This window comes from Pseudomonas sp. OE 28.3 (genome assembly GCF_014268205.2).
Lineage (GTDB): Bacteria > Pseudomonadota > Gammaproteobacteria > Pseudomonadales > Pseudomonadaceae > Aquipseudomonas > Aquipseudomonas edaphica.
In genome coordinates, this window is sequence record NZ_CP077082.1 from 56,784 (window position 1) to 114,454 (window position 57,671).

A 57,671-nucleotide genomic window follows, 5' to 3' on the forward strand; every position below is an offset into this window, starting at 1 on the left:
CGATACTGCCGGGGTTCGGCCATTGCATCGCTACCGGCCGGCTTGGGCCGTGGTCGTAGCTCAGTTGCTGGCCGTCGAGGTCGAGCAAGAACTGAGTGATGGTCGGGTCCATCGACACCGGCTTGAGCTCGAAACGCACGATCGGCTGGGTGCCCCCCGATCTAAAGAACGCGTCACGAATAGCCGCCGCACGCTGGAAGGTTTGCAGCACGCCCGGCGCGATCCCAAGCTTCTGCGCCGCGCCCGGCTGCCAGCGCCAGGTCTGTGCGGACGTATCCACGTAAGGCTGCAGGTATTTGCGGAAATAGTTATCCATCACCCCGCCCACGCCGAAGAACTGGCCGAAGTCATCGAGCGTGGCGTCCCGCGCGCTGCCCGGCGACATCGGATAACGCCCCGCCAGAGACTGGCGATACACGTTGACCACTTCACTCACCCACGCCGCATTCAGCTGGTTACGCACCCCGCCCATCATGCTGTTGGTGGTGGAGTTGACCACCGACTTGACCATGCCCTGCACCAGCGGCGGCTGGCGCTCGGCATTCAAGCTGACCCGCGTGGCCGCAGCGGCCGCCTGGTTCTTGGCCTCGCCAAGCAAGGCGTCGCCACTGGCGCCGACCATGGCGCTGACTTGCACATACAGCGCGTTCATGTCCGCCAACAGGCCGTCGATGGCCGCCGGTTCGCCTTCGTTTTTGCTGACGATGCTATTGAGTTCGGCAAAGTGCGCGGTCACCGGATCGTCCGCCGCTTGCGGTGCATTAGCGCTTGGTTGCTCCTGGCCGAGCAGGCTGCCGAGGCGTTCCTTGAGCTTGTCGACGCCGCCTTCCACCGGCACGCCTTTGGCGGCCAATTGGCGTTCTTCAGCTTGCAGATCGGTCTCTTTGGCCACGGCTACCAGCAGCTTTTTAAGCGGCGAAGTGGGGCCGGAAATCACCCGCAGCACATCGGCCGCCTGGGCCACGCTGGTGATCGGCACAAAGTCGATGTCCGCGAGCAAGGCGTCCCATTGGCGCTGGTAGTCCTGGAAGTACAGGCGGCGCACGTCGGCGGCCAGGCTCACCACGTTCTGCTGATCGGCTTGCTCACGGCCCAACACCCATTGTTCTTCCGCGAGCGTGCCAGTCTGGTTCAGGCTGCTGAGCAGGAACGCCTGGCGATAGCCTTTGGCAGTGAAGAACCCACTCAACGGTTCGCCCAATGGCTTGCCGCTTTTACGGCTGAACACCAACGCAGCATCGCGGCCGGCGGCTTCGTTGAGGCGAAAGTCGGGGATGCCCTCGGGCAGCTTCTGGCGCTTGACCCGGTCGTACACGCGTTGCGCCACCGGCAGCTGTTGCAGTTGGCGACGCAGGTCATCGATCAGGCGTGGGTCCAGCCGCGCATTCGGCGGGTGACGGTCGAACAGCGCCTGCAAGTGCCCGGTCAACGCCTGGCGCTGATCGGCCGGCAGGTCACGCGGCAGGTTGCGGTCCCAATCCAGGGCGACCCAGGCCTTGATGAAGTCCGGGTCGTAGTGCTCGTTATCGGCGAGCATCAGGTAGGCCTTGAGGCCCTCGTAGAGGAAGTCGGAATTGCCGCCGCCATGCAGTTGCTCTTCGATGCGCGTCACTAGTCGCGGCGCGAACACGGCGATCAAGAGCTTGCGATAGACACTGGCGGATTCGGCTTCAAGCATATCGCCCTGATACAGGCCCAGGCCTTCGGACCAGCTCGGCGAATCGCCCGCGAGGTTCTTCACCGCGTTGAGCAGCGGCAACACTGCCAGCACTTCACGCTGCGCCGGGCTGAGGTTTTGTACGGTCTGGCCCAGCGGCGCAACCTTCTGGTCAACCTGGGCGATATACGCCTGGTTGGCACGATAACTCACCCACCAGAGGCCACTGACCACCACCACAAGGGCGATGGTAGCGGCCAGCACACCGCGTGCAATCCACTTGCGGCGGCGCTCGACTTTCGGGTTCACGCCCACCAACCCACGCTCGGCAAACGCCACGGCGGTGAACAACTTTTCGATGAAATAACTGCGCCCGGTGCCGCTCTGTCGTGCCAGGTGCTGGCGGTCCAGATTCATGCTCTGGGCCATGGCGCCGATCAAGCGATCAATCGGGCTGCCTTCCTGAGTGCCGCTGGTGAAATAGACTCCGCGCAGCAACACGCGCTCTTCGAAGGCGTTGGGTTTGAACACGCCTTCGAGGAAACTTTGCAGGCAATCTTTCAACGCGCCGAACTGCTGCGGGAAGCCGTAGATCAGGTCACGCCGCGCCGGGTCACGCTCCTGTTGCAGGCGCTCCACCAGCCGTTCATTCAGGCGCTGCTCAAGACCCGCAAACTCGCTTTGCAGATGGGCCAGCGGGCTGTCGCTGTTTTTGCCGTCGTCCAGGGCGAAGGTCATGCCCCACACCTGGGCGCGGTCTTCCTTGCTCAGGTTGTCGAAGAACTCCATGAAACCCGGCACCAGGTCGAGCTTGGTCAGCATCAGGTAGATCGGGAAACGCACGCCCAATTGGGTGTACAGCTCCTGGATCCGCAGGCGAATCGCCGCCGCATGGGCGGCGCGTTCGGCCTCCGTACCGAGCAGCAGATCCGAGAGGCTGATGGCGATAAACGCGCCATCAATGGGCCGACGTGAACGCTGCTTTTTCAACAGATCGAGAAAGCCCAGCCACGCGGCTTTATCCACTGTGGAGTTGCTGTCCTGGGTGGTGTAGCGGCCAGCGGTATCGAGCAAAACGGCCTGGTCGGTAAACCACCAATCACAATTGCGCGTACCGCCAACGCCGCGCACAGCACCGGCGCCCAACTGCGCAGCGAGTGGAAAGTGCAGGCCGGAATTGACCAGCGCGGTGGTCTTGCCCGAACCCGGCGGCCCGATGATCACGTACCACGGCAGCTCATAGAGATTGCGGCGCTCATCACCGCCGAGCTTGGCCTTTTTCAGCAATGCCAGGGCTTCGTCCATGCGCTGGCGCAAGGTCGACAACTCTTCGGCCGTGGCGACACTGTTGGGGTCGGCCGGGGTTTCGGCGGCGAGGCTGCGCATCACTTCGGCGGCCTGGCGGCGCGCCTGGATAATGCGCACTACGCGGTAGGCGATCCACAGCGCAAACACCAAGATAATCAACACCCAGCGCCGCCCTTCCGGCACCAGCACATCGAGCAACGGCCCCACAAACCAGATGATCAGGCTCAGGGCAATCAGGCCCAGCACGGGGATCACCCAGCGAATCATGAAACTGAAAAACGCCTTCACTCGACGCCCTCCGCCAATACGGTGATTTCAACCCGACGATTGCGGGCACGGCCTTCGGCGGTGGCGTTGGTCGCCACCGGCTCGGTGTCGCTGCGGCCTTCAGCGCTGAAGCGATCCGCCTGGCCGGTCTTGGCCGCCAGGATGTCCAGCACCGACTTGGCCCGCGCTTCGGACAATGCCCAGTTGGACGGGAAGCGCAGCGTGGCAATCGGGCGGTTATCGCTGTGCCCGGTCACGCGGACCTGGCCCTTGACCTTGCGGATGGCGTCAGCGATGCGCAGCATCAGTGGCTCGAAGTCATCGCGGATGCTGGAGCTGGCAGACGCGAACAGTTCATCGCCGCGAATCGTCACCACGGAGCGGTCGACCTTGTCTTCCACCGCCACGCGGCCCGCCTTGATGTCTTCCACGAGAAAGCCGGCCAGACGCGGCCGCTCAATGACTTTGGGCTGCGCCACCGGGCGGTCGATGGCCTGCACCGGAATCTCGCCCAGGGCATGGATATTCTTGAATACCGGCTCCGCATCCGACGCCAGTTTCATGCGCAAGCCAAACAGCAACGCCAGCAGCAGCGCCAGGCCGATGGCCACAGCGATCCACGGCGGCATGAATTGCGCGAGGCGATCACGTGCCACCGTCACGCCGCGCCAATGCGGCGAGAGTTCGCGTTCGTGCTCACCACGCGCACTGCGAATCGCTGCGGCGGTGCGTTCACGCAAGGCTTCCAGCTGGCTGCGACCGTCATTCATCACGCGGTAGCGGCCTTCAAAACCCAGGCACATGCACAGGTACAGCAGCTCCAGCAGGTACAGGCGCTCACGCGGGCTTTGCAGGCAATGGTCGAGCAACTGGAAGACTTTTTCGCCGCCCCAGGCTTCGTTGTGCACGGTGATCAACAAGCTCTGCTTGCCCCAGTCACTGGCACTGCCCCACGGCGTGCTGAGCACGGCTTCATCGAGCGCCGTACACAGCGCGTAACGCGCCAGCAGCACTTCGTTGCGCGCCACACCGGCGGCTTCGGCGCGCTCTTCGAACTGGCGCAGGTAGGCCAGCAACTGCGCACGCAAACTGGCCGGCGCCGGATGGGCGATGGTGTTGCGCAGGCGCGTCAACAGCGCCAACAGCGGCCCGGCGGCGCTTTCCAACGGGTTCAGGCCCTGGCTTTTGCCGGTGAGGATCGGCGCGGCCGGCATCGACAAAGGCGCCGGTTCGGCACGTGCAGGTTCCGGTGCACGACCACCTGGGCGAGGCATGAACTGGGTGCGGTCATCATCATTGGGATGCATCGCCAATTATCCTCGGATCGCCCAGAAGGCCAGGTTCAAGCCCGGGAACTGCCCGGCGATATGGAAGGCAAACCCGCCGGAGTTGTTCAGTTGCTGCCAGTGCTCGCTGCCACGGTCCAGCTCGTAATAGGTGCTGCCTGCGTGGTACGGGATCTGGCGTGGCGCAACCGGCAACGGCAGCAGGCCGATACCTGGCAATTGCAGGTTGACCATGTCGCGGATGTGCTCCACCGAGCCGACTTTGCTCTGCTGGCCGAAGCGGGCGCGCAGGGTTTCGCCGGGCACGTCGGCGCGTACCACGAGGATGAAACTGGCGCTGTCGAGCAGGGTTTTGTCGGCGAGCATGGCCACGTGGATGCCATAGGCTTTTTCCACAATCGGGATCGGCGTGGCTTTGCTGTCGATCAGCATCGACAAGGCTTCACGCAACGCTGCCATCACCGGGGCGAAGCTCAGGGCCAGGTCATCATGTTGGTATTGCGGGTATTCCTGCGGGCGCCGGCCCGTGGTGGAAAACGTGGCGAACTCACCCGCCAGGCTCACCAGCTCGCTGAAAAACCGCTCAGGGTGCAGCGGGCTTAACTGGCTCAGATGCTGGATCAGCGGCTGCGCCCGGTTGACCAATTGCAGCAGCATGAAGTCGGCAATTTCCGAAGCACCACCCGCGCCCGAGGCGACCACGCGGCCCGCCAGGGCTTCGCCGCGCTGGTGCAACAGGCCGAGCAGTTCGCTGCGAAAGGCCGTCAGTGGTTTGCTCGCGGCCACGTCCAGCACCGGTGGGATGTAAGTATCGTCCAGCACCAGTGCACGGTCGGCACGCTTTTCCTTGATGCGCACCAGGCCGATGGCGGCGTAGTCACTGATGCCATCCTGCGCGGTCAACAGGCGCAGCGCTCGGGAACCCACAGCCACTGGCGCGCGGTTTTCAAACGGCGCGTTATCGTCGCGCACTTCGCGCACCTGGCTGACGTACCGTGCCGCTTCCAGCGCTTCGCCTTCATCCACCGTGTCTCGCGCACCGGCGCGCTTGAGCGGCAAGGCCAGGTACACCAGGCCGTCGCGCAGGTTGTCGTCGATATTCAGCGGGCTCGGCGCCAGATCATCCTGGGGAATATTGAACGGCGTGCCGTCGGGCAACAGGCCACGCGCCGACACGATCGCCAGCTTGCCCTGGGCCAGCAGGCCCTGATCAATAAGCAACTCGGAAAAGCCCCAGGCACCGGCGGACAACGGTCGGCTGCGCGCGTCGATGAGGTTTTCCAGGTAACGGTCATGCTGCTGGAAGTGCTGCGTTCCGATGAACATGCCTTCCGACCAGACCACGCGATTGTTCCAGGACATGGGGGCTCCGAGGGTTTTATTGGGCAGGGCTGGATGGGGGAACCACGACGTCGGCGCGTACGGCGCGCACATCGAGGCTGATCTGATATTCGGTGTATTGGCGCGCCGGAACCGTGAGCACCGTGCGCCATTGCGCGCGGTCCAGCTCGCGATAGCCCACCAACAAGCCGATCTGGCGTGTGGAAGGGTCAAGGTCGCGCTGGATGCTCAGTTGCTGGCCGGGTTGGATCATCACTTCATCCTGGTCCAGCAGGTCCAGGCCAAGGGTGGATTGCGCGCGATCGGCCAAGGCGAAGTAGTCGGAGCGACTGAAGGTGGCGGCGTTTTTCAGTTCGAAAATGCGCACCCGCACCGGAGCAGCCTGGCCGTTGGCGCCGGGGTTTAGCCCGGCAATGGCGTGAAAGTGCAGCTCGACGGCGGCAGTGCCCGCTTCGGCTTCAGCGGCAACCTCGGGTTTGACCGCGTCCTTGGCACACGCCGTCAGCAACAGCGCGGTGGCGGCTGCGAGTAAAAACCTGGGAATCATCCTGCGTCCTCAATGACGTACTTAGCTATCCGTTTTATCCATTATTGCGGCGCGTTTTAGCGTCGCTGTCGTGCGCTGTGTTCTTCGTATGCTCGGCTGAATTCGCGACCGAACAGGTCCTGGAAATCTTCCTGGGCCTCACGGGAAATATTGCTGTAGAGCTCGGTGAACTGCTGCCAGTACTGCGCCTGGCGCGAGCCGTTGAACAGACTCGACAGCCCGGCGGGCTTGCCCATGCGCTCTTCCAGCTGTGCCGGTTCAAAACGCGTGAGCAGGTGTTTGATCGCCGCTTCCACACCGGCCATTACTGCCAGTTGGTGAGCGCGCAGGTCGTCGAAACTCTCGCGCACGGCGACGTCCGGCGCCATAAACGCTTGGTTGCCATGACGAAGCAGCAGCAGCAAGGCTTCGTCAGCATTCGGCGCAAATTTCAACGGATTGTTTTCAGCCGGCTGGATCATCGTCTGCTGCATGCGGAACTCGCCCTTGAGGCTCGCGCGGGCACGCAACACGTCGATCAGGCCTTCGACCATAAGGCGGTAGCTGCGGCCGATGCTTTCCATTTGTGCTTCGGCTTGAGCCTTGTCGAGGCGCAATTGGTCCAGCCCGGCGCCGCGCAGGAAGGCTTGCAGCAAGTCGGGCTGTTGGGTGATGGCCGGGGCGGTTGGCTGGACGACCGGCGCTGCTGGCGGTTCAGGTGGTGCAACCGGTTGTGGCGCTGCAACAACGGGCGCGGGCGTGTCGCCGAACAAATCCCAGTCTTCAGGAATAACCGAGCCCGACACCACGGGTTGCTCGACCACAGGCACCGCGACCGGCGTTGGCGGACGAAAATCGTGCTGCTCGCTGGGTACGTGGTCCGCCACGGTTGGCGGCGGCACGGTAGTCGGGGTGAGGAAGTCGAACAGGTCCGGCAGCGTGTCCATCGACGAGGCGCCCTGGAACTGCGGCGCGATCACAGGTGAAGGTGCAGGCTTGTTCGCCACCGCGCCCATCAGCGCTTCAAAACTGTTCGGCGAATCGCCGCTGAACGGCTGGCTATCAAGCGCCTGCACATTGAAGTCGATACGTGCCTGGATCTCGTAATCGCCGATGCGGATCAACTCGCCATCCTGCAACGGCTCGCTGTTCCCTCTGCGCATTCGGATGCCGGCCTTAACCAGCTCCACGCCGTTCGTACTGTTATCGGTTAGGTAGTAACGGCCATCTTTGTATTGAATAACGCAATGTTGCGAGGAGACTAACCGCTCTGGGTCAGGCAGTACCCAGTCATTGTCGGAATTGCGGCCAATAGCCATCACGCCCTGATCCATGGACTTTTCAGGGCATTGCCCAGGGGTAATCTTGTGATAACTAGTGATAGTCAAACACAGCGACATCTTGCCTCCTTGCTGATACATCGCGCGCGGCCTATTCCAAGGGAGGGCGCTTCCCGCAAGCGCCCTGCCAAGTCGTGCAAACGACCGTAAAATCTGCTTTTGTCAGCATGATTGCTGATCTTAACCGGCTTCTGTGACAAAAACCCTGTCCTGGGCCGCCGTCAGACCCGTCAGTCGCGCAGTGTGTTAAACACCGCACATCTGTCACAGAGGGCGAGTAGCTTACCTTGACAACGCGTAACTACTACACCAAAAATGCACAACTTCTTGAACATAAGTGATGGCGCAATAGTGGCGCACTGAATATATGACCAAGAAAACATGCAAAGTTCATTGCGTAACTTATGCATGCATTGCCCGCCGTCTAACGGGCTGATAAGGAGATCGAATCAAGTGGATGTGCCGTTGCTGCTCGCCGCCGTTTCCGCGACTTCGCCCTGTGGTGAAGACATGGAATATGACGCGCAATTCCTTCAATTGGAACGTGACGCCAAGGGCCAACCCGAGCGCAGCATGGGCGACTCGATCCTGCCCGCCGAACCCCCGCAGTGGCGTAGCATCCAGCAGCAAAGCCTCGACTTGTTGCAACGCAGCAAAGACCTGCGCATCACCCATTTCCTGTTGCAAAGCTCCCTCGCCCTCCAGGGTGTGGCCGGGCTTGCCGAAGTCCTTACGCTGATCAACGCGCTGCTGCGCGAATACTGGGCCGACCTGTACCCGCGCCTGGATGCCGACGACGATAACGACCCCACCGTACGCATCAACGCCCTGTCCGGCTTGACCAGCGACGCAACCATACGCTTGCTGCGCGAGAGCATCCTCACGCGCTCGCGCACGTTTGGGCCAGTGAGCCTGCGCGCGGCGCTCAACGCCAGCGGCCTGTCGAACTTCCCGGATGAACAACTCGGCGCCCAGCAACTCAACGCCGCGTTCCTCGACAGCGACCCCGAGCAGCTGCAAGCCACGCGCGACGCCCTGAGCGCCGCGCGTGCCGCCTGCGAGGCCATCGAACAACAAGTCAGCGACCAGGTCGGCTCGGCCCAGGGCGTGGACCTGAGCCTGCTGAAGCAACCGCTCAAGCAGGCGCTGCAGATCCTCAATCAAGCCGTACCCGACCCTGCAGGCAGCAGCGAACCCGAGGCTGTCAGTGAAGACAATGCCCCCTCGGTCGATTTCGCCGCCGCCCCCGCAGCACCGCGCCCAACGGGCGACATCGCCACCCGCGATGACGTGCTGCGCAGCCTCGACAAGATCCTTGCGTACTACACCCGGCACGAGCCTTCGAGCCCGCTGCCGGTGCTGTTGAACCGGGCGAAGCATCTGGTGCACGCCGACTTTGCGGCCATCGTGCGCAATCTGATCCCCGACGGCATGTCCCAATTTGAAAACCTGCGCGGCCCGGAAAGCGAATAAGCCGCCGGACTGTGCAGTAACAACACCGTCGCTCAAGCGACCAGGAGCAGCAACGTGGCGAAGCAAAGTTCTCAGAAATTCATCGCGCGCAACCGTGCGCCTCGAGTGCAGATCGAGTACGACGTCGAGCTTTACGGCGCCGAGAAAAAGGTCCAGTTGCCCTTCGTGATGGGCGTGATGGCCGACCTCGCCGGCAAGCCTGCCGAGCCGCTGGCGCCTGTGGCTGATCGCAAGTTCCTTGAGGTAGACGTCGACAACTTCGACTCGCGCCTCAAGGCCATGCAGCCACGCGTAGCCTTCCACGTACCGAATGAGCTGACCGGCGAAGGCAACCTGAGCCTGGACATCACCTTCGAAAGCATGGACGACTTCAGCCCGGCCGCTGTGGCCCGCAAAGTCGATTCGCTCAAGCAACTGCTCGAAGCCCGCACCCAGTTGGCCAACCTGCTGACCTACATGGACGGCAAGACCGGCGCTGAAGAAATCATCATGAAGGCGATCAAGGACCCGGCACTGCTTCAGGCACTTGCCAGCGCGCCTAAGCCAGCAGGGGACCAGTAATCATGACCGACAATACCGCCCGCGAAGGCAGCCAGATCCTGGGTGCTACCGAAGAAGCCAGCGAGTTCGCCAACCTGCTGCTGCAAGAATTCAAACCCAAGACCGAGCGTGCCCGCGAAGCCGTGGAAACCGCTGTGCGCACCCTGGCCGAACAAGCCCTGGCGCAGACGGACCTGGTCTCCAATGACGCGATCAAGTCGATCGAATCGATCATCGCCGCCATCGACGCCAAGCTCACCGCCCAGGTCAACCAGATCATCCACCACCCGGATTTCCAGCAGCTGGAAAGCGCCTGGCGTGGCCTGCACTACCTGGTCAACAACACCGAGAGCGACGAGCAACTGAAGATTCGCGTGCTCAATATCGCCAAACCTGAACTGCACAAGACCCTGAAGAAATTCAAGGGCACGGCGTGGGACCAGAGCCCGATCTTCAAGAAGATGTACGAAGAAGAATACGGCCAGTTCGGCGGCGAACCGTACGGTTGCCTGGTGGGCGATTACTACTTCGACCAGTCTCCACCGGACGTCGAGTTGCTGGGTGAGTTGTCGAAGGTCTGCGCCGCCATGCACGCGCCATTCATTGCCGCTGCTTCGCCCACCGTGATGGGCATGGGTTCGTGGCAGGAACTGTCGAACCCGCGCGACCTGACCAAGATTTTCACCACCCCGGAATACGCTGGCTGGCGCTCGCTGCGTGAATCGGAAGACTCGCGCTACATCGGCCTGACCATGCCGCGCTTCCTGGCGCGCCTGCCGTATGGCGCCAAGACCGACCCGGTGGAAGCCTTCGCCTTCGAAGAAAACACCGACGGCGCCGACAGCTCCAAGTACACCTGGGCCAACGCCGCCTACGCGATGGCGGTGAACATCAACCGCTCGTTCAAACACTACGGCTGGTGCTCGCGCATCCGTGGCGTGGAATCCGGCGGTGAAGTGGAAAACCTCCCGGCCCATACGTTCCCTACCGATGACGGTGGCGTGGACATGAAGTGCCCGACCGAAATCGCCATCAGCGACCGCCGTGAAGCGGAGCTGGCGAAGAACGGTTTCATGCCGCTGCTGCACAAGAAAAACACCGACTTCGCCGCGTTCATCGGCGCCCAGTCGTTGCAGAAACCGGCCGAATACGACGACCCGGACGCCACCGCCAACGCCAACCTGGCCGCGCGCCTGCCGTACCTGTTCGCCACCTGCCGCTTCGCCCACTACTTGAAGTGCATCGTGCGCGACAAGATCGGTTCCTTCAAAGAGAAGGACGAGATGCAGCGTTGGTTGCAGGACTGGATCCTCAACTACGTCGACGGCGACCCTGCGCACTCCACCGAAACCACCAAGGCCCAGCACCCGTTGGCCGCCGCCGAGGTGATCGTGGAAGACGTCGAAGGCAACCCGGGTTACTACAACTCCAAGTTCTACCTGCGCCCGCACTACCAGCTCGAAGGGCTGACCGTGTCGTTGCGCCTGGTATCGAAACTGCCTTCGGCAAAAAGCGCATAACTAACGGTTGAACCGGCTCTTCTGTGGGAGCCGGGCTTGCCCGCGATGCAGGCACCTCGGTTTGTCAGTCAGACCGCGGTGATGCAATCGCAGGCAAGCCAGCTCCCACAGAACAGCATTGCCCCTTTGGGCATCACCAAATTCAGTGGCCCGTGCCACACAGGGAGAAAACATGGCTGTTGATATTTTCATCAAGATCGGCGACATCAAGGGCGAGTCCATGGACAAGGCCCACAAGGACGAAATCGACGTGCTGAACTGGAGCTGGGGCATGGCCCAGTCCGGCAACATGCATGTGGGCGGCGGTGGCGGCGCGGGCAAGGTGAATATCCAGGACCTGTCGCTGACCAAGTACGTCGACAAGGCTTCGCCCAACCTGATGATGCACTGCGCCAGCGGCAAGCACATCGACAAGGTCAAGCTGACCGTGCGCAAGGCCGGCGGCGAAAGCCAGGTCGAGTACATGGTGATCAACCTGGAAGAAGTGCTGGTCACGTCCCTGAGCACCGGCGGCTCGGGCACCGATGATCGCCTGACCGAAAACGTCACCCTGAACTTTGCCCAGGTGATGGTCGACTACCAGCCGCAGAAAGCCGACGGCACCAAAGACGGCGGCGCGATCAAGTTTGGCTGGAACATCCGTTCCAACACCAAGCGCTGATAGCCCTGGCGGCCGCAGCACCTCGCTGCGGCCCCTGGCACCTTGTCCCTCTCTTAGCCCGTCCGTGGAGCTGCTTTGGTGGTAACTGAAATCGCTTCCCGCGACCGTCTGCAACCGTCCCTGCTGGACCGGCTGACCGACGATGACCCGACCAACCTCAAGGAAAGCGCCGACAAACGCGTGCTGTCCCTGACCCAATTAAAAGCCTCGGTGCTGCGTGACCTGGCGTGGTTGCTTAACACCACGTCGCTCCTCGACGCCGATGCCACGTTGCACACCCCGGCTGGCACATCGGTGGTCAATTACGGCCTGCCTGCGCTGGCCGGCAACAGCGTTTCCAGTGTGGATATCAAAGCCCTGGAAGCCTTGATCTACCAGGCGATTGCCACTTTTGAACCACGTATTTTGCGCCACACGCTGCGCGTAAAAGCCCGCGTGGGCCATGGCGAGATGAACCACAACGCATTGAGTTTCGAGATCGAAGGCGACCTGTGGGCGCAGCCGGTGCCGTTGCGCCTGCTGCTGCAAACCGACCTCGATCTGGAATCCGGGCATGTGCGTGTGGTCAATGCCGACCAGCGGAGGCGCCCATGAACCCGCGCCTGCTGGAGCTGTACAACCAGGAACTGCACCACGTGCGCGAAAGCGCCGCCGAGTTCGCCAAGGAATACCCGAAGATCGCCAGTCGGCTGACGTTGTCCGGCATGGACTGCGCCGACCCGTACGTCGAACGCTTGCTCGAAGGCTTTGCCTACCTGACTGCCCGGGTGCAGCTCAAGCTCGACGCCGAGTACCCGACCTTCACCCATAACCTGCTGGAAATCGCCTACCCGCACTACCTCGCGCCCACGCCGTCGATGACCGTGGTGCAAATGCAGACCGACCCCGACGAAGGCTCGCTGGCCAGTGGTTTCCTATTGCCGCGCGACACAGTGTTGCGCGCCGCCTTGGGCCGCGAAACCCAGACCTGCTGCGAGTACCGCACCGCGCACCCGGTGACGCTGTGGCCGTTGCAAGTCAGTAATGCTGAGTACTTCGGCAACCCCGCCGCTGTGCTGGGACGCCTGGCCGCCAGCGAGCCCAAAGCCAAAGCCGGCCTGCGCCTGACTCTGCGCACCGGCGCCGAATTACCCTTCAACAGCCTCGACCTCGATAACCTGCCGCTGTACCTCAGCGGTGCCGATGAGCAGCCGTTTCGGCTCTACGAACAGTTACTCGGCAACGCCTGCGCCGTGTTTGCTCGCAAACCCGGTGGTGATTGGGTCGAGCGCCTGCCGCAAGACGCGCTGCGCTCCCGTGGTTTTGACGATGCCGATGCGGCCATGCCGGTGGTGGCGCGCGCGTTTCAGGGTTATCGGCTACTGCAGGAATACTTCGCCCTGCCCCACCGCTTCCTGTTCGTTGAATTCGCGCAGCTGAGCCGTGCGGTGAAACGCTGCGACGGCCAGGAGTTGGAGCTGATCGTGCTGTTCGACCGTCACGAGCCGAGCCTGGAAGGCAGCGTCGGCGCGGCGCAGTTCATGCCGTTCTGCACGCCGGCGATCAACTTGTTTCCCAAACGCGTGGACCGCATTCACCTGTCGGACCGTGTCAACGAACACCATGTCATCGCCGACCGCACGCGGCCGATGGATTTCGAAATTCACTCGTTGAGCGGCATCACCGGCCATGGCACTGGGCCGGAGCAGCCGTTCCTGCCGTTCTATGCGGTGCGTGATCCATCGCGTTATGGCCGCGACCAGGCGTACTACACCCTGCGCCGTGAACCTCGCGTGTTGTCCAGCGACCAACGCCGTAACGGCCCGCGCTCTACCTATGTGGGCAGCGAAACCTTTGTCAGCCTGGTCGACAGCCAGCAAGCGCCGTACCGCCATGATTTGCGCCAGCTCGGCGTGACCGCGCTGTGTACCAACCGCGATTTGCCGCTGTTCATGAGCGTGGGCAACGGCAAGACCGACTTCACCTTGGCCGACAGCGCGCCGGTGTTGTCGGTGCGCTGCGTGGCCGGGCCGAGTCGTCCGCGTGCCAGCCATGCCCATGACGCCAAGGCTTGGCGCCTGATCAGCCAGCTGTCGCTCAACTACCTGTCGCTGAGCGAGCAGGGCCAGGGCGCCGGCGCCTTGCGCGAACTGTTGCGCTTGTATGGCGACAGCAACGACGCGGCGCTGCAATTACAGATCGAAGGTTTACGTGAGGTCAGCAGCAAAGCGGTGACCCGGCGCCTGCCGATGCCCGGCCCGATCGTGTTTGGGCGCGGTCTGGAAATCACCCTGGAATTCGATGAAAACGCGTTTCGCGGCACCGGCGTGTTTCTGCTCGGTGCGGTGCTGGAACGCTTCCTGGCACGTTATGTGTCGATCAACAGCTTTACCGAGACGGTGATCCGTACCACCGAACGCGGCGAGATCATGCGATGGAAAGCCAAGCCCGGTCGACGTCCGACCCTGTGAACACACTGGATGCGATGCATCAGGAGCCCTGGGAATACGATTTCTTCCAGGCGCTGCGACGTATCGAGTGCGAATCGCCAGCGCTGCCGCGCCTGGGCCATTCCCTGCGCCTGGCCGATGACCCGCTGCGCCTGGGGCAGCAGGCGGACTGCACCTTCGCACCGGCCACATTGGCCTCGGTCGACCCTGGCGGCGATGGCAAACCAGCGCGGCTGGAGCAATTCTTTTTCGGCCTCGGCGGCCCCAACGGCCCGTTGCCGCTGCATATCACCGAGTACGTGCGCGAACGCCAGCGCAACAACGCCGACAGCACCAGCAAACAGTTTTTGGATGTGTTCCACCATCGCCTGCTCAGCCTGTTTTACCGGGCCTGGGCCGAGGCGCGACCGACCGTCAGCCACGACCGCCCGGATGATGACTACTGGTCCGCGCGCCTCGCAGCGCTGTGTGGTCGAGGCATGCCGAGCCTGCTGAATCAGGGGTTGATTCCGGATACCGCGAAGCTGCACTACAGCGGTCACCTGTCGGCGCAAACCCGCTACCCGGACGGCTTGAAGGCCATTCTCAGCGAGTACTTCGGCCTGCCGGTAGAGATTGAAGAATACGTCGGCCAGTGGCTGGAACTGCCAGAGCGCAGCCGCGTGAGTGTCAGCGCCAACCAGTTGGGCGTGGACTTTTGCCTGGGCAGCCATGTGTGGGATCGCCAGCATAAATTCCGCATCCGCCTCGGCCCGCTCAAGCTGGACGATTACATGGGCATGCTGCCCGGCAGCCAGCCGTTCAACGAGCTGGTGGCGTGGGTGGCCGAGTACCTGGGTCATGAACTGGACTGGGACTTGAACCTGGTTTTGCAACAACCCGAAGTCCCAAAGCTGCAACTTAATGGCCACTTCCGCCTGGGCTTCAACACTTGGCTCGGCCAACCCGAGCATGACGCCAACGACCTAATCCTGGCCCGGCATTACGCCGATCACGCCACTACCTCAAGGAATCCAGAGCATGGGTGAAATCAGTCGCGCCGCACTGTTCGGCAAACTCAACAGCGTGGCCTATAAGGCCATCGAAGCCGCCACCGTGTTCTGCAAACTGCGGGGCAACCCGTATGTGGAACTGGCCCACTGGTTTCACCAGTTGCTGCAACTGCAGGACTCGGACCTGCACCGCATCATCCGCCAGTTCAACGTGGAGCCGGCGCGCCTGGCCCGTGACCTGACCGAAGCGCTGGACCGCTTACCGCGTGGTTCGACGTCGATCACCGACTTGTCGTCGCATGTGGAAGAAGCGGTAGAGCGCGGCTGGGTCTATGGCAGCCTGATGTTCGGCGAAAGCCAGGTGCGTACCGGCTACCTGGTGCTGGGTATCCTGAAGACGCCGAGCCTGCGCCATGCGCTGCTGGGCTTGTCCGCCGAGTTCGACAAGATCAAACCCGAAGCCTTGAGCGAGCGTTTTGACGAATACGTCGGCGACTCACCGGAGAATGCGTTGAGCGCCAGCGATGGCTTCAACGCCGGCGTACCTGGCGAAGCCAGCGGTGCCATGGCGCCGAGTGCGATGGGCAAGCAGGAAGCGCTCAAGCGCTTCACCGTCGACCTGACCGAACAAGCGCGCAGTGGCAAACTCGACCCGATCGTGGGGCGTGATGAAGAGATCCGCCAACTGGTGGACATCCTGATGCGTCGACGTCAGAACAATCCGATCCTCACTGGCGAAGCCGGCGTGGGCAAGACCGCTGTAGTCGAAGGGTTCGCCCTGCGCATCGTCGCCGGTGACGTGCCGCCTGCGCTCAAGGATGTGGAACTGCGCAGCCTCGACGTGGGCCTGCTGCAAGCCGGTGCCAGCATGAAGGGCGAGTTCGAACAGCGCCTGCGCCAGGTCATCGAAGACGTGCAGGCTTCGCCCAAGCCGATCATTCTGTTTATCGACGAAGCCCACACCCTGGTAGGTGCCGGTGGCGCCGCCGGGACTGGCGACGCCGCCAACTTGCTCAAGCCTGCGCTGGCCCGTGGCACCTTGCGTACCGTGGCCGCCACGACCTGGGCCGAGTACAAAAAACACATCGAGAAAGACCCGGCCCTGACCCGCCGCTTCCAGGTGGTACAGGTTGCCGAGCCGTCGGAAGACAAAGCGCTGCTGATGATGCGCGGCGTGGCCTCGACCATGGAAAAACACCATCAGGTGCAGATCCTTGATGAAGCCCTGGAAGCCTCGGTGAAGTTGTCCCACCGCTACATCCCCGCACGTCAGTTGCCAGACAAGTCCGTCAGCTTGCTGGACACTGCCTGCGCACGCGTCGCCATCAGCTTGCACGCCGTACCAGCCGAAGTGGACGACAGCCGCCGTCGCATCGAAGCGCTGGAAACCGAGCTGCAAATCATCGCCCGCGAGCATGCCATCGGTATCGCCATTGGTGCGCGCCAAACCAATAGCGAAACCTTGCTGAGCGCCGAACGTGAGCGCCTGGCGACTCTGGAAAGCCGCTGGGCCGAAGAAAAAACCCTGGTTGATGAGCTATTGGCAACTCGCGCGACCTTGCGCGAAAAAGCTGGCGTGGTAGACAGCGGCAACGATGAGTTGCGCGCCCAACTGCTCGACCTGCAACAACGCCTCACTGCGCTGCAAGGCGAAACCCCGCTGATCTTGCCGACCGTGGATTACCAGGCCGTGGCCTCGGTGGTCGCCGACTGGACCGGCATCCCGGTGGGCCGCATGGCGCGCAACGAGTTGGAGACAGTGCTCAACCTCGACCAGCACCTGAAGAAACGCATCATCGGCCAGGACCATGCCTTGCAGATGATCGCCAAGCGCATCCAGACCTCCCGCGCCGGGCTCGATAACCCAAGCAAGCCGATTGGCGTGTTCATGCTCGCCGGCACCTCGGGTGTGGGCAAGACCGAAACCGCCCTGGCCCTGGCCGAAGCCATGTACGGCGGTGAGCAGAACGTCATCACCATCAACATGAGCGAGTTCCAGGAAGCCCACACCGTGTCCACACTCAAGGGCGCGCCACCGGGTTATATCGGCTACGGCGAAGGCGGCGTGCTAACCGAAGCGGTGCGGCGCAAACCCTACAGCGTGGTGCTGCTGGACGAGGTGGAAAAAGCCCACCCGGACGTGCACGAGATCTTCTTCCAGGTGTTCGACAAGGGCGTGATGGAGGACGGCGAAGGCCGGGTGATCGACTTCAAGAACACCCTGATCCTGCTGACCACCAACGCCGGTACCGAGCTGATTTCCCACGTGTGCAAAGACCCGGCGAACATCCCGGAGCCGGAAGAAATCGCCAAGGCGCTGCGCCAACCGCTGCTGGAGATTTTTCCGCCGGCACTGCTGGGCCGTTTGGTGACGATTCCGTATTACCCGCTGAGCGACGAAATGCTCAAGGCGATTACCCGCCTGCAACTGGGCCGCATCAAAAAGCGCGTGGAGAACACCCACAAAGTCGCCTTCGATTACGACGACGCTGTGGTCGATTTGATCGTCTCGCGCTGCACCGAAACCGAAAGTGGCGGGCGCATGATCGACACCATTCTCACCAACAGCCTGCTGCCGGACATGAGCCGTGAGTTTCTTACGCGCATGCTCGAAGGCAAGGCACTGGCGGGTGTGCGTATCAGCAGCCGGGATAATGAATTGCACTACGACTTCAGCGATTGACCTGACGAAACGCAATTCAACTGTGGGAGTGGGCTTGTGTGGGAGCTGGCTTGCCTGCGATAGCATCACCTCAGTGCGCCTGCCACACCGAGGTGCCTGCATCGCGGGCAAGCCCGGCGCCCACACAAGCCCGCTCCCACAGTTGGATTCGGTTTCTTCAGTTATTTAGGTATTTACGGGACTACCGATGCTATTCAACCAAGCCTCACGCCTGGCCAAGATCACCAGCCCGCTCGGGCCGGATGTGCTGCTGCTCAATGAAATGGGCGGCGGCGAAGAGCTGGGCAGGTTGTTCAACTATGAGCTGCGACTGACCTCTCTGGACGCCAACATCGACCTTAACCAGTTGCTGGGCAAGCCGATGAGCGTTGGCGTGCAGCTGGCGGACGGTGGCGAGCGGCACTTCCACGGCATCGTTGCGCGTTGCAGCCAGAATATCGACCAAGGCCAGTTCGCCAGTTATCAGGTGACCCTGCGCCCGTGGTTCTGGCTGCTCAGCCGCACCTCGGACTGCCGGATTTTCCAGAACCTGAGCATCCCGCAGATCATCAAGCAAGTGTTCCGCGACCTGGGTTTTTCCGACTTCGAAGACGCGCTGAGCCGCCCTTATCGCGAGTGGGAATACTGCGTGCAGTACCGCGAGACCAGCTTCGATTTCGTCAGCCGCTTGATGGAACAGGAAGGTATCTACTACTTCTTCCGCCATGAACAGGACCGTCATGTGCTGGTGTTGGCCGATGCTTATGGCGCCCACACCACGGTGCCGGGCTATGCGTCGATCCCGTACTACCCCAAGGACGAGCAGCAGCGCGAACGCGACCATATGCACAACTGGCACCTGGCGCAGGAAGTGCAGCCTGGGTCGCTGGAGCTTAACGACTACGACTTCCAGCGCCCCAGCGCCAGTATCGACGTGCGCTCGGCCATGCCGCGCCCGCACACCGCCGGCGACTACCCGCTGTACGACTACCCCGGCACCTACGTGCAAAGCGCCGACGGTGAGCACTATGCGCGCACCCGCATCGAAGCCCTGCAAACCCTGCATGAGCAGATCGAGTTCAACGGTAATGCGCGGGGCCTGGGCTCAGGCCATTTGTTCAGCCTCACCGGCTTCAGCCGCCAGGACCAGAACCGCGAATACCTGATCGTCGGCTGCCGCTATGCCATCGTCCAGGAAAGCCTGGAAACCGGCGGCGGCTCAGGGTCGGCGCAGTTCGAAAGCAGCCTCACCTGTATTGACGCCCAACAAAGCTTCCGACCGCTGGCCAGCACCTATCGGCCCATCGTCAAAGGCCCGCAGACTGCGCTGGTGGTCGGCCCCAAGGGCGAGGAAATCTGGACCGACCAGTACGGCCGCGTGAAGGTGCACTTCTACTGGGACCGTCACGACCAATCCAACGAAAACAGCTCGTGCTGGATTCGTGTGTCGCAGTCCTGGGCCGGTAAAAACTGGGGCTCGATGCAGATCCCACGGATCGGCCAGGAAGTGATCGTGAGCTTTCTGGAAGGCGACCCGGACCGCCCGATCATCACCGGCCGTGTCTACAACGCCGAGCAGACCGTGCCTTACGACCTGCCGGAAAACGCCACCCAGAGCGGCATGAAAAGCCGCTCCAGCAAAGGCGGCACGCCGGCCAACTTCAATGAAATCCGTATGGAGGACAAGAAGGGGCTGGAGCAGCTGTATATCCACGCCGAGCGCAATCAGGACATCGTGGTGGAGGTGGATGAAAGCCACTCGGTGGGGCATGACCGCAACAAGAGCATTGGGCATAACGAGACGGTGATGATTGGTAATAACCGCCTGCGCATCGTCAAGCAGGAGGACATTCTCTCGGTGGGCCAAAGGAAGACCGACAGCATCAGCCAGAGCTACGTGATTGAAGTGGGCGAGAACCTGCGGCTGGTCTGCGGCGAAAGCATTCTGGAGTTGAATGCCAGCGGCCAGATCAACCTCACGGGTGTGAACATCAGCTTCTATGCCAGCGGCGATGCCGAGTTTAATACCGGTGGCCTTCTGCACCTCAACAACGGCGGCGGCGCTGGCGCCACGCCCGATGGCCAAGGCGTCAAAGCCAGCATCGACGCCAATATCAAAGCCGCGTTCCCCACGCCTAAAAGCTCCTGACGAGACCTGTTTGCCATGACGTACCGAATCAACGAATTTCAGTTCCAGCTGCCGGCCGCAGAGTTGCAGGACGCGACGATCAATATTCTCAAGTTTCCCGAGCTGGGCACTTCTTTGATCGTCAGCCGCAGCTTGCTGGCCGAAGGCGAAACGTTGCACAGCAACTTCGACGACCAACTCAAGCGCCTGGAAAAACAGGTGCAGGATTTGCGCTGCCAACCCAGCGTTACCGTGAGCCTGGGCGCCGCTCAAGAGGTGGAAGGTATCGAGTTGCGCAGCCAGTTCAACAAGGGCAATGACAAGGTGTTCCAGTATCAGCTGGCGCTGGTGTTGCCGGGTACGCGCAAGATGCTCGCCTTGAGTTATGTGAAGGCCGAAAAGCTAGGCGATGCCGAGGCTGCGCACTGGGCATTGATCAAAAACTCGTTGTCGTTCGACGCTATTTCTTGATGAGCCGCCTGCATGTCTGACGCGTTATGGGCAGCCCGGATGGGCGATGCGCTTTCCCACACCTCGATGATGGCGGACATCCTCGGCGGTGTGCTGGAAGTGGCGGCCAATATCGCGATCACGGCGGTGGCGACGGCGGCCGTGGTTGCGGCCACCGGCATTACCGTGGTCACCGGTGGCCTCGGCTGCTTCCTGCTGGGTGCGGTGGTGGGCACGATTGTTGGCCTGGCCATGAGCAAAAGTGGCGCGGACAAAGGGCTGACCAAGATATGCGATGCCTTCAGTAACGCCCTGTTTCCGCCCACGGTGCAGGCGAACATTCTCACCGGTTCCACCGACACCCTGACCAATAACATGCCTGCGGCTCGTGCGGCCGGGGCGATCAGTTCCCATGTCACACCGGCCGGTACCGAGCTGGAAGCGCCCGAACCGGAACCCGAAGCCAGTTATCTGGACATGGCCGCAGGTTTCTTTTCGCAGATGTGGCGCCCTACCGTCGCCACACCTGCGCCGGGTGCCGTGCCCAAGCCGCTGGACCTGGTGGTGTGCATGAAGCACCCGCCCATGCCGCCGCAGTTTCTGGCCGAAGGCTCGGATAAGGTCACGATCAACGGCCAACCCGCCGTGCGCAGTGGTGATCGCAGTACCTGCGATGCGACGGTGGTGTCGTCCGGGCTGATTTCCTCCAACGTGACCATTGGTGGCGGTTCGGTGGTGGTGCGTGAGATTCGCAGCGGCAAGACGCCTGGCGTCGGGTTGGCGGTTACAGCGCTGTTGATGCTCAAGGGTGGCAAGGGCAAGTTCTTCAGCAAGTTGCCATGCATGTTGGTCAGCGGCGCGACGTCGATGGCCATCAGCAGCGCGATGGACGCTGCGGCCAACGCCGCGATGGGCTCGTCGAACCCGGTGCATGCCGCGACGGGCGCGAAGGTACTGGGCGGTGTCGACGACCTGGATTTTGTGCTGCCCGGCATTCTGCCTATCGACTGGCAGCGCTTCTACAACAGCCGTGATGAACGCCAGGGCAGCCTGTTTGGCGTCGGTTGGAGCGTGCCCTACGAAGTATGCGTCGACATTCAGCCGCATCCCGAGGGCGGCGAAACGCTGGTCTATACCGACGAGCAGGGCCGGCCCATCGACATGGGCACCATTCCCTTGGGCGGCGCAGTGTTCAGCGCCGGTGAAGGGCTTGCGGTGCGACGACACCTCAATGGGCAGTTGCTGATCGAAAGCGACGACGGCATGTACCGCTTGTTCGAAGCTGCGCCAGCGAACCCGTCGCAACTGCGTCTGAGCCAACTGGGTGATCGTAACGACAACCGTATCTATATCGACTATGACGAAGCGGGGCGCCTGGTGCGTCTGCGCGATACGTTCGATCTGGTGCAGGTTGAGCTGATCCGTGATCAGGGCCATGTGAACCGCATTGAACGCCTGTACCCGGAACAACGTCGCGAAGTGCTGGTGAGCTATGGCTACGACGCGGCAGGCAATCTCGCGCAAGTGCGTGATGCAACCGATCAAGTGCAGCGGCGTTTTGCCTACGATGCCGGGCGCCGAATGGTGGAGCATCAATTACCCACCGGATTGCGCTGTTTCTATGAGTGGGCGTTGATCGAAGGCCTGGAATGGCGCGTGGTTCGGCATTGGACCGATGAGGGCGACGCTTACCAGTTCGACTATGACCTGCAGGCTGGCCTCACGCGCATCACCGACGGCCTGCAGCGCGTGAGTACGCGGTACTGGAACACTCAGCATCAGATCATTCAGTACAGCGACAACCTTGGCCAGACCTGGCTGTTCGAGTGGAATGACGAACGTCAGTTGCTCAGCGCGACTGATCCTCTGGGTGGGCGCTATGAGTACAGCTACGATGAGAGCGGTAACCTCAGTACATCCAGTGACCCCTTGGGCCGTATTGAATCCGTTTTATGGCTGGAACATTGGTCTCTTCCACTGGTTGAAACCGATAGTGCCGGCAGCAGTTGGCAATACGAATATAACGCCAGCGGCAATTGTGTCCGCGAAACAGACCCGCTGGGTCTCGTCACTCGCTACCGTTATAACGCTGGTGGCCAGATCGTAGAGATTGTCGACCCCGCAGGTAAAAGCAACACCTTGCGTTGGAATAAATACGGGCAGCTGTCAGAGCATATCGACTGCTCAGGTTACTCAACAAAGTTCAACTACGACCATCGCGGTTATTTACAGACCATCACCGATGCGCTCGGCGAGCGCACGACTTACCTGCATGACGCTCGCGGGCGTCTGCTGCATTATCAGCTGCCAGATGGTCGCGTTGAAGAATACCTGCGTGACACAAGTGGCCAGCTCACCCAACACATCGATGCGGCCGGCCACACCACCGCCTATCAATACGATGGACGTGGGCAAGTTCGCCAACGCATCGACGCCCACGGACGCCACGTTCAATTTAACTATGATGCCTATGGTCGTCTCCAGGCACTGACCAATGAAAATGGTGAACAGTATCGATTTATCTGGGATGCGGTCGACCGAATCGTCGAGCAACAAGACCTGGATGGCAGCGCCCGACGCTATGCCTACGACGGATTAGGCAATGCCATTCTCGAGTCCCATATACCCGCCCCCTATGGTTCTGGACTGGCACTTGTACCCGATACACCAATAGATCCCATCACTCATCATTTGGAACGGGACGCCGCTGGCCGATTGATCCGAAAAGTAACGGCCGATGGTCGAACCGACTACACCTACGACAGCGTCAACCAACTTACCGTTGCCACATTCACAGATACCCGAGGCTGCGAGCAAAGCCTGTCATTTACTTACGATGCTGTCGGCCAATTGCTGGAAGAACAAAGCTCAGCAGGCAGCCTGCGTCATCACTACGACGAACTGGGTAACCTGATACAAACGCAATTGCCCGATGGGCGCCATATCAACCGTCTCTACTACGGAAGTGGTCATCTGCACCAACTGAACCTCGATGGTCAGTTGATCAGTGATTTCGAGCGGGACCGGCTGCATCGTGAGGTTCTGCGTACTCAGGGACACATTACTACGCGGAGCGAGTATGACCGTGGTGGGCGCCTGCGTTCGCGCATACTGCGCAATGCCGACCAGCCAACACTGCTACCGCCCAGAATACAGAAGCAGTTCAATTACGACGCCAACGACAATCTGATCACCCGCATTGACCGTACGCCGGTTGCCAGTCGTCAACAATTGCTCCACTACGATGCGACGGGACGTATTGTCGCCAACCAAGACAACCTTCAGGGGCTGAGCGAAACGTTTGCCTACGACGCTGCCGCCAACTTGCTGGACGGTCCCCAGCCCGGTGCAGGGCTGGTGGTACATAACAAACTACTGACCTATCAGGACAAACGATATCGCTACGATGCCTTCGGTCGAATGGTAGAGAAGCGTACCGGTAGTCATCGAGTGCAACGCTTCTTTTATGATGCAGAGCATCGTTTGATTGAAGTTCACAACATCAACGGAGTTCAAGAAACTGTCGTCAAAATGTGCTACGACCCCCTCGGTCGAAGGACACTAAAAACTGAACATGACATCCGAGGGTTTCCACTAGGCGAGACCTATTTCATCTGGGACGGATTGCGGCTGCTTCAAGAGCAAAAGAACAGTCTGAACAGCCTGTACCTCTATGGAACAGACAGCCATGAGCCGCTTTCACGTGTGGATGGTGTGGGTGCCCAACAGAAAATTCGGTATTACCACAATGATCAGAACGGACTGCCCGAACAACTATCGGATGCCACGGGTAATATCGTCTGGCATGCTCGTTATCGGGTTTGGGGCAATACCATTGAAGAGGTTCGTGAGCCTCACTACATCGAAGAGCAGAATCTGCGATTCCAGGGCCAATATTTGGATCGCGAGACAGGCCTGCACTTCAATACCTTTCGTTTCTATGATCCGGATATTGGGCGATTCACCACACCAGACCCCATCGAGCTATTGGGGGGAATCAACCTTTACCAATACGCTCCCAACCCTTTAGGGTGGATAGATCCTTGGGGCTGGTCATGCCACGGCAACTCGAGAAAAAGCCGCAAGGCACAACACGGCTATGAAGTCGTAGACACGCGCACCGGAAAAGTTGCGAAGACCGGTGTGAGTGGCGGCAGAATAAAGAAAAATGGAAAATCGGCGCGAGCCGAAAAACAGGTTAGAGACTGGAACGCAGAACCGGGTAATACGGGACGGTATGAGTCCAGAGTAATCAAAAAGGTGCCGGCTGGCCCCGGCGCTCGGTGGAAAATCGAGCGTTGGGAGCAACGAAATGCGAACCGCCGCAGGCAGGAATTAGACCCAGCGAGGCATTCAAGGCCATGATTTTAAAAGAAGTGTATCTGTACCCGGACTTGACCGAATACAGCGACGAGATCATTCATCCGTTCCGCGATCAAAGCCGGTCTGTCTGCAATTTCCTGGAACGCCATTTGAGCGCCCAAAAATTCGAGGCGGTGGGCTTCAAAAAAATTTGTTTTGTCGGAACCAGACAAACTACGCAGGAGGTCTACGTGAACTCCAGCAGCGCACTCATTGTGCCGGTGACTATGGACGAGGTCGCCTATAAAAACTGCGTAACGTCCGACGAACTCAATGAGTTTTTTATAAGCCTGCTGTTGAATGGGTTGGCAAAAGCGATAAAGCACATAGCGCTTCCTGTCGCCCTATTCAAAGACACCCTTGATGAGTTTCGCCGTAACCACTTTAAAAACGAGTGGGTTTTCAAGAGTAAAAAAATAAAAAACCCTGCGTGTACCTGCGTACTTGAATGCCGCCTGACAATCGATTTTTTCTTATTGAGTTTTAAAGTTTTGAAGAGCAACACCTGTGTGCTCGACAAAGAGATCTTGCGAACAGCTCCCGATGAAGTGGTCTTCCTTCCTTACCTAAAGGATATCAAGGAAGAAAACGGAAGAATAAAAGTCATCGACAAGTCAGGCATGCCGTTTTACACCACCACCGCTGCCAGCCTCGATAAGCTATGACGCACGTAGTCCGCAACATCATGTTTAACTCAGAGTTCGATCAAGCATTAAAGCGTCAGCACACACCGATATTCGCCCAATAAAAAGTATGGGGACAGATTATTTCCGGCTCGTTCAAGCATCATAATTCATCCCCTTTTTCGCCGTGAAGAGTACCGCGTGGTAGCGACCGTCAATAACGAAGGGGTGAGCATGCTCAACGACCATAAGGACATTTCTACCGTTGACTATAAAGAGACGGGCCTCAAAGATGGCGTACTCTCCAAGACCAATGAGCCCAAGGCAAAAGGTGTAGGTTTTCGGATACTCGACAAATTCAACAAAACCATCACCTCTTTTCGCGTCGAGAAAAAAGGGGCGAACGGAAAGTGGAAGACCTGCGGATAACGACAAAATGGATCTCTTCAATCTCATTTCATACAAGCTTGAAAGTTTCCTGAACATCCGGCCAGTTCCTCAGTCACTGGGCGTTATTTTTTATCAGGAAGACGAACCTTTATTACTCTCCGCTGCCGCCAAGAAAAGCAATGGAACAACGCTTTATGTGAGCCGTTGGCACGATCTTTTTTCCGCGAGCGCTTTTGAAAAAGCCATGTCGAAACAGGGATTTACGGAGGCGGACTGCTATGCCCTTCTACTCGTCCTGTCTCGCTTTGGTCATTTGTTGGACATCGACAATCGTCAACGCACTAATAAAGACTATTTTATTTTCTTCTATCTGATCCAACTGATCAGTCTAAAAAATAGCCCTATCGATGAGGACGCGGCGTTCAGGAACCACATGCTCACGTTCCTGCTTTTTGAATTGAGCATTGATGACGAGGTATATCGCAGGTTCAGTATCAAGGATAACCAGCTGCTGATGGTGACCGAGGCTTTTGGATCTATAGCACTGCTGGACCTGATTAACGTGATATACAAGACGATTAAAGCAGACACCAGAAAAGAACATGCACTGCTGAGCACCTTGAAAGCGTTCCAGACAAACATCGTTAAACTATTGGTTACGCCGGACAATAAAAATTATCGCTTGAATTTTAATGATCGTTATAGCGAGCTCATGTATCCCGACGTGTTCCTGTATACCTATACCCACCACAGGCAGCAGGCTTTTGAAGCCTTGGTCGATACCGTCAACCCACTTCAATCAACCGAAAACCTTTTCGTTTCCAGTATTATTTTGATGAATTATGCTTTTTATATCCTGCGAACCCGCCCACGAGAGATTCTGAAGCTAAAAAAATTCGTCGATGATGATGCGCTATTCGGCAAACTGCTGGAAGCCGTGATCAAGCGTCGAATGGCCGTTACTAAAGTGCAATTTGAAAAGATTCCAACAGGCCACGATCTGTCACTGATAAACGATAAGCAAACCTCCTTCTACAATATTTTGTACAGTCTTTAACCTATATGTCTGACGCGTTATGGGCAGCCCGGATGGGCGATGCGCTCTCCCACACTTCGATGATGGCGGACATCCTCGGCGGTGTGCTGGAGGTGGCGGCCAATATCGCGATCACGGCTGCGGCGACGGTTGCCGTGGTGGCGGTCACCGGTATCACCGTCGCCACAGGCGGGCTTGGGTGCATCCTGCTCGGCGCGGTGGTGGGCACGATTGTCGGCCTGCTGATGAGCAAGAGCGGAGCAGACAAAGGGCTGACCCATTTATGCGACGCTTTTAGCAACGCCCTGTTTCCGCCCACGGTGCAGGCGAACATTCTCACCGGCTCCACCAATACCCTGACCAACAAGATGCCAGCCGCCCGCGCTGCGGGAGCAATCAGCTCCCATGTCGAACCGGCCGGTACCGAGCTGGAAGCCCCCCCGCCCGCACCGGAACCCAGCTTCCTGGACATGGCCGAGGGGTTCTTCTCGCAGATGTGGCGCCCTACCGTTGCCACACCTGCGCCAGGCGCTGTGCCCAAGCCGTTGGACCTGGTGGTGTGTATGAAGCACCCGCCCATGCCGCCGCAGTTTCTGGCCGAGGGGTCGGAAAAAGTCACGGTCAACGGCCAACCCGCCGTGCGCAGTGGTGATCGCAGTACCTGCGATGCGACGGTGGTGTCGTCCGGGCTGATTTCCTCCAACGTGACCATTGGTGGCGGTTCGGTGGTGGTGCGTGAGATTCGCAGCGGCAAGACGCCTGGCGTCGGGTTGGCGGTTACGGCGTTGTTGATGCTAAAGGGTGGCAAGGGCAAGTTCTTCAGCAAGTTGCCGTGCATGTTGGTCAGCGGCGCCACTTCGATGGCCATCAGCAGCGCGATGGGCGCTGCGGCCAACGCCGCGATGGGCTCGTCGAACCCGGTGCATGCCGCGACGGGTGCGAAGGTATTGGGCGACGTCGACGACCTGGATTTCGTGCTGCCGGGTATCCTCCCGATTGACTGGCAGCGCTTCTACAACAGCCGTGATGAACGCCAGGGCAGCCTGTTTGGCGTCGGCTGGAGCGTGCCCTACGAGGTGTGCGTCGACATTCGGCCGCATCCCGAAGGCGGAGAAACGCTCGTGTATACCGACGAGCAGGGCCGGCCCATCGACATGGGCGCCATTCCGTTGGGCGGCGCAGTGTTCAGCCCGGGCGAAGGGCTTGCGGTGCGGCGACACCTGAATGGGCAATTGCTGATCGAAAGCGACGACGGCATGTATCGTTTGTTCGAGCCGGCCCCCGCAAACTCGGCACGACTGCACCTGAGCCAACTGGGTGATCGTAACGACAACCGTATCTATATCGACTATGACGAAGCCGGACGTTTGGTGCGTCTGCGCGACACGTTCGATCTGGTACAGGTTGAGCTGATCCGCGATCAGGGCTATCTGAGCCGCATCGAACGCCTGTACCCGGATCAACGTCGCGAAGTGCTGGTGAGCTATGGCTACGACGCGGCGGGCAATCTGGTGCAAGTGCGTGATGCAACCGATCAAGTGCAGCGGCGTTTTGCCTACGATGCCGGGCGCCGAATGGTGGAGCATCAATTACCCACCGGATTGCGCTGTTTCTATGAGTGGGCGTTGATCGAAGGCCTGGAATGGCGCGTGGTTCGGCATTGGACCGATGAGGGCGATGCTTACCAGTTCGACTATGACCTGCAGGCTGGCTTAACGCGCATCACCGATGGCCTGCAGCGCGTGAGCACGCGGCACTGGAACACTCAGCACCAGATCACTCAATACAGCGACAACCTCGGCCAAACCTGGCTGTTCGAATGGAACGACGAACGTCAGTTGCTCAGCGCGACTGACCCGCTGGGTGGGCGCTATGAGTACAGCTACGATGATAGCGGTAACGTAATTGGCGAAACCGACCCGCTGGGCCGCAGTGATTCGACCTTGTGGCTGGAGCATTGGGCTTTACCGCTGGTGGAAACCGACGCCGCCGACAACAGTTGGCAGTATCGCTACGACCCTCGCGGCAATTGCATCGCCGAGACCGATCCGCTGGGCTATATCACCCGTTACCGCTATGACGCCCACGGCCAGCCAGTAGAAATCATTGATGCCACTGGCAAAAGCAAACAACTGCGCTGGAATCCGTTTGGGCAGTTGGTCGAGCATATCGACTGCTCGGGCTACCCGACGCGTTTCAGCTACGACGACCGTGGCTATTTGCAGGTCATCACTGATGCCTTGGGTGAACGCACGCAGTTCAGCTACGACGCCCAGGGGCGTTTGCTCAGCAGCCAATTACCGGATGGGCGCACCGAGCAGTATCAGCGCGACGCCAGCGGGCAGTTGGTGGGCTACACCGATCCCGCCGGGCACACCACACTCTATCAACACAACCGGCGAGGCCAGGTACGCCAGCGCACCGACGCCCATGGGCGGCAGGTGCAATTTGGTTACGACAGCTACGGGCGGCTGCAAGCGCTGGTCAATGAGAACGGTGAAAGCTATCGGTTTGCGTGGGACGCCGGTGACCGGCTGACCGAGCAGCAAGACCTCGACGGCAGCGCCAAACGCTACGACTACGACTTGCTCGACAACATCACGACGGTGACTGCGCTTGCCGCACCTTATGGCAATGGACTGGCGGTGGTGCCCGAGACGCCACCGGCGCCCATCGTTCACCGGCTTGAGCGTGATGCAGTTGGCCGACTGGTCGCCAAAACCACCGACGATGGCCGCACCGACTACCGCTACGATGCGGTAGATCAGCTCACGGCTGTGACCTTCACTGATCTGCAAGGCAACGCCCAGGCGCTGGGTTTCGCCTACGACGCCCTCGGCCAGTTACTTGCCGAACAGAGTGCCGGTGGCAACCTGCAACATCACTACGACGAACTCGGCAACCTGATCCAGACCCAGTTGCCGGACGGCCGCTGGCTCAACCGCCTGTACTACGGCAGCGGCCACCTGCACCAGATCAACCTCGACGGCCAGGTCATCAGCGATTTCGAGCGAGACCGCCTGCACCGCGAAGTGCTGCGCACCCAAGGCCAGCTCAGCACCCGCAGCGAATACGACCGCAGCGGCCGCCTGCGCTCACGTCAGCGCCGCCTGAACAGCCAGCCAACGCTGATGCCCGCAGCGGCGCAAAAGCAGTTCGAATACGACCCCGCCGACAACCTGATCGGCAAACTCGACCAACAACCCGCGGCGCAACATCGCCAACTGCTGCACTACGACGCCACCGGCCGCATCATCGCCAGCCAGGACAGCCTGCACGGGCAGCGCGAAACCTTCGCCTACGACGCCGCCGCCAACCTGCTGGATGGCCCGCAAGCGGGTGCCGGGTTGGTGGTGCATAACAAGCTGCTGACGTATCAGGACAAGCGTTATCGCTACGATGCGTTTGGGCGGATGATTGAAAAGCGCAGCGCCAAGCGAGGGGTGCAGCGGTTTGCGTATGACGCTGAGAGCCGGTTGGTTGAGGTGCGTAATGACGATGGTAGCGTGGTCAGGATGGTGTATGACCCGCTAGGCCGTCGGATAGAAAAAACCGAGCATGGCGGTGATGGATATCCACTGGGGGAAACGCGGTTTACCTGGGACGGCTTGCGGTTATTGCAGGAGCATAAGCACAGTCAAACAAGCCTGTACGTCTATGAAGATGAAGGCTACCAACCCTTGGCTCGCGTTGACGGTGCCGGGCCGTTGCAGAAGATTCGTTACTACCATAACGACCTGAATGGGTTGCCGGAGCAGCTGACAGAGATGGATGGCCACATGCTCTGGCAGGCGACTTATCGGGTGTGGGGCAACACGCTGGAAGAGGTGCGTGAGCCTTATTACATTGAGGAGCAGAACCTCAGGTTTCAGGGGCAGTATCTGGACCGGGAGACGGGGCTGCATTTTAATACGTTCAGGTTTTATGATCCGGATATGGGACGGTTTACGACGCCGGATCCGATTGGGTTGCAAGGTGGCCTGAATCTCTACTTGTACGGCGCAAATCCCTTTACTTGGAGCGATCCACTAGGCTGGGTTCAAACACCGCTGAACAAACCTGGTTTTTATGTATACGGACTCTACGCCCCCAATGCCAAAACACCGTATTACATTGGTCACACAGAGCAACTTCCCGCCGCACGTGAAAAACAGCACGACAGGTCCACACGTCTCGGAAAAGGGGAGCTTAGAGTGTTGAAGGGCCAGGATGGCAAGATGACTTACACTCAAGCCAAGGGCTATGAACAAGCGTATCGCGAGAAATATAAAACGAAGGGCAAATTCCCAGGCAACGTCATTGAACCCATTAATAAAGGCCGCACTGATGCGCGTGGAAAATCTCACTATAAAAACTATAAAGTTGCGGCGAAGGCGCTGGGCCTCAAACCAAGCAAAGTCAAATCCTGTACATAAATGAGGCCATTGCATGAAAACCCTGAAGTCACCTAAACCGGGCGATCTTTTTTATATCCCGGCCCTCAATTCTTCAGATGAGACTGGGTTTGTTATTGCCCGCTATATCGAGCTCATTCCCCCTGCGCTGGGGCATCTGATCGAGGTTTTTGCGAAATTTTATACGCAAATACCCGTGTCATTGAGCGAGGTAGACACCTCCACACGTCTGTTCCGACCGATTTTCTGCAGCATGCTTTTCTCGGAAATTCCTCGATGGAAGATCCTTTTCAGTGATCCGGACTACAAAAAAGAGTCCTCTGGATATGACGAAATTCAATTCGCGTTCGAGTCAGAAATCTGGGTAGGCGGTGTCAGCAAGCCCGCTACAGAGCAACAGCTGAACAACATTGAGCCATCCATCTGCTGGCGCATGCATCACATTATTTTCAGGGTGATCGCACACTTACGTGGAGCGATCTCTGATGCTGAGCCGATGGACTATGAGAAGTTACCCCCCGACTTGCGCATTGATAGCACCATCGCCTCAGAACGAGTAAATAAGGCCGCACTCAGCGCACAAGCATTATTCGCCGCCCAATAAAAACGGGAGAAAAGAGGGCAGGTTTTATGGCTATACCGACCCCGCCGGGCACACCACGCTCTACCAACACAACCGGCGTGGCCAGGTACGCCAGCGCACCGATGCCCATGGGCGGCAGGTGCAATTTGGTTACGACAGCTACGGGCGGCTGCAAGCGCTGGTCAATGAGAACGGTGAGAGCTCTCGGTTCGCATGGGACGTCGGGGATCGGCTGACCGAGCAGCAAGACTTCGACGGCAGCGCCAAACGCTACAACTATGACTTGCTCGACAACATCACCGCGGTGACTGCTCATCCTGCACCTTATGGCAATGGACTGGCGGTGGTGCCCGAGACGCCACCCGCGCCCATCGTTCATCGGCTGGAGCGTGATGCGGTCGGCCGACTGGTCGCCAAAACCACCGACGATGGCCGCACCGACTACAGCTACGATGCGGTAGATCAGCTCACGGCTGTGACCTGATCTGCAAGGCAACGCCCAGGCGCTGGGTTTCGCCTACGACGCCCTCGGCCAGTTACTTGCCGAACAGAGTGCCGGTGGCAACCTGCAACATCACTACGACGAACTCGGCCACCTGCACCAGATCAACCTCGACGGCCAGGTCATCAGCGATTTCGAGCGCGACCGCCTGCACCGCGAAGTGCTGCGCACCCAGGGCCAGCTCAGCACCCGCAGCGAATACGACCGCAGCGGCCGCCTGCGCTCACGCCAACGGCGTCTTGCGGCTCAGCCATCGTTGATGCCGGCGACAGCGCAAAAACAGTTCGAATATGACCCCGCCGACAACCTGATCGGCAAACTCGACCAGCAACCCGCCGCGCAACATCGCCAACTGCTGCATTACGACGCCACCGGCCGCATCATCGCCAGCCAGGACAGCCTGCATGGGCAGCGCGAAACCTTTGCCTATGACGCCGCCGCCAACCTGCTGGATAGCCCGCACGCAGGCGCCGGGTTGGTGGTGCATAACAAGCTGCTGACGTTTCAGGACAAGCGTTATCGCTACGACGCGTTTGGGCGAATGGTCGAGAAGCGCAGCGCCAAGCGAGGGGTGCAGCGGTTTGCGTATGACGCGGAAAGTCGGTTGGTTGAGGGGAAAAATGGGGACAGATTTATTTCTCATCTCACTCTAGCTCTTAAATAAATGCGTCCCCTTTTCCGCTAACACCTACCCTGCAACAACAACGGAAAAGGAGACAACTTTATTAAACTCAGCAAAATTAAATAAATCTGTCCCCTCCTCCCTTTCTTAAAAAATCTTATTCCGCATCATCCTCTTTATCGATTTCCTTGGCAGCTTTCAATTTTTTAACCATTGTATTCATATACTTGTAGCGCTGCTCAATAGTCTCTACACGAGACTTATCTGTCGGTGCTTGCGAAGATTCAGGTTCGGAATAGGGGCAGTAGACAAGTCCGTATCGTTCAGCGATGCCTTCCATCTGCCCCTCTATTGTGTCCATCCTCTTCTCAAGGCCGGTCAATCGCGCATTGATGTCGGTTGACGCCGCGGGGTCTTTACCTACCGCGTTAGCGTCTGCCCCTTCGTTGATGGACAGAATGGTGTTGGCCAATAACTCTGTTTTTATTTCAGCACCTTCCAGGCGTGCTTCTATTTTTTGTTGATCTGTCGCGGACGGATCTACAGTACTCTTTGTTCCGTCTACGTTCTTTTTCTCTGCGCCGGGCATTTTCGATTGCGCGTCAATTCTATCCGTCATGGCTTTCGACGTTACATGCTGGGCAACGCTGAGTGGAAGGTTGATCAGGGTACTTACACCCGCCTCAACGAACGAGTTTCGCGCCTGAGTGGCCAGTGAGGAGGCAATGGGAGGGAACTGCAAAGCGCCAACAGCCCTGGCGGTATTGGCAGCATTCGCGACACTGCTTGGCCTACTCGCCGAGGGTGCGGGCCTAGGTGGTTTAGGTGGCGCTAGCGGTTTTGGCGGTTTGAGTGGCCTTGTTGCAGGTATTCTGGGGCGAAACCTAAAACCCCTGATCGTTCTATTACTATGCTCCTCAGCGGTACCTTCAGGGTAAGCATTTGGATCTAATGTATGCGCGCCCGGTTTAGTCGGTTGGGAGGACTGATCGAGTAGTCCTGGTGGCACCGGTAGTTTTGGTTGTGCCACATCGACGTTAGTCAGGGGCGGAAGGAGGGGAACATAGGCTTGATTGGATAGTTTCATTTTTTCTCCAAGTAAGTTATCGACTTAAGGAGGGCTCCCTGCAACCTCAGCCTATACGTGGTTGCATAAAGCAAAACCGTTCCAATTCAAATAGCAGCCTAACTCCGTACGCGTGACTACTGCGCTGAATCTGAATATTTAAATAGTTATAAAAAACATCGAGACGACCCGTTGCTTTGCCCCCCACCTTTAGAGCCATTGAAGTGCCGGTGCCATCACCCGCTTTAACGACGCCCAACAAAAATGGGCACCCAACCCAGTCGGCGTGCCCATTTTCTTACCAACCCGCCTCCCTTCAGACGGTCCTGCTATTACGGGTTGACGCTGTCTTTGAGCGACTTGCCCGGCTTGAATGCAACGGTGTTGCTCGCCTTGATTTTCACTGGCTCACCGGTTTGCGGGTTTTTGCCGGTGCGGGCGCCGCGGTGGCGTTGCAGGAAGGTGCCGAAGCCCACCAGGGTGACGCTGTCCTTGCGGTGCAGGGCGCCGGTGATTTCTTCGAGAACGGCGTTAAGGACGCGGTTGGCCTGCTCTTTGGTCAGGTCTGCTTTTTCTGCAATAGCGGCTGCGAGTTCTGGTTTACGCATAAGTGAAGCCTCTTTGACGGTTTTTTGTTGTTATGTCCGTGCTGCTCTCTGGTGGAGCAGCGCCCAAGGCGCCGCAGGCTCTACTCTGCGGCAGACGGGAGTGAGGATGGCATGCCCTCGCACGCTCCGCCAGTCTCGCGGCGACCTTTCTGGGGGTAAGAAGGTGCTGATTCCGACAGAACGACCGGCATTTACGCCAGCAATGGCGGAAGTTCTTTGTTAAGGGCAAGTTTTTCCATGACGGCGCTGCCGGTCAGCGCATAACCCAGCAGGCGGCCGCTGGCGTCGCGGCACAAGGCCTTGATGTCGGCGCCCTGCCCTTCGACGCTCCACACGCCTTCGGTGCCGCGTGGCGGCGGCGATACCACCAGAGGGCAGATCGGGGTTTTGACGGTGATCGGCATCGGCCCATAGCTGACGGCGGTGGCGTTGCCGGCAAGGGTTTGGGCCAGGGCGCGGGCGCAGCTCATCAATGGCATCACGTACAGCAGGTTGAGGCCATCGACCTCGGCGCAGTCGCCCAGGGCGTAGATGTTGGCGTGGGAGGTCTTGAGGTGGCGGTCCACCATGATTCCACGGTTGATCTGCAGGCCGGCGGCAGCAGCCAGGTCCACGCGCGGACGCAGGCCGATGGCCGAGACCACCAGGTCGCAGTGGATCACTTCACCATCCGACAGGTGCGCTTCCAGGCCATCCGCCGTGCGCTGCAAGCGGTTGAGCACCGGGCCCAAGTGGAACCGCGCGCCGAGGCCTTCCAGCCCGGCTTGCACAGCGCCAGCCGCTGCTGGGTGCAGCAGAGTCGGCATGACTTGCTCGCAGGGTGCGACCAGATCAATTTCATAGCCGCCAAGTATCAGGTCGTTGGCGAATTCACAGCCGATCAGGCCCGCGCCCAGCAGCAGCACACGGCGCTTACCGGCAGCAGCGGCACGGAAGCGTGCGTAATCTTCAAGGTCATTGATCGGGAAAATCAGTTCCGCCGCATCGCCTTCGACCGGCACGCGCACGGCTTCTGCGCCCCAAGCCAGGATCAGGTCGCGGTAGGCTACCGCTTCCTCGCCGATCCACAGGCGTTTGTGGCCCGGGTCGATGCCGCTGATGCGCGTGTGGGTGCGCACTTCGGCCTTGAGTTGCTCGGCCATGGCGCCCGGCTCAGCCATGCTCAGGCCATCGGCTTCCTTGTTCTTGCCAAAGCCGGTGGAGAGCATGGGCTTGGAGTAGGAGCGCCCGTCATCCGCGGTGATCAGCAGCAACGGGGTCTCGCTGTCGAGCTTGCGAAATTCCCGGGCCACGTTGTAACCGGCCAGCCCTGTGCCGATGATCACGACAGGTGCGTTCATTCCTTTCTCCTTGTAGTACGTTTCTTAAACCGATGTTTAGCCGATTTCGATCATTTCGAAATCCATTTTGCCCACGCCGCAGTCCGGGCACAGCCAGTCTTCCGGGACGTCCTGCCACAGGGTGCCCGGTGCGATACCGTCATCCGGCCAGCCGTCTTTTTCGTCATAGATCAGGCCGCAGACTACACATTGCCACTTCTTCATTACTTGCTTCCTCAGGGTCCAGGCATCTTGGCCGACGGTCGATAGACCAACGTTGCCGTGCGGCTCAGGGCGTTTTGTACTGATCGGGGCCGGCAGATGCAAGCATGTTCGGCGCAAACGGCCGGTTCAGCCCGGCAAAAGTTCAGGACGCCATGGTAAGCTCGCCGCCTCTTTTACTGCCAAAACTGACTCACCGTGCCGCACTCAATCGCCTGTCCCGATGCTTGCCAATGGCTGACCCAGAGCCTTCTGAGCCCAATGCCCGCGCCATTGACCCTCAACTGGCTGTTCGACGAAGGCTCGCTGACGCGCCGGCTTACGTGGCTTTCCAACGACGGCTTCAGCGTGACGCCACTGTTCGAAGGCTGGCAGCCACTGCGCGAGGATGAATGTGCGGCGTTGGGTATGGCCCCGGCCACGGTCGGCTGGGTACGCGAGGTGTATTTGCGCGGGCATGGCCAACCGTGGGTGTTTGCCCGCAGCGTGGCGGCGCGCAGTGCCTTGCAGGGCGATGGCTTGCACATGGACGAATTGGGCAGCCGTTCGCTGGGCGAGTTGCTGTTCTGCGATCAGGCCTTCACTCGCCAGGCGATCAAGGTATGCCATTACCCACGGCAATGGCTGCCGAGCGCCGACCAGGCCGATGGCCTGTGGGCGCGCCGCTCGCGCTTTGATCGCGGGCCGTTGAGCGTGCTGGTCGCGGAAATTTTCCTGCCCAGCTTCTGGCATGCGCTGCATGACCATCCGGAGAACTGCTGATGTATCAACGTCTGCTCAAGTCCTTGAACCGCCTGAACCCCAGGGCGTGGGATTTCATTCAGTTGACCCGCATGGACAAACCCATCGGCATTTACCTGCTGTTGTGGCCGACGCTTTGGGCGCTGTGGATTGCGGGCAAGGGCTCGCCGTCGTTGCTCAATATCGTGATTTTCGTGCTGGGCGTGGTGCTGACCCGCGCCGGCGGCTGCGTGATCAATGACTGGGCCGACCGCAAGGTCGACGGCCATGTGAAACGCACCGAGCAACGGCCGCTGGTGAGCGGCAAGATCAGTTCCAAAGAGGCCTTGGTGTTTTTTGCGGTGCTGATGGGCATCAGTTTTCTGCTGGTGCTGCTGACCAACGCGACCACCATCCTGCTGTCCTTGGGCGGCCTGGCGCTGGCGGCGAGCTACCCGTTCATGAAGCGCTACACCTATTACCCACAAGTGGTGCTGGGCGCGGCGTTTTCATGGGGCATGCCGATGGCATTCACTGCCGAGACCGGGCATTTGCCGGCCACGGCGTGGCTGCTGTACATCGCCAACTTGCTGTGGACGGTGGGCTACGACACGTATTACGCGATGACCGACCGCGATGACGACTTGAAGATCGGGGTGAAATCCACCGCCATTCTGTTCGGCGATGCGGACCGCGTGATCATTCTGACCCTGCAAGGTTTATCGCTGGTGTGCCTGCTATTGGCGGGGCAGCGGTTCGAGCTGGGTGGCTGGTTCCATCTGGGGTTGCTGGCGGCGGCGGGCTGTTTTGCCTGGGAATTCTGGTACACCCGGGACAAGGATCGGATGAAATGCTTCAAGGCGTTTTTGCATAACCACTGGGCGGGGTTGGCGATTTTTGTCGGGATTGTGGCGGATTACGGGTTTCGGTAAGTCAGTGCTGACGCCATCGCGGGCAAGCCCGCTCCCACATTTGGAACGCATTCCCCTGTGGGAGCGGGCTTGCCCGCGATGGTTTCAGCCGCACTGCGTGGTCAGGGCTTGATTACGTGCCACGCCCCGCCCTTGCCATCACCGGTCTTGTCACCCGCCTTCTTGTCATCCTTGTAGGTGTAGACAGGCTTGCCTTTGTAAGCCCACTGACTGGTCTGGTCGTCGCGGGTAATGACTGTCCAATCACCCATCGACTTGTCAGTAGACTCAGCCTTCAGCGGCGGCCAGTTGGTCGCACACTGGTCTTTGCACACCGACTTGCCGTCGGCATCCTTGTCAAAGGTGTAGAGGGTCAGCCCCTTGTGATCCACCAACATTCCGTCGTGAGTCATCGCCGGCTCCGCCGCAAACGCCAGGCCCGGCAGCGTCAACGCCGCCGATACCAACAGGGCTTTCCATGAAACAGTGCTGTAAGTCATCGGAACCTTCCTTTTGTGGTTGTCAGGATTCGGACCCAAAGGGTAGTCCAGAGTGCCGTGAATTGCCCGATCGTCTAAATTACTGTCACACGACTGCAATAATTCCGTTATCTAATGCGGCGCAAGACAGTTAAATGACAAGAGGATTTTGAGCATGGTTGGCAGGAGCATTCTGATCGTTGACGACGAAGCGCCCATTCGCGAGATGATCGCCGTTGCGTTGGAAATGGCCGGCTATGACTGCCTGGAGGCGGAGAACTCCCAGCAGGCCCATGCCATTATCGTCGACCGCAAGCCGGACCTGATCCTGCTGGACTGGATGCTGCCCGGCACCTCCGGCATCGAACTGGCCCGTCGCCTCAAGCGTGACGAGCTGACCGGGGATATCCCGATCATCATGCTCACCGCCAAGGGTGAAGAGGACAACAAGATCCAGGGCCTGGAAGTCGGCGCTGATGACTACATCACCAAGCCGTTTTCCCCACGTGAGCTGGTAGCGCGCCTGAAGGCCGTACTGCGCCGTGCCGGCCCTACCGATGGCGAAGCGCCGATCGAAGTCGACGGGCTGATCCTGGACCCGATCAGCCACCGCGTGACCATCGACGGCAAGCCGGCCGAGATGGGGCCGACCGAATACCGCCTGCTGCAATTTTTCATGACCCACCAGGAGCGCGCCTATACCCGTGGGCAATTGCTGGACCAGGTGTGGGGCGGCAATGTGTATGTGGAGGAGCGCACGGTTGACGTGCATATCCGCCGCCTGCGCAAAGCCTTGGGCGATGCCTACGAGAATCTGGTACAAACCGTGCGCGGCACCGGCTATCGCTTTTCCACCAAAGGTTGAGCCGGCCCTTCCTTTCCTTAACAGCTGACAAGGACGCATGTTTAAGTGAACCAGAACTGGCATGGCACCCTGATTCGCCACATGCTTCTGTTGATCACCGGTTGCTTGGTGGTGGGTTTGATCAGCGGTTATTACGGTTGGAGCCTGGCCGTTGGTATCGGCCTGTACCTGGGCTGGACCCTCAAACAATTGCTGCGCCTGCATGAATGGCTGCGCCAGCACAAACCCGACGAAGCACCACCCGACGGCTACGGCCTGTGGGGCGAAGTGTTCGACAGCATCTACCACCTGCAACGCCGCGACCAAAGGGTTCGCGGGCGCCTGCAGGCGGTGATCGACCGGGTGCAGGAGTCTACCGCTGCGCTCAAAGACGCGGTGATCATGCTCGACAGCGACGGCAACCTGGAGTGGTGGAACCGCGCTGCCGAGACCTTGCTGGGCCTCAAGACGCCCCAGGACAGCGGTCAGCCGGTGACCAACCTGGTGCGCCACCCGCGCTTCAAGGAATATTTCGAGCAGGAAAACTACGAAGAAGCGCTGGAAATCCCCTCGCCTACCAATGACCGCGTGCGCATCCAGCTGTACCTGACGCGTTATGGCAACAACGAGCACCTGATGCTGGTGCGCGACGTGACCCGCATTCACCAGTTGGAACAGATGCGCAAAGACTTCGTCGCCAACGTCTCCCACGAACTGCGTACGCCGTTGACGGTGATCTGCGGCTACCTGGAGACGCTGCTGGACAACGTCGACGAGATCAACCCGCGTTGGAGCCGTGCCCTGCAGCAGATGCAACAGCAGGGCTCACGCATGCAAACCCTGCTCAATGACCTGCTGTTGCTGGCCAAGCTGGAAGCCACCGATTACCCATCGGACAACCATCCGGTGGCGGTGCAAAGCCTGCTGCAGACCATCAAGAATGACGCCCAGGCGCTTTCCGGCGAGCGCGGGCAACAGATCACACTGGAGGCCGACTCGCAGGTATTGCTCAAAGGCAGCGAAGGTGAGTTGCGCAGCGCGTTTTCCAACCTGGTGTTCAACGCCGTGAAGTACACCCAGGACAAGGGCAATATCCGCATCCGCTGGTGGAGCGATGAGCACGGCGCACACTTGAGCGTGCAGGACTCCGGCATCGGTATCGACGCCAAGCATCTGCCGCGCCTGACCGAACGCTTCTACCGCGTCGACTCAAGCCGCAACTCCAACACCGGCGGCACCGGGCTGGGCCTGGCGATCGTCAAACACGTGCTGTTGCGCCACCGCGCACGGTTGGAGATCAGCAGCGTGCTGGGGCATGGCAGCACCTTTACCTGCCATTTCCCACCGGCGCAGATGACCCGTTCGCGGGTGATCGGCACAGATGAATAACCCGAAAACAACGTAAATCTAAGTGTGGGAGCTGGCTTGCCTGCGATGGCGGTGGGTCAGCTGAAATCACCTCAACTGGCAGGCCGCTATCGCAGGCAAGCCAGCTCCTACATTGGATTTGCATGGTTTGGCAGAAGGCTTTCCAGGCTCCGCCCGGCAGCGGGCACTAGGCAAGCGCCCCGTCAGCCGCTACATTGGCCGACTTGCGCCTGCCTTTCAGGCCTGTCTGTCACCCCTTATTGAACACACGGAACCTGCAAAACCCCATCATGGACCCTTCCCCTGGTATCACCCTCGCTACACTCTTCGCCGATTTCGGCATGATTCTTTTTGCACTGATCCTGGTACTGCTCAACGGTTTCTTCGTTGCAGCGGAATTTGCCATGGTCAAACTGCGCGCCACCCGGGTCGAGGCCATCGCCCACAAGAACGGCTGGCGCGGGCAGATCCTGCGCACCGTCCACAGTCAGCTCGACGCCTATCTGTCGGCCTGCCAATTGGGTATTACCCTCGCCTCCCTGGGCCTGGGCTGGGTCGGTGAGCCGGCCTTTGCGCACATCCTCGAGCCATTGCTGGGCGCCATCGGCGTGCAATCGCCTGAAGTGATCAAAGGCGTGTCGTTTTTTGCCGCCTTCTTCGTGATTTCCTACCTGCACATCGTGGTCGGTGAATTGGCCCCCAAGTCCTGGGCAATTCGCAAACCCGAGCTGCTGTCGCTGTGGACGGCGGTGCCGCTGTACCTGTTCTACTGGGCCATGTACCCGGCGATCTACCTGCTCAATGCCAGCGCCAACGCCATCTTGCGTATCGCCGGCCAAGGCGAGCCCGGCCCGCACCATGAGCACCATTACAGCCGCGAAGAACTCAAGCTGATCCTGCACTCCAGCCGTGGCCAGGACCCAAGCGACCAAGGCATGCGCGTACTGGCTTCGGCTGTGGAAATGGGCGAGCTGGAAGTGGTGGACTGGGCCAACTCCCGCGAAGACCTGGTGACCCTGGACTTCAACGCCCCGCTCAAGGAAATCCTCGCGTTGTTCCGCCGCCACAAATTCAGCCGTTACCCGGTGTATGACGCCGATCGCAACGAGTTTGTCGGCTTGCTGCACATCAAGGACCTGCTGCTGGAACTGGCTGCCCTGGACCACATCCCCGAGTCGTTCAACCTGGCCGAGCTGACCCGCCCGCTGGAGCGTGTCTCGCGGCACATGCCGCTGTCGCAGTTGCTGGAGCAGTTCCGCAAAGGCGGCGCGCACTTTGCCCTGGTGGAAGAAGCCGACGGCAAAGTCATCGGCTACCTGACCATGGAAGACGTGCTGGAAGTGCTGGTCGGCGATATCCAGGACGAACACCGCAAGGCCGAGCGTGGCATCCTCGCCTACCAGCCAGGCAAACTGCTGGTGCGTGGCGACACGCCGCTGTTCAAGGTGGAGCGCCTGCTGGGCGTGGACCTGGACCACATCGAAGCCGAAACCCTGGCCGGCTTGATCTACGACACGTTGAAACGCGTGCCGGAAGAGGAAGAAGTGCTGGAAGTTGAAGGCTTGCGCATCATCATCAAGAAGATGAAAGGGCCGAAGATCGTCCTGGCCAAGGTGTTGCTGCTGGATTGACGCCTCAATTGCCCAACGCAAAGTTGGGCAATTTGCCAAGCGGCTGGTTGAACTCATACGGAATCGAAACCAGCCCGGCCTCGGAAGCCTTCTGCACCACAAAATGCAGATGCGGCCCGCTGCTGTTGCCGGTATTGCCCGACAACGCCAGTGGGCTTCCCACCACCACACGCTGCCCTGCCCTTACGCTGACCGAACCTTGCTTGAGGTGCAAATACACGCCCTCGGTGCCGTCATCGTGGCGTATGCGCACGAAATTCCCGGACGCGTCATTACCGCGCCCGGCCTGGTTATTTTCGGTCTTCACCACCATCCCGCTACGCGCCGCAATGATTGGTGTGCCTTCGGGCATGGCGATGTCCATGGCGTAGCGGCTCTTGGCGTCGGTGTGGCTGAAGCTGCCGTTAGGGCCTTGGGTCAAGCGAAACGGCCCACCACGCCAAGGCAAAGGATAGCGATAGGCTTGCTGTGGATAACTTGATGTGGGCATATCCAGCACCGGCCGTTTGGTCCGTTCCACCCGGCGCTCCTGCATCACAAATGCCTGGGCGCCCGGCGTTTGCCGGTCGCTGAAAGACACCACGCCATTGGCATCGGTGGTTTTGTAGAGGGTCATGGCCAGGGTCGAAGTGCAAACCGTGGCCAGCCCACAGAACAGGACTAGGCGAATGAACATGACGTACCTGCCGGGAGGACTGTTCGGCAGGCTAGCAAGGGTTGATGACAGCTCTAAGCGGGCAGCGCGGTAAAGCAGATATCCACATTCATCCGGGCGGCGGCCGACAGGTTGACCAGCGCATCAAGGGAAAACTTGTCGATCTTGCCGTTGAGCACGTCGTTCAAGCGCGGCTGACTGATACCGAGCCTTTGTGCCGCGTCTTTCTGAGAAAGCTCCCAGCTGCGGATGGTGTTGCACAACTCCAACAACAACTTTGAGCGCATGCGCATATTGGCGGCTTGTTGGGGCGTGTCTTCCAGAGCATCCCAGACGCTGCTGAAACGTTCGGTGTGAATTTTTGAGTCTGTCATGGGCTTAACCTATCTCCTGCAATCTGGCACGAGCCAGTTCGATATCCCGCCCTTCGGTTTTCTGTGTGGTTTTGCGCAGCGCGTGCAGCACATAGACTGCTTCCGGCCGATTAATCACATAGAACACTCGAAACGCTCCTGATTCCTCAGTGATCCGAATTTCGCTGACGCCCCTCCCGATAGTCTTCATCGGTTTGCAATCAAAAGGCTGTTCACCCTGCTGCAAGAGATCCAACTGAAAGCCGGCAGCCCTTCGGGCGTCGAGAGGGAATTCGTTGAGATCCTTGAGCGAGATTCCTAAAAACACCACATCCTTATGCCTTGGCATTTGCTTCTCCTTTCCTGGAAAGAAGAAGCCTAATCGACGATTCAGCCAAAGGCGGTGCAGGTGTGTTTCAAGGCATAGCAAAGGCTCGATAACACTGACGCGTTATCGAGAGACTATATCGAAATGGATATAAATCAAGCGACCCAGCGGGAATCAGACGGTCGGTCGATTCCCTTGATTCAGGCGATCAAGCTCCCGGCACGAAGTGCTTCTGCGCCGTACCGCGCGCGATCAGGCGGGAGATGTAGTCGAGCTTCTGCGCATCCTGGTCAATAAACCGGAAGGTCAGTTGCAGCCAGTCGCTGTCAGGCCGTGGCTCATAGGCGACGATGGCGTGCAGGTAGCCGTTGAGGCGCGCGACTTCGGCGTTCTCGCCTTGCTCAAGGTCGAGCACGGCGCTTTCCAGCACCTGGGGCAGCACTTCACCGCGACGGACCACCAGCAACGCTTCCTTAATGCTCAGCGCCTTGATCACACATTGCTGGTTGCCGCTGGACAGCCGCAGTTGGCCCTGGCCGCGACCGCCGGCAGGCGAGGCAGCAGGCGCTTGCACCGGTTGGCTGTTGAGCAGGCCTTTGCTCGGCGCAGCTATCGGCGCCGGTTTGGCCGCCTCGGGCTTGCCGCCGGTCAAGGCATTGAGAGAGTCGTTGCCGAAGGCCGAGTTCATCTTGGTCGGCGCGCTGGCGATAAGGGCGTCGAGACGGCCGATCTTGTGCAAAGCCTGCTTGACCTTGTTCAGCAGTTGCTCGTTGGTGAACGGCTTACTGACGTAACCGGAAACCCCGGCCTGGATCGCCTGCACAACGTTTTCCTTGTCGCCACGGCTGGTCACCATCACGAACGGCATGGCTTTGAGATGGGCTTGTTCACGGCACCAGGTCAACAGCTCAAGACCAGACATCTCAGGCATTTCCCAGTCGCACAGCACCAGGTCGAAGGTCTCACGCATCAGGATGGATTGCGCCTTTTTGCCGTTTACCGCGTCTTCAATCTTGATGCCTGGGAAGTAGTTGCGCAGGCACTTCTTCACCAAATCGCGGATAAACGAGGCGTCGTCCACCACCAATACACTGACTTTACTCATCGACCCTTCATCCTATTAAAACTTCGGCATGCAAAACGCCTGACTGATGGCATTTTGCCAAAACTCGCTGGTCACAGAAGGACTTATTGCTCCTGCTGCGCAAATAAATTCAGATGCCACAAACGAAAACGCCCGACCAAAGGCCGGGCGTTAATGTCTCGGGCAACCTTACTTATCGTCAGTTTCGCCCGGAACATTAGGGATTTGATCGGCCGTGCCTTCAACTTCGGCTTTCATGCGCTTGAGGCCCATGTGCCGCACGTCGGTGCCGCGCACCAGGTAAATCACCAATTCCGAGATATTGCGCGCGTGGTCGCCGATCCGTTCCAGGGAACGTAATACCCAGATGATGTTCAAGACCCGCGAGATAGAGCGCGGGTCTTCCATCATGTAGGTGGCCAGCTCGCGCAGTGCGGTCTTGTATTCGCGGTCGATGGTCTTGTCGTATTGCGCCACCGACAACGCCAATTCGGCGTCGAAGCGGGCGAAAGCGTCCAGCGCATCGCGCACCATATTGCGCACTTGGTCACCGATGTGGCGCACTTCCACGTAACCGCGTGGCGCCTCGCCTTCTTCGCACAGCTGGATAGCGCGGCGGGCGATTTTGGTGGCTTCGTCGCCGATGCGCTCCAAATCGATCACCGACTTGGAGATGCTGATGATCAAACGCAGGTCGGAGGCCGCCGGCTGGCGACGGGCCAGAATGCGCAGGCATTCTTCATCGATATTGCGTTCCATCTGATTGATCTGGTCATCAATCTCGCGCACTTGCTGGGCCAGGCCAGAGTCGGCCTCGATCAACGCAGTAACGGCATCGTTGACTTGCTTCTCCACCAGCCCGCCCATCGCCAGGAGGTGGCTGCGCACCTCCTCAAGCTCGGCGTTGAACTGCGCGGAGATGTGGTGGGTAAGGCCTTCTTTGCTAATCATGGGTTTGCTCCGCAAAAGCTGTAAGCCGCAAGCTACAAGCTGCAAGCTGATGTGTGTCGTTGATCAAACTGCTTCCACTTGCCGCTTGAAACTTGCGGCTTGCAGCTGGGGCTAGCCGTAACGACCGGTGATGTAGTCTTCGGTCTGCTTCTTCGCCGGGTTGGTGAACAAGGTGTCGGTGTCGCCGAACTCCACCAGCTTGCCCATGTACATGAACGCGGTGTAGTCGGAAACCCGCGCCGCCTGTTGCATGTTGTGGGTCACGATGACGATGGTGAACTTGGACTTGAGTTCGTAGATCAGCTCTTCGACTTTCAGCGTCGAGATCGGGTCGAGTGCCGAGCAGGGTTCGTCGAGCAGCAACACTTCCGGCTCCACGGCGATGGTGCGGGCGATCACCAGACGCTGCTGCTGGCCGCCGGACAGGCCGAGTGCCGAGTCGTGCAGGCGGTCTTTAACCTCGTCCCACAGCGCCGCGCCTTTCAAGGCCCACTCAACGGCTTCGTCGAGGATGCGTTTTTTGTTGATGCCCTGGATGCGCAGGCCATACACCACGTTTTCGTAGATGGTCTTGGGGAACGGGTTCGGCTTCTGGAACACCATGCCCACGCGGCGGCGCAGCTCGGCCACGTCTTCGCCCTTGCGGTAGATGTTAGTGCCGTACAGGTTGATCGCGCCTTCTACGCGGCAACCGTCAACCAGGTCGTTCATGCGGTTGAAGGTGCGCAGCAGCGTGGACTTGCCGCAGCCGGACGGGCCGATAAAGGCGGTCACGCGCTGCTTGGGGATGTTCATGCTGACGTCGAACAGCGCCTGCTTTTCACCGTAGTACAGGCTCAGGCCCGGAACTTCGATGGCCACGGTTTCCTGGGCCAGGCTCAGGCTCTGCTTGTCGCGACCCAGGGCCGACATGTTGATGCCGTGGGTATGGGTTTCATGTTGCATGGGATGCTCCCTGTGCTACCAATTCGTTTGGTTGAACCGCCGGGGCGGTTTACTCAAAAATCTGTGTCTGTCTCTGGACCCTTGAGGAGCTGGCTTGTGTGGGAGCTGGGCTTGCCCGCGATGCAGGCACCGCGGTGTGTCAGCCACACCGCGATGATGCTATCGCAGGCAAGCCAGCTCCCACACAAGCCGGCCCCACAGGGGATCGCTTTAGCTGTCCAGCGCCTTGTATTTTTCGCGCAGGTGGTTACGAATCCACACCGCCGACAGGTTGAGCGTGGCGATCACCAGCACCAGCAGCAAGGCGGTGGCGTATACCAGCGGTCGTGCGGCTTCGACGTTGGGGCTCTGGAAGCCAACGTCATAAATATGGAAGCCCAGGTGCATGATCTTCTGGTCAAGGTGCAGGTACGGGTAGTTGCCATCCAGCGGCAGCGACGGTGCCAGTTTCACCACACCCACCAGCATCAGCGGCGCCACTTCACCGGCGGCACGGGCCACGGCGAGGATCATGCCGGTCATCATCGCCGGGCTGGCCATCGGCAGCACAATCTTCCACAGCGTTTCCGCCTTGGTTGCGCCGAGTGCCAGGGAACCCTCACGCACGGTACGAGGAATCCGCGCCAGGCCTTCTTCGGTGGCCACGATCACCACCGGCACCGCCAGCAGCGCCAGGGTCAGCGAAGCCCACAGCAGGCCAGGCGTACCGAAGGTCGGCGCCGGCAGAGCTTCAGCGAAGAACAAACGGTCGACCGAGCCACCCAGTACATACACAAAGAAGCCCAGGCCGAACACGCCGTAAACGATGGCCGGTACGCCGGCCAGGTTGTTCACCGCGATACGGATAATGCGGGTCAGGGTGTTCTGTTTGGCGTATTCACGCAGGTACACCGCCGCCAGCACGCCGAACGGGGTCACGATCATCGCCATGATCAGGGTCATCATCACGGTGCCGAAGATGGCCGGGAAGATCCCGCCTTCGGTGTTGGCTTCCCGTGGGTCGTCGCTCAAGAATTCCCAGACCTTGCTGAAGTAGAAACCCACCTTGGTCAGGGTGCCCATGGCGTTCGGCTGGTAGGCGTGCACCACTTTGCCGATGCCGATTTCGATTTCTTTGCCGTTGCCGTCGCGGGCCGTCAGGCTGTCGCGGTTGAACTGGGTGTGCAGGTCGGCCAGGCGCGCTTCGATGTCCTGGTAACGGGCATTCAGCTCGGCGCGGCCGGAGTCCATGTCGGCCTGGGCGGCAGCGTCGAGCTTGCCTTCCAGCTCCAGCTTGCGCCCGTGCAGGCGGATGCGTTCCAGGCCAGCGTTGATCGCGCCGATGTCGGTTTTCTCAAGGCTCTTGAGCTGGGCCGCCAACTTGTTCACACGATCGACGCGGGCTTGCAGCTCCGGCCATGCGGCTTCGCCTTCGGCGATCACCTTGCCATCTTGCTTGACGTTGACCAGGGTGCCGTAGAAGTTGCCCCACTCACGACGCTCGATGGCCATCAGGTTCTTCGGGGTGGTCTGGTCTTTCAACCACTCGCCGACGATCCAGGTGAAGTCGTTGCCATTCAAGTCGCGGTTACCGACCTTGATCAGCTCGCGGGTCATGAATTCCGGGCCTTGGTCCGGCACCGGCAGGCCCGCGCTTTTCAGGCGTTCGCGCGGCACTTCTTCCTTCTGCACCACTTCGCCGATGACGATATGGTTTTCCTGGCCAGGCACGCTGTAGTTGGCCTGGATCAGGTCGGCCGGCCAGAAGTGGCCCAGACCACGCACGGCAATCACGGCCAGCAAACCAATGGTCATGATGACCGCGATGGACACCGCGCCACCGCTGATCCAGACGCCGGGGGCGCCGCTCTTGAACCATCCATTCAGGGAGTTCTGTTTCACAGACTTCTACCTTTCTTAAAGCGACGAGTATTTCTTGCGCAGACGCTGACGGATCAGCTCGGCGAGGGTGTTCATGATGAAGGTGAACAGCAGCAGCACCAGCGCCGAGAGGAACAGCACGCGGTAGTGACTGCCACCGACTTCCGACTCAGGCATCTCCACCGCAACGTTGGCCGCCAATGTGCGCAGGCCTTCGAACAGGTTCATCTCCATCACCGGGGTGTTGCCGGTGGCCATCAGCACGATCATGGTTTCACCCACTGCGCGGCCCATGCCGATCATCAGTGCGGAGAAGATGCCCGGGCTCGCGGTCAGGATCACCACGCGGGTCATGGTCTGCCATGGCGTGGCGCCCAGGGCCAATGAGCCCAGGGTGAGGCCGCGCGGCACACTGAATACGGCGTCTTCGGCGATGGAGTAGATGTTCGGGATCACCGCAAAACCCATGGCCAGACCGACGACCAGGGCGTTGCGCTGGTCGTAGGTGATGCCCAGGTCGTGGGAGATCCACATGCGCATGTCGCCGCCAAAGAACCAGGTCTCCAGGTACGGGCTCATGTACAGCGAGAGCCAGCCCACAAACAGGATCACCGGAATCAGGATCGCACTTTCCCAACCATCCGGAACGCGCAGGCGCAGCGATTCAGGCAGGCGGCTGAAGACAAACCCGGCGACCAGGATGCCAATCGGCAGCAACATCAGCAGGCTGAAAATCCCCGGCAAGTGCCCTTCTACATAAGGCGCCAGGAACAGGCCGGCGAAGAAGCCGAGGATCACCGTCGGCATCGCTTCCATCAGTTCAATCACCGGCTTGACCTTCCGGCGCAGGCTCGGGGCCATGAAGTAAGCGGTGTAGATTGCCGCGGCAACTGCCAGTGGCGCCGCCAGCAACATGGCGTAGAACGCAGCCTTCAGGGTACCGAAGGTCAGCGGGGCCAAACTCATTTTGGGTTCGAAGTCGGTGTTGGCGGCGGTCGATTGCCAGACGTATTTAGGCTCGTCGTAGTTTTCGTACCAGACCTTGCTCCACAGCGCGCTCCAGGACACTTCCGGGTGCGGGTTGTCGAGCAGCAGCGGTTGCAGCTTGCCGCCGGCTTCGACGATCACGCGGTTGGCGCGTGGCGACATGCCGAACAGGCCTTGGCCATCCACCACCGGATCGACCAGCAGCGTGCGGTGCGCGGTACTGTGGAACACGCCGAACTTGCCGGATGCGTCCAGGGCGGTGAAGCCTTTGCGACGCTCCTCGGCGGTGATTTCAACGATTGGCGCGGTGCCCATCTGGAAGGTGCGGATCTGCTTCAGGCGTTGCTCGCCGTCCGGGTCACGGGCCATGAACCATTGGGCCAGGCCGCCCTTGGAGTTACCGACGATCAGCGAGATACCGCCCACCAGCTGGGTGCTGGCAGTGATTTCGGCGTTGCCGTCTTCCAGCAGTTTGTAACGACCGTTGAGGCTCTTGTCGCGCAGGCTGAACACATCGGCGAGCACACGACCGTTGATCACATACAACCACTGCTGGCGTGGGTCGATGAAGATTGCCTTCACCGGTTCGGTCATTTGCGGCAGCTCGATACGCTTCTGCTCGCTGGTGACTTCACCGGTCATCATGTTTTCTTCGCGGCTCAGGCTCAGTACGTTCAAGTACGAACCCGCGGAACCTGCAACCACCAGCGACGAGTCAGTGGCGTTGAGGGCGACGTGCTCCAGCGGGCGGCCCTGCTCGTCGAGGACGATGGGCGTTTCGCCGTAGGGGTATTCAATGGCCGGCGTAATGGTCTTTTTGCCGTCCGGGTACGACACTTTATAAGTGTGGCGGAACACCAGGGACTGGCCATTGGACAAACCGAGGATCACCAACGGGCTGCCTGGCTGGTCCTTGCCGATCGAGACCACAGTGGCGCCAGCAGGCAAAGGCAGGTCGACACGTTTGAGCTCGGCACCGGTGCTCACATCAAAGAACAGCGCCTGGCCCTTGTCGGAAACCCGCATGGCAACTTGGTTCTGTTCTTCGAGGGAGATCATCAACGGCTTGCCGGCGTCCTGCATCCAGGCGGGTGTCAGCGCGTCTTCCTTGGTCAGCGAAGCACCTTGGAACAAAGGTGCAACGACATAAGCCAGGAAGAAGAAGATCAGGGTAATTGCGCCGAGCACGGCGAGGCCGCCGATCAACACATACCAACGGGTCAGGCGATCTTTGAGCGCGCGAATGCGGCGCTTGCGTTGCAGCTCAGGCGTATTGAAATCAATACGCTTGGGGGGAGAAGTCGTCGTCATGGTGGAATTGGCCAGATCATTCATGCGCACACCCTAGCGATCCTGTATGACAGAAAGATGACAATGCAGTGACGCAAGAAATCCGCCGCGTAGCAGGGCTGGCAGCGGATTAAAGAATTAGAGGTGTAGACGGGCTTGAAGAGTAAGGGGTTACTGTGGCGAGCAAGCTTGCTTGCGCTGGGGGGCGAAGCGCCCCCAAGGCTTGCGACTGCTACGCAGTCGAACGGGAGCAAGCTCCCTCGCCACAGCAAGCCCGCTTCCACAGGGCCCGCTGCTACACCGGTATTGCAGGCTTAGTTGCCTTCTTTCAGGCCCAGGTCAGCCAGTGCCTTGGCGGCAACTTTGGCTGGCAGTGGGATGTAACCGTCTTTCACTACTACTTCCTGGCCCTGTTTGGACAGAACCAGTTTCACGAACTCAGCTTCCAGCGGGGCCAGAGGCTTGTTCGGGGCTTTGTTGACGTACACGTAGAGGAAACGCGACAGCGGGTATTTACCGTTCAGGGCGTTTTCTTCGCTGTCTTCGATGAAGTCAGTGCTGCCTTTCTTGGCCAGGGCCACGGTCTTCACGCTAGCAGTTTTGTAGCCGATGCCCGAGTAACCGATGCCGTTCAGCGAGGAGCTGATCGACTGCACGACCGAAGCCGAGCCTGGTTGTTCGTTCACGTTTGGCTTGTAGTCGCCTTTGCACAGGGCTTCTTCTTTGAAGTAGCCGTAGGTGCCGGATACCGAGTTACGACCAAACAACTGAACCGGCTTGTTGGCCAGGTCGCCGGTCACACCCAGGTCGCCCCAGGTTTTAACATCGGCTTTAGCGCCGCACAGACGAGTCGAGGAGAAGATCGCGTCGACTTGTTCCATGGTCAGGTGCTGGATCGGGTTGTCCTTGTGCACAAACACAGCCAGGGCATCCACGGCAACCGGGATAGCGGTTGGCTTGTAGCCGTACTTCTGCTCGAAGGCCGCCAGTTCGGTGTCCTTCATCTTGCGGCTCATCGGGCCCAGGTTGGAGGTGCCTTCAGTCAGCGCAGGAGGTGCAGTGGCGGAGCCGGCAGCCTGAATCTGGATGTTGACGTTCGGGTATTCCTTTTTGTAACCCTCGGCCCACAGGGTCATCAGGTTAGCCAAGGTATCGGAACCGACGCTGGACAAGTTGCCCGACACACCAGTGGTCTTAACGTAAGCCGGGATTGCCGGATCAACACCAGCGGCCACCGCGTTGGCGGTCGCAACGCCAGCAGCGACAAAAGTCATTGCCGCCATCAAACGTTTCAGTTTCATGCCTTGCTCCTAGCAGATAGGGATAGTTGGATCGGGGCCAAGTATCGGTAGGCCGTGTGAACACTCTATGTCTGGAATATGACAATTAGATGAAAGGCCAGTATTTATGAAAAACCTGACAGGAAGGGGGAAGTGCAATAAATCCGGGGCTTGCGAGGAGGTTTAGGCGGCTGGAGCGATGTTTCGGAAACACTCTGTAATCGTTGCTGGCATTGATCCTTCCCACGCTCTGCGTGGGAACGCATCCAGTGACGCTCTGCGTCACGACCTTCAAAAGCGGACGCAGAGCGTCCAGGCCGGCATTCCCACGCAGAGCGTGGGAACGATCATTCAGCGCCCGCGCTTCCACAGGTAGCCGCCCACCGCCATCCCCATTACACACAGGACAGCCACGTAGTAAGCAGGCCCCATCGGGCTTTCCTTCATCAGCAGCGATACCGCCAGTGGCGTCAAACCACCAAATACGGCGTAGGCCACGTTATAGGAGAACGACAAACCGCTGAAACGCACCACTGGCGGGAATGCTTTCACCATCACGTAAGGCACTACACCGATGGTGCCCACAAACAGGCCGGTCAACGCGTACAGCGGGAACAACCAGTCCGGGTGGGCCATCAGGCTGTGATACAGCGTCCAGGAAGTGGCCAGCAGCAACGCGCAACCGGTGACCAAAACGCGACCGGCACCAAAACGGTCAGCCAGCGCGCCGGACGCAATGCAGCCCAGGCTCAGCGTAACGATCGCCAGGCTGTTGGCTTGCAGCGCAACCGTCGGGCTGAAGTGGTAGACGGTTTGCAGCACGGTCGGGGTCATCAGGATGACCACAACCACACCCGCCGACAGCAACCACGTCAACAGCATCGACAGCACGATGGCGCCACGGTGGTCACGCAATACCGCGCGCAATGGCAACTCGGCAGCCAGGGTTTTGCGCTGCTGCATCTCAGCGAAGATCGGTGTTTCGTGCAGCCAACGGCGCAAGTACACCGACAGCAGGCCGAACACCCCCCCCAGCAGGAACGGGATACGCCACGCGTAATCCGAGACCTGCTCCGGGGTATAGAGGGTGTTGATGGCGGTAGCCACCAGCGAACCCAGCAGGATACCGGCGGTGAGGCCGCTGGTCAGGGTGCCGCAGGCATAGCCGATGTGGCGCGGCGGCACGTGTTCGGAGACAAACACCCAGGCGCCAGGTACTTCGCCGCCAATGGCGGCGCCCTGGATGACGCGCATCAGCAGCAACAGCAGCGGCGCCCACAGGCCGATCTGTGCGTAGGTCGGCAGCAGGCCCATGATCAGGGTCGGCACGGCCATCATGAAGATGCTCAGGGTGAACATTTTCTTGCGGCCCAGCAGGTCACCGAAGTGCGCCATGATGATGCCGCCCAGCGGGCGTGCCAGGTAACCGGCGGCGAAGATGCCGAAGGTCTGCATCATGCGCAGCCATTCGGGCATGTCGACGGGGAAAAACAGCTTCCCGACCACGGTAGCGAAAAACACGAAGATGATGAAGTCGTAGAATTCCAGCGCCCCGCCCAAGGCAGACAGCGAAAGGGTTTTGTAGTCGTTGCGGGTCAGCGGGCGCGAAGGTTGCGCGCTGCTTGCGGGCACGGAGGACATGGCAAGGCTTCTCTTATAGTAATCAGAACAGCAAGCCCGGGACTTGCGGCAGGTTTGGCAAGATAGCAAATCGTTTGAAAAAGCACAGCGTCTACCGAATCACAGTTCAAATGGGCGAAATATTCCCCATTCGTGCGCTTTCCCTGCAATCAGAAACACAGTTGCGCGAAAAAGCCGCATAACAGCCGCGATTTGCCGACCAAATGAGCGCCGGGAGGTCGTCGCGGCGCCAGCGTCTCGATATACTCGGCCCTTGCAAGCGCCAAACCCGCTGTCTTGAGGGGCTGCTGTGCCAAAACGTCGTTGGGTGCCACCCAGCCGTTTTGGCAGAGTTTCCCTTTAGTGCGCCTTACGAGAAACGTATCGAGCGGTGTATGTTGGTGCTGAAACGTTTTTCCCGAAGACGGCTATCCACTTGAAACACCCATGAAGCGTTACGGGTCAGAGGCACCCTTGGCATGATCGAACTCGAACAAGAAGATCCTATCCCGCAAGGCGATCTCGCCCTGCAAATCACCGCATTGCCACGTGAAACCAATGGTTTTGGCGATATTTTTGGCGGCTGGCTGGTCGCGCAGATGGACCTGGCAGGCACGGCAATGGCCAGCAAGGTCGCCGGCGGCCGCGTGGCTACCGTGGCCATTGATCGCATGGCCTTTCTGGTGCCGGTCGCCGTCGGTGCGCAATTGTCCTTCTATACCCAAGCCCTGGAAATTGGCCGTAGCTCGATCCAGATGATGGTCGAAGTGTGGAGCGACGACCCGCTGTCCAGTGAATGGCGCAAAGTTACCGAGGCGGTGTTCGTGTTCGTCGCCATCGATGGCAGCGGCCGCACGCGCTCGGTACCGTCGCGCGCGCGTTAAACCTCGTCGGGTTTTGACGGTCAATTGCCCCATTGCCTGCCATTAAAGAGTGCTTCGTATGCCTGTGCCCCACGTTGAAAGCGTAAAAATCGACGAACTGGACTGCTGGCGCATTCGCCACAACGGCGCTGAATTGATGGTGGCCCAACAGGGCGCGCACATCTTCAGTTACCAGCGCAAGGGCGAGCAGCCGCTGATATGGCCAAACCCTGCGGCGGTGTTCAAGCAAGGCAAAGGCATCCGTACCGGCGTGCCGGTATGCTGGCCATGGTTTGGCGTGTTTGACCGCAACCCGCAGAGCGTCAAGGCAATGCGCCAGAGCGAGCAACCGGCCGGTGCCCATGGTTTTGTGCGCACGGCACAGTGGGAGTTGGCTGCGAGCGAACTCGAAGGCCAGGCGCTACGGGTGGATTTGGTGCTGCCGGTTCCCGAGGGCGGCTTCCCCGGCTGGCCGCATCAGGTCGACCTGACACTGAGCCTGCTGTTGGACGATCAACTGCATATTCGCCTGACCAGTCACAACCGTGGCACCGACACCGTGACCCTCAGCCAGGCGCTGCACACTTACTTCGCCGTGAGTGACGTACGCAAGGTGCAGGTCGAAGGGCTGGATGGGCTGGCGTATATCGACACCGCCGATGGCTGGGCCGAGAAGAAGCAGTCCGGCCTGCTGCACTTCAGTGCCGAGACTGATCGTATCTACCTGGATACTCCGGCGCAGTTGGATATTGTCGATAAGGATTGGCAGCGCCGCATTCAGCTCACCAGCCAGGGTTCGAGCTCGACCGTGATCTGGAACCCATGGACCGAACGCGCCAAGGCGTTTGACGACATGGCCGATGATGGCTGGCAGGGCATGCTGTGCATCGAAACGGCGAATGTGCTGGATGATGTGGTGAGCTTGGCGCCGGGTCAAAGCCATACTTTGGGCGTGAGCATCAACAGTATCGCCCTGTAAAAACCAATCAACATGTGTGAGCACGCTTGTGTGGGAGCTGGCTTGCCTGCTCCCACACAAGCCCGCTCCCACATTGGGTTCTGCGTCATGATCTAGAGATCGGACTCTTTCACTACCCTGACCTTCCCCGCATCCAGCGCATACGCCGCATCTGCCAGGTCATTGTTGACCTTCTCCACCTTCAACGTGCCCGTCACCCACAGCGGCGTGTAGATATCATCCAGCTTCAGCCCCTTGGGATAACGCACCAGCACCAACTGATTAGGCGGCGGTGGCGGCACGTGGATGCAGGCGCCTGGGTACGGCACCAGGAAAAACAGGGTGCTGCGGCCCTTCGCGTCGGTTTCCAACGGTACCGGGTAGCCACCGATGCGGATGTTCTTGCCGTTCATGGCGGCCACGGTCTTGGTCGAGTACATTACCGCCGGCAAGCCTTTGCTCTGCTTCAAGCCACCTTTGTCGGTGAAGGTGCCTTGGGCTTCGGGGGAGTTGTGGTCGATCTCGGGCATGGCCTCGAGGGCTTTCTGGTCTGAAAGCGGCATCAAGTCGAGCCAATCGGTTTCCGGCAGTTCACCGGCGTGCGCCAGGCCTGAGCCCAACAGGAGGAGTGTGAATAAAAGACGGCGCATGAAAAAGCTCGGCAAGTTCAGATGCCGAGCATTCTAGCCCTCTGCGCCTGCGCAGCGCAGAGGGCTTTGTCGCTTAGATCATTTCTTTTTCAGCAGGCCGTAGATCACCAACAGCACGATGGCGCCGATCAGCGCGCCGAGGAAGCCCGCGCCTTGACCCGCCTGGTAGATGCCCAGGGCCTGACCACCGTAGGTGGCGACCAGGGAACCTGCGATACCCAGCAGGATGGTCATGATCCAGCCCATGCTGTCGTCGCCAGGCTTGAGGAAACGAGCCAGCAGGCCGACGATCAAGCCGATAAAGATGGTTCCGATGATACCCATGGCATTTCCCTCTGAATGATGTGAACTACACAAAAGCCTAGTCAGACTTTAGCGTCCTGCAATCAGAGAGGCGACGATAACCAATGGTTCCCGCCGCCCTCAAGGTTATTGCTCGGCGATCAATGCTTCGACCTTGAGGATCTGCGCCTCAAGGGTCGCACGGTCCTTGCAACGCAGGTTGGCGTGGCCAACTTTACGCCCGGCCTTGAAAGCCTTGCCGTAGTGATGCAGGTGGCAGTCATCAATGGCGATGACTTTTTCTACCGGCGGGACTGCGCCGATAAAGTTGAGCATGGCGCTCTCGCCGACCTTCGCTGTGGAACCCAGCGGCAAGCCCGCCACCGCCCGCAGGTGGTTTTCGAACTGGCTGCACTCGGCACCTTCGGTGGTCCAGTGCCCGGAGTTGTGCACGCGCGGGGCGATTTCGTTGGCCTTGAGGCCGCCGTCGACTTCAAAGAACTCGAACGCCATCACGCCGACGTAATCCAGCTGCTTGAGCACGCGGCTGGAATAGTCTTCGGCCAGGGCCTGCAGCGGGTGGTCGGTGCTGGCTACGGACAGCTTGAGAATGCCGCTGTCGTGAGTGTTGTGCACCAACGGGTAGAAGCGGGTCTCGCCGTCACGGGCGCGCACAGCGATCAGAGAAACTTCACCGGTGAACGGCACAAAGCCTTCCAGCAGGCAGGCAACACTGCCCAGTTCGGCAAAAGTGCCGACCACATCGGCAGCAGTGCGCAGGACTTTCTGGCCCTTGCCGTCATAACCCAGGGTGCGGGTCTTGAGCACGGCTGGCAGGCCGATGCTGGCAACGGCGGCGTCAAGGTCCGCCTGGGACTGGATATCGGCGAAGGCGGGGGTCGGGATACCCAGGTCCTTGAACATGCTCTTCTCGAACCAGCGGTCACGCGCGATGCGCAAGGCTTCGGCGCTCGGGTACACCGGCACGAACTGCGACAGGAAGGCCACGGTTTCGGCCGGGACGCTTTCGAATTCGAAGGTCACCAGGTCGACTTCATCGGCCAGTTGGCGCAGATGGTCCGGGTCGCTGTAGTCAGCGCGCAGGTGTTCACCCAGGGCAGCGGCACAGGCGTCCGGCGCCGGGTCCAGGAAAGCGAAGTTCATCCCCAGCGGGGTGCCCGCCAAGGCCAGCATGCGACCCAGTTGGCCGCCACCGATTACACCGATTTTCATCAATCAATACCTTCAGGCGATACGTGGGTCTGGATTGTCCAGCACGCTGTCTGTCTGCTCAGCACGGAATTT

Annotated in this window: 47 protein-coding genes and 1 pseudogene (2 of these 48 cut by a window edge); 24 read left to right on the forward strand and 24 right to left on the reverse strand. The window is 59.7% G+C overall.

Annotated features, from left to right (window positions below; translation table 11 throughout):
- The 5 genes in view from tssM to tagH are tightly spaced (at most 56 nt apart) and all read right to left on the reverse strand, a layout consistent with a single transcriptional unit that may run on beyond the window.
- A protein-coding gene (gene tssM / locus HU759_RS00280) for a type VI secretion system membrane subunit TssM (protein ID WP_138450367.1) crosses the window boundary here: on the reverse strand, nt 1-3,253 show its 5' portion. It extends 248 nt beyond the left edge of the window; 3,253 of the gene's 3,501 nt are visible here — the first part of the coding sequence; the start codon lies at nt 3,251-3,253; its stop codon lies beyond the left edge, outside the window.
- Nucleotides 3,250-4,539 carry a DotU family type VI secretion system protein gene (locus HU759_RS00285; RefSeq protein ID WP_017135828.1) on the reverse strand — a complete coding sequence of 430 codons (1,290 nt, stop codon included), beginning with the start codon at nt 4,537-4,539 and terminating at the stop codon, nt 3,250-3,252. The genes tssM and HU759_RS00285 overlap by 4 nt, the downstream gene beginning before the upstream one ends.
- A 6-nt stretch (nt 4,540-4,545) precedes the next feature.
- Complete coding sequence (gene tssK, locus HU759_RS00290) at nt 4,546-5,880, reverse strand: type VI secretion system baseplate subunit TssK (protein WP_138450366.1); 1,335 nt, start codon at nt 5,878-5,880, stop codon at nt 4,546-4,548.
- A gap of 16 nt (nt 5,881-5,896) precedes the next feature.
- Entirely contained in the window at nt 5,897-6,406 is a 510-nt protein-coding gene (gene tssJ, locus HU759_RS00295; RefSeq protein ID WP_099550251.1) for a type VI secretion system lipoprotein TssJ, read from the reverse strand.
- A gap of 56 nt (nt 6,407-6,462) precedes the next feature.
- Nucleotides 6,463-7,785, reverse strand: coding sequence for a type VI secretion system-associated FHA domain protein TagH (tagH, locus tag HU759_RS00300; RefSeq protein ID WP_170036684.1), 1,323 nt, complete (start codon nt 7,783-7,785; stop codon nt 6,463-6,465).
- Between the two features lie 393 nt (nt 7,786-8,178).
- On the opposite strand from tagH, the gene tssA reads away from it, so the two are divergent.
- From tssA to HU759_RS00385, 17 genes and pseudogenes are all read left to right on the forward strand, one after another.
- Nucleotides 8,179-9,198: a type VI secretion system protein TssA gene (gene tssA / locus HU759_RS00305; RefSeq protein WP_017135824.1), complete on the forward strand. Its 1,020-nt coding sequence runs from the start codon at nt 8,179-8,181 to the stop codon at nt 9,196-9,198.
- Nucleotides 9,199-9,252: 54 nt separating this feature from the next.
- Nucleotides 9,253-9,759, forward strand: coding sequence for a type VI secretion system contractile sheath small subunit (gene tssB / locus HU759_RS00310; RefSeq protein WP_017135823.1), 507 nt, complete (start codon nt 9,253-9,255; stop codon nt 9,757-9,759).
- A gap of 2 nt (nt 9,760-9,761) precedes the next feature.
- Complete coding sequence (gene tssC / locus HU759_RS00315) at nt 9,762-11,258, forward strand: type VI secretion system contractile sheath large subunit (RefSeq protein WP_017135822.1); 1,497 nt, start codon at nt 9,762-9,764, stop codon at nt 11,256-11,258.
- A 172-nt stretch (nt 11,259-11,430) separates the two neighbouring features.
- Complete coding sequence (locus HU759_RS00320; protein WP_005792512.1) at nt 11,431-11,919, forward strand: type VI secretion system tube protein Hcp; 489 nt, start codon at nt 11,431-11,433, stop codon at nt 11,917-11,919.
- Nucleotides 11,920-11,997: 78 nt separating this feature from the next.
- Nucleotides 11,998-12,513 (forward strand): type VI secretion system baseplate subunit TssE, encoded by a 516-nt coding sequence (tssE, locus tag HU759_RS00325; protein ID WP_026013585.1) that lies wholly within the window; start codon nt 11,998-12,000, stop codon nt 12,511-12,513.
- Entirely contained in the window at nt 12,510-14,369 is a 1,860-nt protein-coding gene (tssF, locus tag HU759_RS00330; protein WP_099550248.1) for a type VI secretion system baseplate subunit TssF, read from the forward strand. Before tssE ends, tssF begins: the two co-directional genes overlap by 4 nt.
- Nucleotides 14,333-15,376, forward strand: a complete 1,044-nt coding sequence (gene tssG / locus HU759_RS00335) for a type VI secretion system baseplate subunit TssG (protein WP_099550247.1) — start codon at nt 14,333-14,335, stop codon at nt 15,374-15,376. Before tssF ends, tssG begins: the two co-directional genes overlap by 37 nt.
- Nucleotides 15,369-18,023: a type VI secretion system ATPase TssH gene (tssH, locus tag HU759_RS00340; RefSeq protein ID WP_169988091.1), complete on the forward strand. Its 2,655-nt coding sequence runs from the start codon at nt 15,369-15,371 to the stop codon at nt 18,021-18,023. The genes tssG and tssH overlap by 8 nt, the downstream gene beginning before the upstream one ends.
- Before the next feature lie 187 nt (nt 18,024-18,210).
- Entirely contained in the window at nt 18,211-20,151 is a 1,941-nt protein-coding gene (locus HU759_RS00345; protein ID WP_099550246.1) for a type VI secretion system tip protein VgrG, read from the forward strand.
- 15 nt (nt 20,152-20,166) lie between these two features.
- A complete protein-coding gene (locus HU759_RS00350) occupies nt 20,167-20,601 on the forward strand; it encodes a DcrB-related protein (protein ID WP_017135816.1) in 435 nt (144 codons plus the stop codon).
- A 12-nt stretch (nt 20,602-20,613) separates the two neighbouring features.
- A complete protein-coding gene (locus tag HU759_RS00355; protein ID WP_170036682.1) occupies nt 20,614-24,945 on the forward strand; it encodes an RHS repeat-associated core domain-containing protein in 4,332 nt (1,443 codons plus the stop codon).
- Nucleotides 24,942-25,607, forward strand: a complete 666-nt coding sequence (locus HU759_RS00360) for a hypothetical protein (protein ID WP_169988100.1) — start codon at nt 24,942-24,944, stop codon at nt 25,605-25,607. Before HU759_RS00355 ends, HU759_RS00360 begins: the two co-directional genes overlap by 4 nt.
- Before the next feature lie 159 nt (nt 25,608-25,766).
- Nucleotides 25,767-25,994, forward strand: a complete 228-nt coding sequence (locus HU759_RS00365) for a hypothetical protein (RefSeq protein WP_017135812.1) — start codon at nt 25,767-25,769, stop codon at nt 25,992-25,994.
- 7 nt (nt 25,995-26,001) lie between these two features.
- Nucleotides 26,002-27,012, forward strand: coding sequence for a hypothetical protein (locus tag HU759_RS00370; protein WP_186617248.1), 1,011 nt, complete (start codon nt 26,002-26,004; stop codon nt 27,010-27,012).
- Nucleotides 27,013-27,017: 5 nt separating this feature from the next.
- Nucleotides 27,018-31,406, forward strand: coding sequence for an RHS repeat-associated core domain-containing protein (locus HU759_RS00375; protein WP_170036678.1), 4,389 nt, complete (start codon nt 27,018-27,020; stop codon nt 31,404-31,406).
- A gap of 13 nt (nt 31,407-31,419) precedes the next feature.
- Complete coding sequence (locus tag HU759_RS00380; protein ID WP_017134641.1) at nt 31,420-31,989, forward strand: Imm26 family immunity protein; 570 nt, start codon at nt 31,420-31,422, stop codon at nt 31,987-31,989.
- A 28-nt stretch (nt 31,990-32,017) separates the two neighbouring features.
- A pseudogene (locus tag HU759_RS00385) lies at nt 32,018-33,092 on the forward strand (type IV secretion protein Rhs); the annotation flags it as partial.
- Between the two features lie 157 nt (nt 33,093-33,249).
- Here the strand turns inward: HU759_RS00385 and HU759_RS00390 are convergent.
- The 4 genes from HU759_RS00390 to HU759_RS00405 all read right to left on the reverse strand — a co-directional run bounded on the left by HU759_RS00390 (nt 33,250) and on the right by HU759_RS00405 (nt 36,310).
- Entirely contained in the window at nt 33,250-33,711 is a 462-nt protein-coding gene (locus HU759_RS00390) for a type III secretion effector protein (RefSeq protein WP_099550244.1), read from the reverse strand.
- Between the two features lie 779 nt (nt 33,712-34,490).
- Nucleotides 34,491-34,766 carry an HU family DNA-binding protein gene (locus HU759_RS00395; protein ID WP_003213368.1) on the reverse strand — a complete coding sequence of 92 codons (276 nt, stop codon included), beginning with the start codon at nt 34,764-34,766 and terminating at the stop codon, nt 34,491-34,493.
- A 191-nt stretch (nt 34,767-34,957) separates the two neighbouring features.
- Complete coding sequence (locus HU759_RS00400; protein WP_017135809.1) at nt 34,958-36,106, reverse strand: FAD-dependent oxidoreductase; 1,149 nt, start codon at nt 36,104-36,106, stop codon at nt 34,958-34,960.
- 36 nt (nt 36,107-36,142) lie between these two features.
- Nucleotides 36,143-36,310, reverse strand: a complete 168-nt coding sequence (locus HU759_RS00405; RefSeq protein WP_003213373.1) for a rubredoxin — start codon at nt 36,308-36,310, stop codon at nt 36,143-36,145.
- 195 nt (nt 36,311-36,505) lie between these two features.
- On the opposite strand from HU759_RS00405, the gene HU759_RS00410 reads away from it, so the two are divergent.
- Both HU759_RS00410 and ubiA read left to right on the forward strand, forming a co-directional pair.
- Entirely contained in the window at nt 36,506-37,069 is a 564-nt protein-coding gene (locus tag HU759_RS00410; RefSeq protein ID WP_170036676.1) for a chorismate lyase, read from the forward strand.
- The gene (gene ubiA / locus HU759_RS00415; RefSeq protein WP_017135807.1) at nt 37,069-37,959 is read left to right on the forward strand and encodes a 4-hydroxybenzoate octaprenyltransferase; all 891 of its coding nucleotides are present in this window, start codon (nt 37,069-37,071) and stop codon (nt 37,957-37,959) included. Before HU759_RS00410 ends, ubiA begins: the two co-directional genes overlap by 1 nt.
- Nucleotides 37,960-38,060: 101 nt before the next feature.
- On the opposite strand, the gene HU759_RS00420 is transcribed toward ubiA, so the two are convergent.
- Nucleotides 38,061-38,438, reverse strand: coding sequence for a hypothetical protein (locus HU759_RS00420; RefSeq protein ID WP_017135806.1), 378 nt, complete (start codon nt 38,436-38,438; stop codon nt 38,061-38,063).
- 154 nt (nt 38,439-38,592) lie between these two features.
- On the opposite strand from HU759_RS00420, the gene phoB reads away from it, so the two are divergent.
- The 3 genes from phoB to HU759_RS00435 all read left to right on the forward strand — a co-directional run bounded on the left by phoB (nt 38,593) and on the right by HU759_RS00435 (nt 42,260).
- A complete protein-coding gene (gene phoB / locus HU759_RS00425) occupies nt 38,593-39,282 on the forward strand; it encodes a phosphate regulon transcriptional regulator PhoB (RefSeq protein WP_003195617.1) in 690 nt (229 codons plus the stop codon).
- Between the two features lie 81 nt (nt 39,283-39,363).
- Nucleotides 39,364-40,650, forward strand: a complete 1,287-nt coding sequence (phoR, locus tag HU759_RS00430; RefSeq protein ID WP_186354650.1) for a phosphate regulon sensor histidine kinase PhoR — start codon at nt 39,364-39,366, stop codon at nt 40,648-40,650.
- 269 nt (nt 40,651-40,919) lie between these two features.
- Nucleotides 40,920-42,260, forward strand: coding sequence for a hemolysin family protein (locus HU759_RS00435; RefSeq protein WP_017135804.1), 1,341 nt, complete (start codon nt 40,920-40,922; stop codon nt 42,258-42,260).
- 4 nt (nt 42,261-42,264) lie between these two features.
- Here HU759_RS00435 and HU759_RS00440 read toward each other — a convergent pair whose 3' ends face one another.
- The 10 genes from HU759_RS00440 to HU759_RS00485 form a co-directional block, all read right to left on the reverse strand.
- On the reverse strand, nt 42,265-42,936 hold the full coding sequence (locus HU759_RS00440) for a peptidoglycan DD-metalloendopeptidase family protein (protein ID WP_099550241.1): 672 nt from the start codon (nt 42,934-42,936) through the stop codon (nt 42,265-42,267).
- 53 nt (nt 42,937-42,989) lie between these two features.
- Nucleotides 42,990-43,289, reverse strand: a complete 300-nt coding sequence (locus tag HU759_RS00445; RefSeq protein WP_099550240.1) for an XRE family transcriptional regulator — start codon at nt 43,287-43,289, stop codon at nt 42,990-42,992.
- Between the two features lie 4 nt (nt 43,290-43,293).
- The gene (locus tag HU759_RS00450) at nt 43,294-43,617 is read right to left on the reverse strand and encodes a type II toxin-antitoxin system RelE/ParE family toxin (protein ID WP_138453081.1); all 324 of its coding nucleotides are present in this window, start codon (nt 43,615-43,617) and stop codon (nt 43,294-43,296) included.
- 187 nt (nt 43,618-43,804) lie between these two features.
- Entirely contained in the window at nt 43,805-44,701 is an 897-nt protein-coding gene (locus HU759_RS00455) for a response regulator (RefSeq protein WP_017135802.1), read from the reverse strand.
- Nucleotides 44,702-44,869: 168 nt separating this feature from the next.
- Nucleotides 44,870-45,631, reverse strand: coding sequence for a phosphate signaling complex protein PhoU (gene phoU, locus HU759_RS00460; protein WP_016971674.1), 762 nt, complete (start codon nt 45,629-45,631; stop codon nt 44,870-44,872).
- A gap of 111 nt (nt 45,632-45,742) precedes the next feature.
- Nucleotides 45,743-46,576 (reverse strand): phosphate ABC transporter ATP-binding protein PstB, encoded by an 834-nt coding sequence (gene pstB, locus HU759_RS00465; protein WP_017135801.1) that lies wholly within the window; start codon nt 46,574-46,576, stop codon nt 45,743-45,745.
- A gap of 210 nt (nt 46,577-46,786) precedes the next feature.
- Nucleotides 46,787-48,457: a phosphate ABC transporter permease PstA gene (gene pstA / locus HU759_RS00470; RefSeq protein ID WP_017135800.1), complete on the reverse strand. Its 1,671-nt coding sequence runs from the start codon at nt 48,455-48,457 to the stop codon at nt 46,787-46,789.
- Between the two features lie 15 nt (nt 48,458-48,472).
- Nucleotides 48,473-50,506 carry an ABC transporter permease subunit gene (locus tag HU759_RS00475; protein ID WP_170037024.1) on the reverse strand — a complete coding sequence of 678 codons (2,034 nt, stop codon included), beginning with the start codon at nt 50,504-50,506 and terminating at the stop codon, nt 48,473-48,475.
- A gap of 521 nt (nt 50,507-51,027) precedes the next feature.
- Nucleotides 51,028-52,014 carry a phosphate ABC transporter substrate-binding protein PstS gene (locus HU759_RS00480; protein WP_017135798.1) on the reverse strand — a complete coding sequence of 329 codons (987 nt, stop codon included), beginning with the start codon at nt 52,012-52,014 and terminating at the stop codon, nt 51,028-51,030.
- 330 nt (nt 52,015-52,344) lie between these two features.
- The gene (locus HU759_RS00485) at nt 52,345-53,634 is read right to left on the reverse strand and encodes an MFS transporter (protein ID WP_017135797.1); all 1,290 of its coding nucleotides are present in this window, start codon (nt 53,632-53,634) and stop codon (nt 52,345-52,347) included.
- Nucleotides 53,635-54,092: 458 nt separating this feature from the next.
- On the opposite strand from HU759_RS00485, the gene HU759_RS00490 reads away from it, so the two are divergent.
- Nucleotides 54,093-54,497, forward strand: coding sequence for an acyl-CoA thioesterase (locus tag HU759_RS00490; protein WP_003176975.1), 405 nt, complete (start codon nt 54,093-54,095; stop codon nt 54,495-54,497).
- Between the two features lie 58 nt (nt 54,498-54,555).
- Nucleotides 54,556-55,455: a D-hexose-6-phosphate mutarotase gene (locus HU759_RS00495; RefSeq protein WP_170036670.1), complete on the forward strand. Its 900-nt coding sequence runs from the start codon at nt 54,556-54,558 to the stop codon at nt 55,453-55,455.
- Between the two features lie 92 nt (nt 55,456-55,547).
- Here the strand turns inward: HU759_RS00495 and HU759_RS00500 are convergent, their stop codons facing one another.
- The 4 genes from HU759_RS00500 to purE all read right to left on the reverse strand — a co-directional run.
- Nucleotides 55,548-56,084 (reverse strand): DUF3299 domain-containing protein, encoded by a 537-nt coding sequence (locus HU759_RS00500; RefSeq protein ID WP_017135795.1) that lies wholly within the window; start codon nt 56,082-56,084, stop codon nt 55,548-55,550.
- Nucleotides 56,085-56,162: 78 nt separating this feature from the next.
- Nucleotides 56,163-56,408, reverse strand: coding sequence for a GlsB/YeaQ/YmgE family stress response membrane protein (locus tag HU759_RS00505; RefSeq protein WP_058424295.1), 246 nt, complete (start codon nt 56,406-56,408; stop codon nt 56,163-56,165).
- Nucleotides 56,409-56,513: 105 nt separating this feature from the next.
- Nucleotides 56,514-57,599 (reverse strand): 5-(carboxyamino)imidazole ribonucleotide synthase, encoded by a 1,086-nt coding sequence (locus HU759_RS00510; protein ID WP_017135794.1) that lies wholly within the window; start codon nt 57,597-57,599, stop codon nt 56,514-56,516.
- A 12-nt stretch (nt 57,600-57,611) separates the two neighbouring features.
- Nucleotides 57,612-57,671: the end of a 5-(carboxyamino)imidazole ribonucleotide mutase gene (gene purE, locus HU759_RS00515; protein ID WP_003195648.1), read on the reverse strand. Its footprint extends 432 nt past the window's final position; the window shows 60 of its 492 coding nt (coding positions 433-492); its start codon lies off the right edge, out of view — the gene reads right to left on this strand; the stop codon is at nt 57,612-57,614.

What these genes read in the sequence shown, in the direction of transcription:
- HU759_RS00285 (WP_017135828.1), bottom strand. Translation starts at nt 4,539, where the DNA reads ATGCATCCCAATGATGATGACCGCACCCAGTTCATGCCTCGCCCAGGT.
- tssK (WP_138450366.1), bottom strand. Translation starts at nt 5,880, where the DNA reads ATGTCCTGGAACAATCGCGTGGTCTGGTCGGAAGGCATGTTCATCGGA.
- tssJ (WP_099550251.1), bottom strand. Translation starts at nt 6,406, where the DNA reads ATGATTCCCAGGTTTTTACTCGCAGCCGCCACCGCGCTGTTGCTGACG.
- tagH (WP_170036684.1), bottom strand. Translation starts at nt 7,785, where the DNA reads ATGTCGCTGTGTTTGACTATCACTAGTTATCACAAGATTACCCCTGGG.
- tssC (WP_017135822.1), top strand. Translation starts at nt 9,762, where the DNA reads ATGACCGACAATACCGCCCGCGAAGGCAGCCAGATCCTGGGTGCTACC.
- HU759_RS00320 (WP_005792512.1), top strand. Translation starts at nt 11,431, where the DNA reads ATGGCTGTTGATATTTTCATCAAGATCGGCGACATCAAGGGCGAGTCC.
- tssF (WP_099550248.1), top strand. Translation starts at nt 12,510, where the DNA reads ATGAACCCGCGCCTGCTGGAGCTGTACAACCAGGAACTGCACCACGTG.
- tssG (WP_099550247.1), top strand. Translation starts at nt 14,333, where the DNA reads ATGGAAAGCCAAGCCCGGTCGACGTCCGACCCTGTGAACACACTGGAT.
- tssH (WP_169988091.1), top strand. Translation starts at nt 15,369, where the DNA reads ATGGGTGAAATCAGTCGCGCCGCACTGTTCGGCAAACTCAACAGCGTG.
- HU759_RS00345 (WP_099550246.1), top strand. Translation starts at nt 18,211, where the DNA reads ATGCTATTCAACCAAGCCTCACGCCTGGCCAAGATCACCAGCCCGCTC.
- HU759_RS00350 (WP_017135816.1), top strand. Translation starts at nt 20,167, where the DNA reads ATGACGTACCGAATCAACGAATTTCAGTTCCAGCTGCCGGCCGCAGAG.
- HU759_RS00355 (WP_170036682.1), top strand. Translation starts at nt 20,614, where the DNA reads ATGTCTGACGCGTTATGGGCAGCCCGGATGGGCGATGCGCTTTCCCAC.
- HU759_RS00360 (WP_169988100.1), top strand. Translation starts at nt 24,942, where the DNA reads ATGATTTTAAAAGAAGTGTATCTGTACCCGGACTTGACCGAATACAGC.
- HU759_RS00370 (WP_186617248.1), top strand. Translation starts at nt 26,002, where the DNA reads ATGGATCTCTTCAATCTCATTTCATACAAGCTTGAAAGTTTCCTGAAC.
- HU759_RS00375 (WP_170036678.1), top strand. Translation starts at nt 27,018, where the DNA reads ATGTCTGACGCGTTATGGGCAGCCCGGATGGGCGATGCGCTCTCCCAC.
- HU759_RS00380 (WP_017134641.1), top strand. Translation starts at nt 31,420, where the DNA reads ATGAAAACCCTGAAGTCACCTAAACCGGGCGATCTTTTTTATATCCCG.
- HU759_RS00390 (WP_099550244.1), bottom strand. Translation starts at nt 33,711, where the DNA reads ATGACGGATAGAATTGACGCGCAATCGAAAATGCCCGGCGCAGAGAAA.
- HU759_RS00395 (WP_003213368.1), bottom strand. Translation starts at nt 34,766, where the DNA reads ATGCGTAAACCAGAACTCGCAGCCGCTATTGCAGAAAAAGCAGACCTG.
- HU759_RS00400 (WP_017135809.1), bottom strand. Translation starts at nt 36,106, where the DNA reads ATGAACGCACCTGTCGTGATCATCGGCACAGGGCTGGCCGGTTACAAC.
- HU759_RS00405 (WP_003213373.1), bottom strand. Translation starts at nt 36,310, where the DNA reads ATGAAGAAGTGGCAATGTGTAGTCTGCGGCCTGATCTATGACGAAAAA.
- ubiA (WP_017135807.1), top strand. Translation starts at nt 37,069, where the DNA reads ATGTATCAACGTCTGCTCAAGTCCTTGAACCGCCTGAACCCCAGGGCG.
- HU759_RS00420 (WP_017135806.1), bottom strand. Translation starts at nt 38,438, where the DNA reads ATGACTTACAGCACTGTTTCATGGAAAGCCCTGTTGGTATCGGCGGCG.
- phoB (WP_003195617.1), top strand. Translation starts at nt 38,593, where the DNA reads ATGGTTGGCAGGAGCATTCTGATCGTTGACGACGAAGCGCCCATTCGC.
- phoR (WP_186354650.1), top strand. Translation starts at nt 39,364, where the DNA reads ATGCTTCTGTTGATCACCGGTTGCTTGGTGGTGGGTTTGATCAGCGGT.
- HU759_RS00435 (WP_017135804.1), top strand. Translation starts at nt 40,920, where the DNA reads ATGGACCCTTCCCCTGGTATCACCCTCGCTACACTCTTCGCCGATTTC.
- HU759_RS00440 (WP_099550241.1), bottom strand. Translation starts at nt 42,936, where the DNA reads ATGTTCATTCGCCTAGTCCTGTTCTGTGGGCTGGCCACGGTTTGCACT.
- HU759_RS00445 (WP_099550240.1), bottom strand. Translation starts at nt 43,289, where the DNA reads ATGACAGACTCAAAAATTCACACCGAACGTTTCAGCAGCGTCTGGGAT.
- HU759_RS00450 (WP_138453081.1), bottom strand. Translation starts at nt 43,617, where the DNA reads ATGCCAAGGCATAAGGATGTGGTGTTTTTAGGAATCTCGCTCAAGGAT.
- HU759_RS00455 (WP_017135802.1), bottom strand. Translation starts at nt 44,701, where the DNA reads ATGAGTAAAGTCAGTGTATTGGTGGTGGACGACGCCTCGTTTATCCGC.
- phoU (WP_016971674.1), bottom strand. Translation starts at nt 45,631, where the DNA reads ATGATTAGCAAAGAAGGCCTTACCCACCACATCTCCGCGCAGTTCAAC.
- pstB (WP_017135801.1), bottom strand. Translation starts at nt 46,576, where the DNA reads ATGCAACATGAAACCCATACCCACGGCATCAACATGTCGGCCCTGGGT.
- HU759_RS00475 (WP_170037024.1), bottom strand. Translation starts at nt 50,506, where the DNA reads ATGCAGGACGCCGGCAAGCCGTTGATGATCTCCCTCGAAGAACAGAAC.
- HU759_RS00480 (WP_017135798.1), bottom strand. Translation starts at nt 52,014, where the DNA reads ATGAAACTGAAACGTTTGATGGCGGCAATGACTTTTGTCGCTGCTGGC.
- HU759_RS00485 (WP_017135797.1), bottom strand. Translation starts at nt 53,634, where the DNA reads ATGTCCTCCGTGCCCGCAAGCAGCGCGCAACCTTCGCGCCCGCTGACC.
- HU759_RS00490 (WP_003176975.1), top strand. Translation starts at nt 54,093, where the DNA reads ATGATCGAACTCGAACAAGAAGATCCTATCCCGCAAGGCGATCTCGCC.
- HU759_RS00495 (WP_170036670.1), top strand. Translation starts at nt 54,556, where the DNA reads ATGCCTGTGCCCCACGTTGAAAGCGTAAAAATCGACGAACTGGACTGC.
- HU759_RS00500 (WP_017135795.1), bottom strand. Translation starts at nt 56,084, where the DNA reads ATGCGCCGTCTTTTATTCACACTCCTCCTGTTGGGCTCAGGCCTGGCG.
- HU759_RS00505 (WP_058424295.1), bottom strand. Translation starts at nt 56,408, where the DNA reads ATGGGTATCATCGGAACCATCTTTATCGGCTTGATCGTCGGCCTGCTG.
- HU759_RS00510 (WP_017135794.1), bottom strand. Translation starts at nt 57,599, where the DNA reads ATGAAAATCGGTGTAATCGGTGGCGGCCAACTGGGTCGCATGCTGGCC.